Annotated in this window: 42 protein-coding genes and 1 pseudogene (1 of these 43 running past the window's edge); 29 read left to right on the top strand and 14 right to left on the bottom strand. The window is 68.2% G+C overall.

The annotated features are described in order from the left end of the window. The 4 genes from rpsF to rplI form a co-directional block, all read left to right on the top strand. Window positions 1-346, top strand: partial view of a 30S ribosomal protein S6 gene (gene rpsF / locus HF323_RS12280; protein WP_169582900.1) — the 3' portion only. It extends 38 nt beyond the left edge of the window; the window shows 346 of its 384 coding nt (coding positions 39-384); the start codon falls outside the window, past its left edge; it ends in the stop codon at window positions 344-346. 5 nt (window positions 347-351) lie between these two features. After that, window positions 352-858, top strand: a complete 507-nt coding sequence (locus HF323_RS12275; RefSeq protein WP_169582899.1) for a single-stranded DNA-binding protein — start codon at window positions 352-354, stop codon at window positions 856-858. 63 nt (window positions 859-921) lie between these two features. Beyond that, the gene (gene rpsR / locus HF323_RS12270) at window positions 922-1,176 is read left to right on the top strand and encodes a 30S ribosomal protein S18 (protein WP_005054609.1); all 255 of its coding nucleotides are present in this window, start codon (window positions 922-924) and stop codon (window positions 1,174-1,176) included. Window positions 1,177-1,187: 11 nt separating this feature from the next. Further along, on the top strand, window positions 1,188-1,640 hold the full coding sequence (gene rplI / locus HF323_RS12265) for a 50S ribosomal protein L9 (protein ID WP_169582898.1): 453 nt from the start codon (window positions 1,188-1,190) through the stop codon (window positions 1,638-1,640). 266 nt (window positions 1,641-1,906) lie between these two features. Here rplI and HF323_RS12260 read toward each other — a convergent pair whose 3' ends face one another. Together HF323_RS12260 and HF323_RS12255 are read right to left on the bottom strand one after the other, a co-directional pair. After that, a complete protein-coding gene (locus HF323_RS12260) occupies window positions 1,907-3,385 on the bottom strand; it encodes a chaplin family protein (protein WP_169582897.1) in 1,479 nt (492 codons plus the stop codon). Window positions 3,386-3,475: 90 nt separating this feature from the next. After that, window positions 3,476-4,450, bottom strand: coding sequence for a hypothetical protein (locus tag HF323_RS12255; protein WP_317451078.1), 975 nt, complete (start codon window positions 4,448-4,450; stop codon window positions 3,476-3,478). A 458-nt stretch (window positions 4,451-4,908) separates the two neighbouring features. On the opposite strand from HF323_RS12255, the gene dnaB reads away from it, so the two are divergent. Beyond that, the gene (gene dnaB, locus HF323_RS12250; RefSeq protein WP_169582896.1) at window positions 4,909-6,285 is read left to right on the top strand and encodes a replicative DNA helicase; all 1,377 of its coding nucleotides are present in this window, start codon (window positions 4,909-4,911) and stop codon (window positions 6,283-6,285) included. A gap of 45 nt (window positions 6,286-6,330) precedes the next feature. On the opposite strand, the gene HF323_RS12245 is transcribed toward dnaB, so the two are convergent. After that, complete coding sequence (locus HF323_RS12245; protein ID WP_169582895.1) at window positions 6,331-7,011, bottom strand: NAD(P)-binding domain-containing protein; 681 nt, start codon at window positions 7,009-7,011, stop codon at window positions 6,331-6,333. 200 nt (window positions 7,012-7,211) lie between these two features. Between HF323_RS12245 and HF323_RS12240 the strand changes: the two genes are divergently transcribed. Both HF323_RS12240 and HF323_RS12235 read left to right on the top strand, forming a co-directional pair. Beyond that, window positions 7,212-7,793 (top strand): TetR/AcrR family transcriptional regulator, encoded by a 582-nt coding sequence (locus tag HF323_RS12240; RefSeq protein ID WP_169582894.1) that lies wholly within the window; start codon window positions 7,212-7,214, stop codon window positions 7,791-7,793. 151 nt (window positions 7,794-7,944) lie between these two features. Beyond that, entirely contained in the window at window positions 7,945-8,142 is a 198-nt protein-coding gene (locus HF323_RS12235; RefSeq protein WP_169582893.1) for a hypothetical protein, read from the top strand. 77 nt (window positions 8,143-8,219) lie between these two features. Here the strand turns inward: HF323_RS12235 and HF323_RS12230 are convergent, their stop codons facing one another. The 4 genes from HF323_RS12230 to HF323_RS12215 form a co-directional block, all read right to left on the bottom strand. Continuing rightward, window positions 8,220-12,611, bottom strand: a complete 4,392-nt coding sequence (locus tag HF323_RS12230; RefSeq protein WP_169582892.1) for a S8 family serine peptidase — start codon at window positions 12,609-12,611, stop codon at window positions 8,220-8,222. A 195-nt stretch (window positions 12,612-12,806) separates the two neighbouring features. Next, a complete protein-coding gene (locus tag HF323_RS12225) occupies window positions 12,807-12,986 on the bottom strand; it encodes a CsbD family protein (RefSeq protein WP_169582891.1) in 180 nt (59 codons plus the stop codon). A gap of 38 nt (window positions 12,987-13,024) precedes the next feature. Further along, complete coding sequence (locus HF323_RS12220; RefSeq protein ID WP_223169404.1) at window positions 13,025-13,825, bottom strand: hypothetical protein; 801 nt, start codon at window positions 13,823-13,825, stop codon at window positions 13,025-13,027. 91 nt (window positions 13,826-13,916) lie between these two features. Further along, window positions 13,917-14,354 (bottom strand): hypothetical protein, encoded by a 438-nt coding sequence (locus tag HF323_RS12215; protein WP_169582890.1) that lies wholly within the window; start codon window positions 14,352-14,354, stop codon window positions 13,917-13,919. Window positions 14,355-14,591: 237 nt separating this feature from the next. Here HF323_RS12215 and HF323_RS12210 point away from each other — a divergent pair, with 237 nt between their 5' ends. From HF323_RS12210 to HF323_RS12200, 3 genes are read left to right on the top strand one after another with little or no spacing between them, the layout of a single operon-like run. Continuing rightward, complete coding sequence (locus HF323_RS12210; RefSeq protein ID WP_169582889.1) at window positions 14,592-17,849, top strand: M36 family metallopeptidase; 3,258 nt, start codon at window positions 14,592-14,594, stop codon at window positions 17,847-17,849. Window positions 17,850-17,857: 8 nt separating this feature from the next. Beyond that, window positions 17,858-18,247 carry a hypothetical protein gene (locus HF323_RS12205; protein WP_169582888.1) on the top strand — a complete coding sequence of 130 codons (390 nt, stop codon included), beginning with the start codon at window positions 17,858-17,860 and terminating at the stop codon, window positions 18,245-18,247. 12 nt (window positions 18,248-18,259) lie between these two features. Further along, window positions 18,260-18,637: a PPOX class F420-dependent oxidoreductase gene (locus HF323_RS12200; RefSeq protein ID WP_169582887.1), complete on the top strand. Its 378-nt coding sequence runs from the start codon at window positions 18,260-18,262 to the stop codon at window positions 18,635-18,637. 4 nt (window positions 18,638-18,641) lie between these two features. On the opposite strand, the gene HF323_RS12195 is transcribed toward HF323_RS12200, so the two are convergent. Together HF323_RS12195 and HF323_RS12190 are read right to left on the bottom strand one after the other, a co-directional pair. Further along, entirely contained in the window at window positions 18,642-19,658 is a 1,017-nt protein-coding gene (locus HF323_RS12195; RefSeq protein WP_169582886.1) for a sugar-transfer associated ATP-grasp domain-containing protein, read from the bottom strand. A 25-nt stretch (window positions 19,659-19,683) separates the two neighbouring features. Next, entirely contained in the window at window positions 19,684-20,709 is a 1,026-nt protein-coding gene (locus HF323_RS12190; RefSeq protein WP_169582885.1) for a sugar-transfer associated ATP-grasp domain-containing protein, read from the bottom strand. Window positions 20,710-20,850: 141 nt separating this feature from the next. On the opposite strand from HF323_RS12190, the gene HF323_RS12185 reads away from it, so the two are divergent. The 3 genes from HF323_RS12185 to HF323_RS12175 all read left to right on the top strand — a co-directional run bounded on the left by HF323_RS12185 (window position 20,851) and on the right by HF323_RS12175 (window position 27,355). Then, complete coding sequence (locus HF323_RS12185; protein WP_169582884.1) at window positions 20,851-22,236, top strand: aminotransferase class V-fold PLP-dependent enzyme; 1,386 nt, start codon at window positions 20,851-20,853, stop codon at window positions 22,234-22,236. A 407-nt stretch (window positions 22,237-22,643) separates the two neighbouring features. Next, window positions 22,644-22,967 (top strand): hypothetical protein, encoded by a 324-nt coding sequence (locus HF323_RS12180; protein ID WP_169582883.1) that lies wholly within the window; start codon window positions 22,644-22,646, stop codon window positions 22,965-22,967. Next, entirely contained in the window at window positions 22,964-27,355 is a 4,392-nt protein-coding gene (locus tag HF323_RS12175; RefSeq protein ID WP_169582882.1) for a DUF6531 domain-containing protein, read from the top strand. The genes HF323_RS12180 and HF323_RS12175 overlap by 4 nt, the downstream gene beginning before the upstream one ends. A gap of 666 nt (window positions 27,356-28,021) precedes the next feature. Here HF323_RS12175 and HF323_RS12170 read toward each other — a convergent pair. Next, complete coding sequence (locus HF323_RS12170) at window positions 28,022-28,249, bottom strand: hypothetical protein (RefSeq protein WP_169582881.1); 228 nt, start codon at window positions 28,247-28,249, stop codon at window positions 28,022-28,024. A gap of 393 nt (window positions 28,250-28,642) precedes the next feature. On the opposite strand from HF323_RS12170, the gene HF323_RS12165 reads away from it, so the two are divergent. Next, a complete protein-coding gene (locus tag HF323_RS12165) occupies window positions 28,643-29,353 on the top strand; it encodes an acyl-CoA synthetase (protein ID WP_169582880.1) in 711 nt (236 codons plus the stop codon). Next, on the top strand, window positions 29,350-29,673 hold the full coding sequence (locus tag HF323_RS12160; RefSeq protein ID WP_169582879.1) for an amino acid transporter: 324 nt from the start codon (window positions 29,350-29,352) through the stop codon (window positions 29,671-29,673). Before HF323_RS12165 ends, HF323_RS12160 begins: the two co-directional genes overlap by 4 nt. Window positions 29,674-29,690: 17 nt before the next feature. Here HF323_RS12160 and purB read toward each other — a convergent pair whose 3' ends face one another. Together purB and HF323_RS12150 are read right to left on the bottom strand one after the other, a co-directional pair. Further along, on the bottom strand, window positions 29,691-31,088 hold the full coding sequence (gene purB, locus HF323_RS12155; protein WP_169582878.1) for an adenylosuccinate lyase: 1,398 nt from the start codon (window positions 31,086-31,088) through the stop codon (window positions 29,691-29,693). A 38-nt stretch (window positions 31,089-31,126) separates the two neighbouring features. Beyond that, window positions 31,127-31,633: a low molecular weight protein-tyrosine-phosphatase gene (locus HF323_RS12150; protein WP_188241719.1), complete on the bottom strand. Its 507-nt coding sequence runs from the start codon at window positions 31,631-31,633 to the stop codon at window positions 31,127-31,129. 173 nt (window positions 31,634-31,806) lie between these two features. On the opposite strand from HF323_RS12150, the gene HF323_RS12145 reads away from it, so the two are divergent. The 3 genes from HF323_RS12145 to HF323_RS12135 all read left to right on the top strand — a co-directional run bounded on the left by HF323_RS12145 (window position 31,807) and on the right by HF323_RS12135 (window position 36,837). After that, window positions 31,807-35,046 carry an ExeM/NucH family extracellular endonuclease gene (locus HF323_RS12145; RefSeq protein WP_169582877.1) on the top strand — a complete coding sequence of 1,080 codons (3,240 nt, stop codon included), beginning with the start codon at window positions 31,807-31,809 and terminating at the stop codon, window positions 35,044-35,046. Window positions 35,047-35,221: 175 nt separating this feature from the next. Next, window positions 35,222-35,500: a hypothetical protein gene (locus HF323_RS12140; protein ID WP_223169405.1), complete on the top strand. Its 279-nt coding sequence runs from the start codon at window positions 35,222-35,224 to the stop codon at window positions 35,498-35,500. Next, window positions 35,500-36,837: a hypothetical protein gene (locus HF323_RS12135; RefSeq protein ID WP_169582876.1), complete on the top strand. Its 1,338-nt coding sequence runs from the start codon at window positions 35,500-35,502 to the stop codon at window positions 36,835-36,837. Before HF323_RS12140 ends, HF323_RS12135 begins: the two co-directional genes overlap by 1 nt. Before the next feature lie 4 nt (window positions 36,838-36,841). Here HF323_RS12135 and HF323_RS12130 read toward each other — a convergent pair whose 3' ends face one another. Further along, window positions 36,842-37,234 (bottom strand): phage holin family protein, encoded by a 393-nt coding sequence (locus HF323_RS12130; RefSeq protein ID WP_169582875.1) that lies wholly within the window; start codon window positions 37,232-37,234, stop codon window positions 36,842-36,844. 109 nt (window positions 37,235-37,343) lie between these two features. Here HF323_RS12130 and hisC point away from each other — a divergent pair, with 109 nt between their 5' ends. From hisC to HF323_RS12080, 10 genes are all read left to right on the top strand, one after another. Beyond that, the gene (gene hisC, locus HF323_RS12125; protein ID WP_317451080.1) at window positions 37,344-38,465 is read left to right on the top strand and encodes a histidinol-phosphate transaminase; all 1,122 of its coding nucleotides are present in this window, start codon (window positions 37,344-37,346) and stop codon (window positions 38,463-38,465) included. Window positions 38,466-38,473: 8 nt separating this feature from the next. Then, entirely contained in the window at window positions 38,474-39,604 is a 1,131-nt protein-coding gene (locus tag HF323_RS12120; protein WP_169583280.1) for a thiamine pyrophosphate-dependent dehydrogenase E1 component subunit alpha, read from the top strand. Beyond that, on the top strand, window positions 39,601-40,626 hold the full coding sequence (locus tag HF323_RS12115; RefSeq protein ID WP_169582873.1) for an alpha-ketoacid dehydrogenase subunit beta: 1,026 nt from the start codon (window positions 39,601-39,603) through the stop codon (window positions 40,624-40,626). The genes HF323_RS12120 and HF323_RS12115 overlap by 4 nt, the downstream gene beginning before the upstream one ends. 85 nt (window positions 40,627-40,711) lie before the next feature. Continuing rightward, a complete protein-coding gene (locus tag HF323_RS12110; protein WP_169582872.1) occupies window positions 40,712-42,073 on the top strand; it encodes a dihydrolipoamide acetyltransferase family protein in 1,362 nt (453 codons plus the stop codon). Between the two features lie 1,140 nt (window positions 42,074-43,213). Further along, window positions 43,214-46,120: a LamG-like jellyroll fold domain-containing protein gene (locus HF323_RS15750; RefSeq protein ID WP_169582871.1), complete on the top strand. Its 2,907-nt coding sequence runs from the start codon at window positions 43,214-43,216 to the stop codon at window positions 46,118-46,120. Window positions 46,121-46,176: 56 nt separating this feature from the next. Then, entirely contained in the window at window positions 46,177-53,061 is a 6,885-nt protein-coding gene (locus HF323_RS15635; RefSeq protein WP_169582870.1) for a polymorphic toxin-type HINT domain-containing protein, read from the top strand. Further along, complete coding sequence (locus HF323_RS12095; RefSeq protein ID WP_223169455.1) at window positions 53,061-53,648, top strand: HEAT repeat domain-containing protein; 588 nt, start codon at window positions 53,061-53,063, stop codon at window positions 53,646-53,648. The genes HF323_RS15635 and HF323_RS12095 overlap by 1 nt, the downstream gene beginning before the upstream one ends. Window positions 53,649-53,690: 42 nt before the next feature. Beyond that, entirely contained in the window at window positions 53,691-53,870 is a 180-nt protein-coding gene (locus HF323_RS12090; protein WP_169582868.1) for a hypothetical protein, read from the top strand. A gap of 90 nt (window positions 53,871-53,960) precedes the next feature. Beyond that, window positions 53,961-54,275 carry a hypothetical protein gene (locus HF323_RS12085; protein WP_169582867.1) on the top strand — a complete coding sequence of 105 codons (315 nt, stop codon included), beginning with the start codon at window positions 53,961-53,963 and terminating at the stop codon, window positions 54,273-54,275. Beyond that, entirely contained in the window at window positions 54,212-54,682 is a 471-nt protein-coding gene (locus HF323_RS12080; RefSeq protein ID WP_169582864.1) for a hypothetical protein, read from the top strand. Before HF323_RS12085 ends, HF323_RS12080 begins: the two co-directional genes overlap by 64 nt. An 8-nt stretch (window positions 54,683-54,690) precedes the next feature. Here HF323_RS12080 and HF323_RS12075 read toward each other — a convergent pair. Continuing rightward, window positions 54,691-54,931, bottom strand: a pseudogene (locus HF323_RS12075) (IS5/IS1182 family transposase); the annotation flags it as partial. Between the two features lie 1,187 nt (window positions 54,932-56,118). Here HF323_RS12075 and HF323_RS12070 point away from each other — a divergent pair. Next, the gene (locus HF323_RS12070) at window positions 56,119-56,964 is read left to right on the top strand and encodes a hypothetical protein (protein WP_169582866.1); all 846 of its coding nucleotides are present in this window, start codon (window positions 56,119-56,121) and stop codon (window positions 56,962-56,964) included. Window positions 56,965-57,671: the final 707 nt, after the last annotated feature.

The raw sequence follows: 57,671 nt of genomic DNA, 5'->3' as shown, positions 1-57,671 counted from the left end.
TGAGATCGATGAGCGCCAGGTCGCCCCGAACCTCGACAAGTTCCTGAAGGTCATCACCGCTGATGGTGGCTCGATCGACAACGTCGACATCTGGGGTCGCCGCCGTCTCGCCTACGAGATCCAGAAGAAGACCGAAGGCGTCTACGCCGTCGTGAACTTCACCGCCACGAGCGCTGCCACCCAGGAGCTCGACCGCCAGCTGAACCTCAGCGAGCTGGTCATGCGCACCAAGGTGCTCCGCGCCGAAGAGGCGATCGCGATGATCGCATCCGAGAAGCAGCGCGCCGACGAGAAGGCTGCCCGCAAGGCCGCCCGTCCCGCGAAGCCCGCGAAGCAGGACGCGTAACGACGATGGCCGGCGAGACGATCATCACCGTCGTGGGAAACCTCACGGCTGATCCCGAGCTGCGCTACACGCAGAACGGTCTCCCCGTCGCGAACTTCACGATCGCTTCGACGCCGCGCAACTTCGACCGCCAGGCCAACGAGTGGAAGGACGGCGAAGCGCTGTTCCTCCGCGCGAGCGTGTGGCGCGAGTTCGCCGAGCACGTCGCGGGCTCGCTGACGAAGGGCTCCCGCGTCATCGCGACCGGTCGCCTCAAGCAGCGTTCCTACGAGACGCGCGAGGGCGAGAAGCGCACCGCCATCGAGCTCGAGGTCGATGAGATCGGCCCCTCGCTCCGCTACGCGACCGCCCAGGTCACGCGCGCGGCGGGCGGCGGCGGTCAGTCGCGCGGCGGTCAGGCGCAGGTCGCCGACGAGCCGTGGTCGACCCCCGGTTCGTCGAACGCCGGCGCCGCCGGTGGCGGAGACGCCTGGGCTGCCCCGGGCGCCTACGGCGACGACACCCCGTTCTGATCTCAGAAACAGATTCCGGATGCCTCGGGCCGAGGCATCCCCTCTTGATGTAAAGGAAACACCATGGCTGGAAAGGCAACCGGCGACCGCCGGAAGCCGCGGAAGGGCGCGAAGAACGCGGCCCCCGCGAAGGCGATCCGTGTCGGCGTCATCGACTACAAGGACGTCGCCACCCTTCGCAAGTTCATCTCGGAGCGCGGCAAGATCCGTGCCCGTCGTATCACCGGTGTCTCGGTGCAGGAGCAGCGTCTGATCGCCAAGGCGATCAAGAACGCGCGCGAGATGGCGCTCCTGCCCTACGCCGGCGCTGGCCGCTAAGGAGCACCGCAATGGCAAAGCTGATTCTCACGAATGAGGTCGCCGGGCTCGGTAGCGCCGGTGACGTGGTCGAGGTCAAGAACGGGTACGCCCGCAACTACCTCATCCCCCAGGGCTTCGCTGTGGCGTGGACCCGTGGCGGCGAGAAGCAGGTGGCGTCGATCCGCGCCGCCCGCGACGCCCGCGCGATCCACGACCACGAAGAGGCCGTCGCGCTCAAGGACGCCCTCGAGGCGAACAAGGTGCGCCTGGCCGTGAAGGCCGGCGCCGAGGGCCGCCTGTTCGGCTCGGTGAAGACCGAGGCCGTCGCCGACGCCGTCAAGGCTGCCGGCCTGGGCGAGCTCGACAAGCGCAAGATCCACATCACCTCGCCGATCAAGTCGGTGGGCGAGCACGAGGCGACGGTCCGTCTTCGCGACGACCTCACCGCCGTGATCACCCTGCAGGTGGTCGCCGCGAAGTAACTCTCGCAGACACGAACGGATGCCGCGGACCTTCGGGTTCGCGGCATCCGTCGTTCCCGGGCGCAGACGGATGCCGCGAGCCCCCATGGTTCGCGGCATCCGCCTTGTCTGCGTGTTCGAGTCACGGAGCGGTCGTTCCAGGCAGGACGACCGCTCCGTGAGGGATCTGAGGGAGGAAGGGGCGGGAGGACCGGTGGGGAACGGCCCTCCCGCCGCGCTCGCGCGGAGTCAGCCGGAAGGATTCTGGGGGTCCCTCCGGCCCAGTGTCACGCGGAGCGTCGCCGCGACACGAGCGCCAACGCGCCGACTGCGAGCAGCACCATGCTCAGCAGCAGCACGGGGAGCGCGCTCATCCCTCCCGTCGCGGCCAGTGCGGTGACGGCGCCGGCGCCGGCCGGAGAGCCGGTGACGTCACCACCCGAGGAGCCCGAACCGCTGGGGTCGGTCGGGTCCGTCGGGGTCGTGGGACCCACCGGACCCGTGGGGTCGGTCGGGTCCGTGGGGTCCGTCGGGTCCGTCGGGTCCGTGGGATCCGTGGGGTCGGTCGGCACCACCGGCGACCGGGTGGTGCTGTCGCCGACGACCGAGATGGCGTTGCCGCCGATCGTGATCGGCAGATCGATCGGCGCCAGCACCTGCGTGCCGCCGAGGACGGAGTCACCTCCCGACGTCGATCCGTCCGTGCCCGTTCCGCCCGGGGCGGGTCCCGCCTCGGAACCCGTCGACGTGCTGTCGCCGATGACGGAGACGGCGTTGCCGGCGGCGGTGATCGGTGCGGTGACGGGAGCGAGCACCTGGGTTCCGCCGAGGACGCCGTCGGAGCCGGAGGTCTCGCCGCCGGTGGTGCCGCCGGTCGAGCCGCCGGTTGCGGTGGTGGACCCTTCGGTGGAGCTGTCGCCGAGGACCGAGATGGCGTTGCCGCCAGCGGTGATCGGTGCGGTGACGGGAGCGAGCACCTGGGTTCCGCCGAGGATCGAGTCCTCGCCGCCGGTGGTGCCGCCCGCGGCAGTGCCTGCGCCGCTGGTGCCGGCCGTTCCGGTCGACGCACCGTCGCTGCGGCTGTCACCCAGCACCGAGACGGCATTGCCGCCGACCGCGATCGGCGCAGCGATCGGGGCGACGACCTGCGTGCCGCCGGCGACGGAATCCTCGCCGTCGGTGGTCGCTTCGGCCGAGGAGCCGCTCGAGCCGCCGGCAGGGGCCGTGGAGGCATCCGTGCTCTCGGAGTCACCTGCGACCGAGATGGCGTTGCCGCTCACGGTGATCGGAGCGGCCACCGAGACCACGCCTTGGGTGCCGGACAGCACCCCATCAGCCCCCGACGTCGTCGCGGGCTCGGAGGAGCCCGCCGACGTCGCAGGTGCGGCGGTCGAGGCATCCGTCGACGAACTGTCCCCGACCACCGAGATCGAGTTGCCCGAGACGGTGACCGGAGCCGATACCGAGACGAGCGCCTGGGTGCCGGAGGCGGTGCCGTTGTCGCCGCTGGTGGTGGCGGAGGCAGCCGGTGCCGGTGCGGGCGCCGGTGCCGCCGTCGCGGCGTCTGAAGAGCTGGAGTCACCGATGACCGAAAGCGAAGTGCCGCTGACGGTCACCGGGAGAGTGACGTCGAGGACGGCCTGGGTGCCCGCGAGCAGCCCGTCGTCTCCCGTCGTCTCGGCCGCGTTGGCGACCGTCGCGCCGAGCAGCGTGATGCCGCCGGCCAGGAGCGTGCCCAGAAGGGCGCGCTTGAGAGTAGTGCGCATGATGTTCCCCTTTGTTGACTGATGGATGTCGCGGCGCGCGAGGGGGCGCGGCTGATGCTCGGCCGCCATGAGAAGGCGGCAGCGAGCCGATCAGTCAGGGGAGACGTCGGTGGATCCTGCGGGCGCCGGAGGCGCGTCCTCGTCCTCAAGCCCTGCACGACGCACCCAGGCACGGAGAGCGGCGAGCGGACCTATGGCGACGAGCGCCCAGGCGCCGGAACCCGCACCACCGGGTCCCGAGGAAGAAGCGGTCGGCGGGCAGAGTCCTCCCGCCGAAGCGGGAGAACCCGCTGTGCCGAGAGGCGTGGCGGTGGCCGCGACGGCGGCTGCGACCGCGGAGCCGAGCTCGTACGCGGTCGGGAGAGAGTGGACGGATGCCCCGGCAGCCGTCGCCGCGACTCGCGACGCGAACACGGCGGGCTGGTCGTCGACGGAGCGGGGCGCGGGGCCCTCGGGAAGGACTGGAGGCGTGGGAATCGCGGGCGTCGCGGGCACCTCGGGGAGCGGAGGAGTCGTTCCCGCCGGAGGCCGACCGACGGTCGACGCCACGTCCGTCACAGCCTTCGCAACCCCGCCGAGAGTGTCGTCCACTGTCTGGCTCACGTCGGTGACGACCTCATCCAGGCCGACTCCCGAGACGATCTCGCCGACCATCGGGACGGCGGTCACGACCTCGACGACGGGCTTGGTCACCGTGCTCACGACTCCGCTCGACACCACCTCGGTGACGGGCTTGGTGGTCGTCACGACGGTCGAGACCGTCGTGACGACTTCGCGTACCGGCTGCTGCACCGGAGCGGGGGCGACGGCGACGACCGTGTTCACCACCTCGGACACGGTCGACGTCGTCGCCGTGACCGTCTTCGTGAGGGTCGACGCCGTGCCGTCGACGGCGGAGCTGACGGCACCCAACAGGCCCTTGTCGCCCGACGAATCATCGGCACGCGCCTCACCCGAGCCGAACCCGAGGAGCAGCGCGAGGACGATCCAGGCGAACGCGGTTGCCGCCCCGACAAGGGCGAGTCGCCAGATCCTCGACAACGACTCCGAGGTTGCGATCTCCACATTCACCTCCCGCGACGAACAACGCCACGCGTTCCGAGCGGAACGCGCTGAGGGTGCCTGGAGAAGCCAATGTAGCCCGCTCGTCGGCTCGTGTAAACAGGTTGAGTCGAAAAGTTCGCAACTTGGCCGATCCAGGCGCGGAACGACGCGATTGTGCACAGGTGGGCGTGGTTGGACCAACCTTCAAGGCGTACTTCAACCACATCACCCTCCACAGGTTGTGGAACACCAAAGGGCTGATCAGAAGACCTTTCCCCCGACCCTTACGCAGTAATCCCCGTAGTTCTCCACAGACGTTGTTCACAGCTCTTGCGGCGTTTCTCGCACATTCTCCACACACTTATCCACAGGCGCTGTTGCAGCTGTCGGTGCCCCTGCTTAGCGTGGTCTCCGGCCCCACCGGGGGGAGTCGGCGAGCCGCCGCGATGGAACCGAACGTTGTGGAGGATCCTGCACACATGTCGATCGCCGACATCTCCGAAGATCGGATGGGCGGGCCGCGCGAATTCGAGCGCACTCCGCCGCACGACCTTCTCGCCGAGCAGAGTGCGCTGGGCGGCATGCTCCTGTCGAAGGATGCCGTCGCCGACGTCATCGAGACGCTGCGCGGTGTCGACTTCTACATCCCCAAGCACGAGCTGATCTTCGAGGCGATCCTCACCCTCTACTCGCACGGCGAGCCGACCGACGTCGTCGCGGTGACGGACGAGCTCATCAAGACCGGCGAGCTGCAGCGCGCCGGCGGCGCGGACTACCTCCACACCCTCACCTCGATCGTGCCGACCGCGGCGAATGCCGGCTACTACGCGTCGATCGTCTCGGAGCGCGCGCTGCTTCGCCGGCTCGTCGACGCCGGAACCCGCATCGTGCAGATGGGCTATTCGGGTCAGGGCGAGGCGCTCGATCTCGTCAACAACGCGCAGGCCGAGATCTACTCCGTCACCGGGGCGGAGGCCGCCGAGGACTACGTTCCGCTCACGATCGCGGTCGATGCCGCGGTGGAGGAGATCGAAGCCGCCCGTGGCCGCGACGGCCAGATGACCGGTATCCCGACGGGCTTCTCCGGGCTCGACCAGCTCACCAACGGACTGCACCCCGGCCAGATGATCATCATCGCCGCGCGTCCCGCGATGGGTAAGTCGACACTGGCGCTCGATTTCGCCCGTGCCGCTGCCATCAAGCACGACATGCCGACGATCTTCTTCTCGCTCGAGATGGGCCGCAGCGAGATCGCGATGCGCCTCATGAGCGCCGAGGGTGCGATCCCGCTGCAGGCGATGCGCAAGGGCACGCTCGACTCGCGTGACTGGACGACGATCGCCGCGACGCGGGGCCGCATCAACGACGCCCCGCTCTACATCGACGACAGCCCCAACATGACGCTCGTCGAAATCCGGGCGAAGTGCCGCCGCCTCAAGCAGCGCGTCGGTCTCAAGATGGTGGTCATCGACTACCTGCAGCTCATGACCTCGGGCAAGCGGGTCGAGTCGCGACAGCAGGAGGTCTCGGAGTTCTCGCGTGCCCTCAAGCTCCTCGCGAAGGAGCTCGGTGTTCCGGTCATCGCCCTGTCGCAGCTGAACCGTGGTCCGGAGCAGCGCGCCGACAAGAAGCCGGCCCTGTCCGACCTGCGTGAGTCCGGTTCGATCGAACAGGACGCCGACATGGTCGTGCTCCTGCACCGCGAGGCGGCGTACGAGAAGGAGAGTCCTCGCGCGGGCGAGGCCGACCTGATCGTCGCCAAGCACCGAAACGGCCCCACCGACACGATCACCGTCGCGTTCCAGGGCCACTTCTCGCGCTTCACCGACATGGCGCCCGGCGGCGACTTCCAGTAGGAGCTGCGGGGATCCTCCGACCTCGGCTTGTGCGTCTGGCGCGACTCAGCGGACGATCTTGAACTGGAACGTCGGCATCCCGAGCACACCGAACAGGCGTACCCAGACGGGCAGAAGGCTCTCGGTGCCACGCGCGGTGCTGAGGTCGCCGAGATCGATCACGTCTGTGTGACCGAAGGAGCGCAGCAGCCCGGTCACGACCTGCTTGGCTTCGACGTCGTTGCCCGAGACGAACACCGTGTGGTCGGCGTCGGCGAGCTGCCGCGGATCCACCATGAGAAGGGCATTCATCGTGTTGAGCGACTTGACCACCCTGGCCTCGGGGAATGCGGCCTGGATCTGCTCGGCCAGGGAGTCGGTGTTGCTCACGAACAGACTGGGAGGGAAGCCCTGCGAGTAGTCGAGGGGGTTGGCGAAGTCGAGCAGCACCTTGCCTGCGAGATTCTCGCGGCCGGCTGCTTCCAGCACCGCGACCGATGCGTCCCCCGAGGTCGCGTTCACGATCAGCTCGGAGGCGGCGGTTGCTGTGGCGAACGTGGCGAGCGTCACCCGAGGGTGGTCCCGGAGCCACTCGACCATCGGCGGGTTGCCCATGGAGCCCGCTGCGGTTCGCGCCATGGTCGCCTCGACGTCACGGGTACCGACGGTCACATCATGACCCTGTCCGGCCAACCTGTCGGCAAGCGACTGCCCCACCATCCCGGTGCCCAATACTGCGACCTTCATTGTGTGACTCCTTGACATCTCGACGACGCTTGCTCGCCCGGATTCTCTCGGGCGCGATCAAACTAACAGACAGGTCTGTCTACATGCGAGTTTGAGATGCCGGGCACCCATTTGCAAGGGAACTCGTCTCCCGCACCTTCTCCGCGTAGACAGATTTGTCTGTAGACTTCGGACACGTGCCTACTTCGACGGGAGCGCAGATGAGCAAAGCAAACACGCAGGCGCAGCCCGCGCGGGAGCGGATCCTCGACACCGCGTTCAGGCTCTTCTATGCGCACGGTCCCCGCGGCGTCGGAGTGGACACCGTCATCGCCGAGTCCGGTGTGGCCAAGGCGACGCTCTACAAGCACTTCCCGCGCAAGGACGAGCTGGTGCTCGCCTATCTCGACAAGGTCGACCAGACATGGTTCGGGCAGCTGCGTGCGGCCGCTCGCGCCGCCGGGGAGGATCCCCGGGCGCAGCTGGTCGGCATGTTCGACGCTCTCGCAAGCGCCGCTCGCCGAGAGGGGTACCACGGCTGTGCGTTCATCAACACCGCTGCGGAGTCCGAGGTCGGCAGCGATGTCCACGCCCGAACCGTCGAGCACAAGCGCGTCGTCCGCGCCTGGGTCGCCGACCTGGCCCGACGTGCCGGCGCCGAAAACCCCGACCAGCTCGCCCGTCAGCTGACCACGCTCCTCGACGGCGGCCTCGCCAGCGGGGTCCTCGACGCGGATTCCGCGACGTCGACTGCGGCGAAGGATGCCGCGACGATGCTGGTCGAGGCATCCTGTCGACAGTGACGGACAACGGCTGAACCGCAACGACTTCGCCGACACCGACGCGGTCGCGGGACGAGTGGTGCTGCAGGCCACCGCATCGGTTCAGCCCGGCTCGTCACTCGGCCCGGAATGACGCCCCCCAGGCGGGCGGGCCACGGCGTACCATGACGAGATGAGGCACGCCGAGCCGTACACGGCTCAATTCGACGAGGTCCGCTCCGGTGGACGCATCCGGGCGACGGTCGGCGTCGAGATCCGCGACCGCGAGACGGACGGGTCGGTGCCCACCGAGGCCTGGTTCCGCGGTGAGGAGTACCGGCTCGAATCGGACGGCGGCTCTGAGCCGAGCGTTTACGTCCGCCGCCTCTGACCCGGCTCGGCAGGAACGCACCGCGTCCCGCCGAGCCGGCGGTGAGACCGGCTCGACGGGACGCGGCATCCGTCTGATCAGTCGCGCAGCGACTCGGGGATGCGCAGCATCACCGAGCTCGACCACGCACCGGCCGGCCCTCCTTCCCCGTAGAGCATGAGCTCGTGCCGGTTGTTGATGTCGAAGCTGTACGACGGCATGAACCAGCTGTTCTCCTCGACCGGGATCATGCCGGACAGGTCCCACAGGCGGCCCTGCGGATCCCACAGCGCCGACACCGCGAAGTACGGCGCAAGCTCGACCGTGCCGAGCACCCAGCCGTCGTCGCTGACCTTCTCGGCCGCGGCGTCGTAGCCGTAGTCCGCCAGGCGCTTCATGCCGGCCGCCTCGGTCCAGACGAAGGCGTCGTCACCGCTGATGCCGACCACCGTTCCGCTCGCGTTCACGTCCATCGCGCTCGCCCACGACTGACCTGCGAGAGCGCCGAGGTCCCGGACCGCGCCGGTCGAGGCATCCCACATCACGGCACTCGGCGCCCGATCGGCCGTCAGCGATGTTCCGACCACCACCCCCGCGCCGTTGATCGCCCGCGGCTGCGTGGCCTCGGGGTAGCCCGACAGGTGCTTCAGCTCGATGAACGAGCCGTCCGAGGTGCGCGCGAAGGCGTCGCTGTAGTTGTGCCAGACGCCCTCCGGGTCGCGCTCGGTCAGCTCGGCGAAGCCCACCACGACATCGTCCTCGTTGATGTCGGTGGCATAGCCGCCCGGGTAGCCGCGCCAGTCGGGAACGCCGAACTTCGTGAGCGAGCCATCGGCCGCCCACAGCGCCGGCACGAAGTTCCACGTCTCGTCCGTCACGACGCCGACCGCCTCGTGATCCTCGTTCATGCCGAGCGCGGCACCGTATTCGTGCCCCTCGAACGGGAGGTCGACGAAGCCGCCGTCGGGCGTCCAGGTGGTCGGCGTCATCCTCGCCTCGTACTGACGGTCGCCCGCCACTACGCCGTCGTCGGTGAGCGCGGCGCCCACGAACGGATCGGCCCACGTGACGACCTCGAGCTGCGGCACTTCGACGGTCTCGATCCTGACGCTCGCCGCGCCGATCACGGTGCCGTACTCGTTGGCGACGCGCACCCGCCCGACCATCGGCTCAGTGGTGAGCTGACGGGCCGTCACGGTGAGCGCACCGTCGACCGGCATGGTCTCACCAGGCGCGAGCGCGAAGGTCTCATCGGTCTTCGGTGAGACCGTGCCCTGGCCCTTCGAGTACATCTCCTCGTGGTAGTCGAAGGTGACGCCCGCCTCGGGGACTCTCACTCCCGCGACCAGGATCACGTACGTGCCCGGCTGGGGGTTGTCGACGATGATGCGCTCCGGCGAGCCCCCGATCAGCGTGCCCTGGCCGACGGCAGCGCCGCGGAAGAGCAGGTAGAAGTCGAGGTCGGCCGCCTCCCTCGCGGTCAGCGTCATGTCGAGCCGTGTCGTCCCTCGCGGAACGTACAGCTGGTTCCCGGTCATCTCGCCCTGCGCCACCGTCGAGAAGAGGTTCGTGACGGTGCCGACCTCGCCCGTCGTCACGTGTGCGTTGACGGCCCCGAACGTGTTCGTTCCCGCCATGCCGACGTCGGTCGGCCGGTTCATCGTGACGGAGTCGAGCGTCGTCGACCCGGGCTCGACCGTCATGCCCTGCAACGCGACGGCGGCCGTGTAGGCGTTGGCGTCGGTGGCAGAGGTGCGCCGTGCTTCGATGACGAACTCCCACACGCCCGGCTTGGGCCGGTAGACCGGCCGCGCCGTCGCGTCGCACTCCGCCGGATCGGCGTAGTCGGTGTAGCAGTGGTTGCTCGCGTTCGCGTCGGCGGGCACACCGTCGGGATCGATCGGGAGGATGCGCACCTGGCTGCCGTCGGCGATGCCCTCGAGAGTCATCTGCAGTGCTTCAACGCCCTCGGGCACCGGCACGAGGATCGAGGTGCTCGCGCCACGTGGCAGAGTCCCGGATGCCTCGACCGCGAACGAGGGCGCTGTCAGCGTCTCGGTGGCCAGCACGGTGACGGCGACGAACTGGTCGATGCCGACCGTGGCCGGGTCGTCGAGCGTCATGATCGCGCTGTGGACGCCCGACGTCTTGGCGGTGGCGGTGACCGTCACGTCGGCGGGCTTGTCCTTCTTCAGCGGCACGCTCGCGCGCGCGCTGAAGGTGCCGTCGTTTCCGATCCACCCGATGCGGTGCACGACGTTTCCGCCGGCGCCGCTCGTGCGCGTGACGGCGACCTTGTAGGTCTTCTCCTTGCCCGTCACCTGACCGCCCGCGTCGGGCATGCAGCGGTTGTACACGCCCGTGCCGGTGTGCGGTGTCTCGAGCATCTCCGAGAGAGACGTGCAGACGGGGGCGTCGACCTCGAGCGTGTTCACCGACACCTCCTTCGACAGCTGCTTCCACGCGGCGACGGTGTCGATGAGGCCGGCACCCTGTGCCGTCGTGGGCACACCCGCGATCGGGCGGGCGGTGCCCATCAGCGCCGTCTTGAGTCCGTCCGCCGTGACCGGCAGCGACGAAGCCTTCGCGGCCGACAGCAGCAGCGCGGCGGAGCCGGCGACCTGCGGCGCCGCCATCGACGTGCCGTTGAACATGCCGTAGCCGGCAGGCAGCGCGAAGCCGGTCTCGGGCACGGCCTGCCCCGCGAGCCACATCGGGATCGGGGAGATCGCCGCGCCGGGTGCTGCGATCTGCGGGGCGAGCGCCCCGTCCTCTGCCGGACCGCGCGAGGAGAAGCCGAAGATCCCCTGCGCGGCGGACACCTTCGACCCGTAGTTGCTCCACCAGGTCTTCGAACTGACGGATGCCGCGACCGAGATCGCCTGGCCGGCGACGCTCGGCGAGCTGACGGTGTTGCTGCCGAGCCCGTCGTTTCCGGCCGAGATCACGATCTGCACGTCGTACGCGTCGATGAGCTGGTCGTACAGGTCGGCGACCACGTCCGAGCCGTCGTTGAGCGCGGGAAGCCCGCCGACCGAGAGGTTCACGACATCGACGCCCCGGTGGAGGACGAGGTCGATCATCCCCTCGGTGAGGGCGGCCTGCGTGCATCCGCCGTCGAACGTGCATGCGCGCGACGACACGATCTGCGCACCGGGTGCGGCGCCGTGCATCTCGCCGCCGAACATCGAGGTCGCGGCGACGATGCCGGCCACGTGGGTGCCGTGCGACGCGGACGGGAGGCCGATGCTGACGAACGAGCCGACCTCGCCGGGCGTGCCGAGGGGGGTCAGATCGACGTCGTCGCGGTAGTCCACGACGAACGGGACGCGCTCGTTCGGTCCCGTGGCCGGGTCGTCCACCCCGAAGTGGCCGACCTGCTGGTCGACCCGGTAGGGCGACATCGCCGGGTCGTCGGTGAAGTCGTGGTCGAGGTCGGCGTCGACCCAGATGCGGTGGGTCGACGGTTCGTACAGCACGCCGTACGCGTCGTAGACGTCGCCGTTGCCGTTGAGGTCGCCCTCGAAGTCGCTGCCGAGGGTCGCCAGGTCGTAGAAGTACCCGATCAGGAAGTCTCCCTCGGGAGCGGTCCACGTGTTGCCGAGGTAACGGAACGACGGCCCGCTGCGGGTGTCGCGCATGTGCACCCAGCTGCCGTCGTTGTCTTGGATGGGGTCGGTCGCCGTCACCCAGTCGACGATCTTCGGCTTGCCGTCGCTCGTGGTCTGCAGGGCCGGGTGCTCGATGTCGACGCCGGTGTCGAGCACGCCGACGACGACGCCTCGCCCGTCCCACGTCGGGTGGGACTCGATGAAGGATGCCGCGCCGGTCTCCTCGATCGGCATGTAGGGATTGCGCACGGGCGTGCCGGCGTCGGGCGCGCTCGGCCCCGCGCCCCGCGCCCCGAGCGTCACGGTGCCGGATGTCCCGACCTCGGGCGCCGGCACGCGGTACGTGCGGTCGAGGTCGATCGCCTTGACCGCGGAAAGGCCGGCGAGGGCTTCCACCTTGCCGGTGGGAACGGTCGCCCGGACGTAGCCGAGCTTCTCGGTCACGGATCCGACGGAGCCGCCGGCCTTGCGCACGGCCTTGACGAGGTCGTCGGTCGAGCCCTTGCTCGCGAGCATCATCACCGTGACGGTCTCGGTCTCGTCGACCTCCGCCTGCTGGAGGAGTCGCACATCGGCGTCACCGAGCTTGTCGGCCGCCTCATCGGTCGACCCGGTCGAGTCGACCGGGTGGAACCCCGGCTCGACCTCGGGCGCATAGAGCTCGTCGCCCTCCTGCCGGGGGTCGGCGGACGGGGACCGCAGGTCGGCGCCGCCCTCCCGGTCGGGCGCGAAGGGCCCCGCCGGGTCGGGGGACGTCGCGGACTCGCGATCCGGGGGTGGCGTGGGCGCCGCGACGGCGGTCCCGACGGGGGCGATCATCATCGCCGCCGAGATCAGCGCTGCGGATGCCGCGCCGGTCAGTCTCCTGCGTTTTCTCATCGTGCTCCTGGGGGGATCAGGAACCGGCGCATCGCCGGCCGAGCGCGCGGGGGGCGCACTCGGTCCGAATCTCCCAGCGGGCTCGCGCGAGGGTCAATCGATCCCCGCGGCGGATGAGCGACATGGCGCACACCCGCCCCCGGACACGACGGTGCCCCCGGTCCGCGAGGGACCAGGGGCACGGCTCGTCACAGGTCAGCGATCGTCCGTGAAGGCGTCCTTCACGTCCTGACCAGCCTTCTTGAGGTTGGCGCTGGCCTGATCGGCATGGCCTTCGGCCTTGAGACGGTCATTGTCCGTGACGTCTCCGACGGCCTCCTTGGCCTTGCCTTTCATGTCTTCCATGTTGTGCTTGATGTCATCGTCCATGCCCATCGGCATCTCCTTTCATCGGTGAACAGGGTTCGTGAAGCTCAGGCGCCGAGACCCACGCGGTCGACGCGGCGGTGGTAGCGCATTCCGGCCATGCCACCCAGGATCGCTCCGACCAGGGTGACGATCGCGGCGCCGACGGCGGTGAGGATGCCGGTGAGCGTGGCCGTCTCGGGCGTGATGGGGATGCGCGGGAAGCCGTCGAGTGCCGCCAGGATGTCCCACTCGGCGCCGGCCAGGGCGCTGATGATCGCGACGATGATGGCGATGACGATCGCCCACAGCCATACCGCGATGCCCTGCTTGACGCCGCTGAAGCGCGCCATGCGCCCGGCGACGTAGCCGCCGGCGAAGTAGGCGAGGAAGAGCACGAGGCCGATGGCGACCGCGCTGATGATCGTCGCTCCGCCGAGGTTCTCCTCGGCTGCCTCCGCGGCATCTTGCACGGCGCCGGGAGAGGTCAGCCCGATGGCCGCTCCGATGGCCGCGACGAGTGCCGTCAGCAGCAGAGCGGCGCCCATGGCGGTGAGCCAGCCGAAGAATGCGGCGCCGAACTTGAAGCCGCCGAAGCGCTCCTCTTCGCGCCGGAGGACTTCTTGGCGCAGCGTGGTGTCGCCGCCGTCGCGCACCTCGCGCGTCTCCTGCACTTCGCGCGAGTCGGCGACACCGTCGCCGTCGCGGTCTTCGCGAGAGTCGCGGACGCCGTCGCCGTCGCGATCGGTCGCGGTCGCTCGCGCGGCGCGGCCGTCGAACACCCGCGTGTCGTCGTCGGGGCCGACCGTCGCGGGGCGCGGGTCGCGCCGATCGGGGTAGGCCTCGCCTCGGGGCTGTTCATAGCTCATGCCCCGACGTTAGGCGGGAGGGGTCGAGACGCTGCAGACGCTTGCAAACGTCCGGTCGCAGGCGTAATCTGCTCCGCCGCGCCGCTCTTCGTCAGGAGACGGCGGTCCGCACGAGGTCGGACACCTTCTTCTCCACGGCGGGAGTCCAGGCCTTGACCGCGAACGCGATCGGCCACAGGTCGCCGTCGTCGAGGCGGGCGCGGTCTTCGAACCCGATCGTCGCGTAACGCGCCTTGAACTTGTCGGCCGGCTGAAGGAAGACGACGATCTTGCCCTCGGCGTTGGCGTACCCCGGCATGCCGTAGTACGTCTTGGGCACGAGGTCGGGAGCGACCTCGGTGACGACGGCGTGGAGTCCCTCGGCGAGCACCTTGTCGGTGCCCGACAGCTTCGCGATCGCGTCCAGCACCGACTTCAGGCCCGCCTCACGGTTCTTCCCCGCCTTCTCCTGGGCGCGCAGCTCCTTCGCGCGCTCCTTGACGGCGGCACGCTCGTCTGCGGTCAGTCCCTGCGACGTCTTCTCGGCCATGGTTGTTCTCCTCACATCTTCTCCGGCCGCTCTCGCGACCCGTGATCGTCACGTTACGCGGGCGTGGGCGCGGGGCGCTTCTCCGATCCTGACCGATCACCCACGGCCGGGCATCCGTTTTCCATGCCGTTGAATGAGTGCCTTGTGAGCCGCGTGACCCGGGAGTACAGTGACGGCCGCTACGGCCCGTCTTCCGCGCCGAACCGGGGGCGCCGCGGGGCCGCGAGAGGGGCCGGTATGTCCGCGCCAAAGCACGTCTACAAGCCTGCCATCGCAACGCTTCTCGCCGGGGCGCTGCTCGTGTCGGGAGGGTTCGCTCCGGCGACCGCCGCTCCCGTCGAGGACCCCAGTCCTCCGGGCGTCCAGCTCGATCCGGCGACGGGGCGCGTCGTCGCCGATCCCGTGGCGGGGGCCCTGCAGGGCCCTGCCGGCGGATCGTCCGCCGACATCGCGCTCGGGTACCTGCGTGCCCACGCGCCGGACTTCGGCCTGTCGGCCGAGGCTGCCGCGGGAGCCTACGTCCACAAGGAGCTGCGCCTGTCGACCGGCGCCACGGCGGTGCATCTCGGCCAGCGGGTCGATGGCCTGCGGGTGCGCGACGCGGTCATGACCGCCGTCGTCGCCGCGGACGGGTCGCTGACCTCGATGGCCGGGTTCCTGGCGCCGGGGGACGGATCGGGCACCGCCGCTCGTCTCACGGCGCACGCCGCGCTCGACACCGCGGCCGAGGCGCAGGATGCCGACGCATCCCGTCCCCTGCGCGAAGCCGACACGCGATCCGCAGCTCCCAGGGAGTACCCCAATGTGTACGCCGAAGGCGTGACCGAGCCTGCGCCGGTCACGGCGGAGCTGGTGTGGTATCCCGACGAGAACGGCACCGCTCTGCGCCTGGCCTGGCTGACCGACATCGAGTCGAGCGACCATGCCTGGTTCGAGACGGTCGTCGACGCGACGACGGGCGAGATCCTCGACCAGCGCAGCCGGTACGCCCACGCGGCGCCCGAGGGGAACGTCTTCCGCGAGGAGCACCCCGAGGCTGCCGGTGCGACGCATCAGACGACGTCGTTCTCGGGCATCAACGGCACGTGGGTCGACGACCGCACGACCGACGGCAACAACGTCAACGCCTATCTCGACCGCAACGACGACGACTCCAACAACGAGTACCAGCCCCAGACGCCCGCAAGCGGCGACCCTGGGTACCAGCAGTTCCTGTACTCGTGGACCGACGCCTGGCGCACGACCGCCGACGTGAACTCGGTGGCGGCGCTCGACGCCGATCGCGACGCGATCATCACGCAGCTCTTCTACTACACGAACGTGATGCACGACTGGCTGTACGGTCACGGGTTCGACGAGGCGAGCGGCAACTTCCAGGTCGACAACTTCGGCAACGGCGGCAGCGGGGGCGACCCGGTGCTGGCCGAGGCGCAGGACGGCTGGGACTTCGGCTGCGTCGACGACAAGGGCACCGCCGACCCGGGTGACGACGAAGACATCCGCTGCCTCAACAACGCCAACTTCGGCACCCCTGCCGACGGTGCGAGCCCGCGCATGCAGATGTACATGTGGGCGCCTGGCCGGCCCTTCCGCGACGGAGACATGGACGGCGATGTCATCGCTCACGAGTACGGCCACGGCGTCTCGAGCCGTCTCGTCGGCGGCGGATCCCTCGGGTACAACGGCGGGGATCAGCGCGGTGCGCTCGGCGAGGGCTGGAGCGACATCATCTCGTTCCTGAAGTGGGATGACGCGGTCGTCGGCGAGTACGTCACCGGTGACCAGGTCAACGGCATCCGCTCCGTCGGGTACGACATCTCGACCCGCACCTTCCAGTCGTACAACACCTCGTCGGGGTCGGGCCACGGCAACGGCGAGATCTGGGCGGCGGCCGTCTACGACATCCGCACGATGTTCCCGGGCGGCGTGGAGCCACTCGCCACCCTCGTGCTCGACGGCATGAAGGCGACGCCCGCGAACCCGACCTACATCGACGCGCGCAACGGTCTGCTCGCTGCGGACGCCGGCGCGAACCGGTGCCTCATCTGGACGGCCTTCGCCGGCCGGGGGCTCGGCACCGGATCGACCACAGGTCTCGACACCGTGCCGACCGCCAGCGCCGACATCCCCGCCGAGTGCGAGCCCACCGCCGATGCGGGCGGCCCGTACAACACGGTGGAGGGGACGGATGCCTCGCTCGACGGCACCGGATCGGCGACGGGCACCGACCCGAGCGCCGGTGCGATCACCTCGTACGCCTGGGACCTCGACAACGATGGCCAGTACGACGACGCGACCGGGCCGACACCGACGTTCACGACCGTCGGACAGGACGGCGTGTACACGATCGGGCTGCAGGTGACCGACGAGTTCGGCAACACCGCGACCGACTCGACGACGGTGACGGTGGCCAACGTGGCACCGACGGTGTCGATCGATGCGATCACGCCGATCGACGAGTTCGGCACGGTGACGGTGTCGGGAACAGTCACCGATCCCGGCTGGCTCGACGACCTGTCGGCGACGATCTCGTGGGATGACGGGATGCCGCCGGTCGGACTGCCGGGCGTCGAGGAGAACGTGCGTCCGAACGCCACGCTGACCTTCTCGGTGCAGCACCAGTACGGCGACGACGGCGACTTCACGGTCGAGGTCTGCGCGGCCGACGATGACACGACCGGAAACTGCGACTCCGAGGTCGCGGCGGTCGCCAACGTCGACCCGACGGCCACGATCGACACGTCGGGCGAGGAGGTCTACGACGGCCACAGCGCGTTCGTCCTCGAGGCGGGTGAAGAGCTCACGGTACCGGCGACGTCGACCGATCCGGGCAGCGACGACCTCACCCTGCAGTGGGACTGGGGCGACGGGGCCGTGGACGCGCAGACGTCGCTGGTGAACCCGCCGTTCGCCGACCCGCTGAAGTCGCCGAGCGTGCAGCCGCGCGACGTGACGCTCGAGGAGAGTCACGTCTACGGCGACGCGTGCCTGTACGAGCTGGGCGTCACCGCCACGGATGACGACGGGGGCGTCTCGCCCACCGATACGGCTGCGGTCGTCGTCACCGGGAACGCGACGGTGTCGAAGGGTCACGGCTGGTGGCTGAACCAGTACCGCGTGAAGAAGTCGAACGACTTCACGGCGGCCGAGCTGCAGTGCTACCTCGATATCGTGGGGTACTTCAGCCTGGTGTTCAGTGAGGACAAGGATGCCTCGACCCGCGCCGCGGCGACGCTCGTGCTGCAGAACCCGGCGAAGTCGCCGGCCGACGTGATCTTCGACCAGCACGCCGTGGGCGCCTGGCTGAACTTCGCGAACGGCTCGGTGAGCCTCGGCACCCCCGTCGACAGCGACGGGAACGGTTCGCTCGACAGCACGTTCGGCGCGGTGATGCTCGCCGCTGAGACGGTGCGGATCAACCCGGCCTCGACGTCGGCGCAGATCAAGGCGCAGAAGGACATCGTCGAGACGATCGCCACGCAGAGCGGGCCGTAGGGGTCCGCATGCGACGGTGGCTTCCCGCGCTCGCGCTCATCTTTCTCTTGGGGGGATGCGCGAGCGCGGGAGCGCCGCCGGCCGGCACGCCCGACCCGGGCCCGTCCGCCGATCCGACCGAGTCGGCCGGCCCCCGGGCGACCCCGGTGCCGGTGCCGCGCTTCGTCAGCGCCGCCGACGACGGCGCGGTCTTCTCGATGACGGTCGATCAGACGACGACGCTGCGTGCCGAGGCATCCGCCCCCGACCCGCTGCTCGAAGGCGACGCCGTCCTGCTCATCGAGTCGGTGAACGTGGCCGCGAGCGACGGCAGGGAGTGGGAGGTGCGCGCCGTCGCGCCCGGCACCGCGACGGTCTCGGGCGAGGACTGGGAGATCACCTTCGACGTCTCGGAGTGAGAGGCTGGAGCGGTGCTGACCGACGCCGCGCGCGAGTTCCTGTCCGAATACCACCTCGCGACCCTGTCCACGCTCGGCCGGGGCGGCCGCATCCATGCGGTGCCGGTGGGCTTCACGTTCGAGGACGGCATCGTGCGGGTCATCGGCTCGGGCGGATCGCAGAAGTTCGTCAACGCGCAGCGCCACGGGCGCGCGACGGTGTGCTCGGTGGATCGCGGCCGGTGGATCAGCTTCGAGGGTCCGGTGGTGGTGAAGGACGATCCGGATGCCGTCGCCCACGCCGTTGCGCTCTACGCCGCCCGCTACCGGCAGCCGCGCGTGAACCCGAAGCGTGTCGTGCTCGAGCTCACGGTGGAGAAGGTGCTCGGCTCGGCGCCGTTCCGCGCCTGACGGGTCAGAAGCCGATGGCGGCCTTGTACACGGGGAGCAGCCCGGTGCGGACGCCCGACGCCGACGGCTTGGGCTGGAAGACGCTCGAGTTGTGGTTGCCCTCGATGACCGCCGGGCCTTCGGGGGTGATCGCGATGTCCCAGCCGACGTAGCGGATCTGCGGGATGCGCCGAACCACGTCTTCCAGCAGAGCGAACACCTCGTCGTACATCGGCACCTGGAAGCCCTGGATCGCCGTCCCCGTCTTCGGGTGGTTCACGTAGACGTTGCTGTTCTTGTCGACGCCCGGGTAGAGCGCGACGCCGCGCTCGTCGAGGAGCGTGTACATGCCTCCCGACGCGAAGTTGTCGATGCTCGCGCCGTTGCCGATGCGCAGCACCGCCGCGAGGAGGTGCATCTTGTCGGCGTCGGTGTCGAGGTACGTGATCATCCGCAGCGTGTTGACGCTGTCGGGGTAGAGCGACGACATCGCCTCGTGCTGCACGAGAAGCTGCTCGAGGAGCGTCTGGTCGGCAGCGATCAGCCGGGCGCGGAAGGCCGCGGCATCCGTCGCCTCGCTCGCGTCGTAGACCGAGATGCCCGCGCCGCCCTCGGACGCCGCCGGCTTCGCGATCACCCGCCCGTGCTTCGCGACGAACGCGCCGACCTCTTCGTCGGTCGCGGTGCGCGCGTCGATCCACTCGCGGTGGATGACGTCGGCGAACTCGCCGTAGAAGCTGATCTTGTCTTCGAACCGGCGGTACGCGGCCGGGTCGTTGTAGAGCTTGGTGATGCTGTTGGACTTCGGGTGGGTCATCCACGTCTTGCGCTCGCGCGCGTTGAGAAGGCGGATGTCCCACACGGCGTAGTCGCGGAAGCCCATGTCGTAGCGCACCGAGCACCACAGCATGTCGGCGATGATGACGAACTTCGGCGCCTTCGACACCCGCTGCACCTGCGAGGCGAACTCGAGCAGATTGCCCGGACGCAGCCGGCGGGCGCGGTTGAGGAGGTATCCCAGCTTGGCGCTGCGTTGACCCATGTCGCGAACCTTCCTGGAGCGGCGTTCAGAACCGCATCGCGGCGCGATAGCGCGGGAGCAGTCCCTGGCGGATGCCCGACACCGTGGGCTTGGACTGGAACACGCCGGTGTTGTGGTTGCCCTCGATCACGACCGGGCGCTCGGGCGTGATGGCGATGTCCCACCCGATGTACGGGAGCGCGGGGACCCGGCGGGCGAGACGGTCCACGAGCGCGAGCACCTCGTCGTACAGCGGCACCTGGAACCCGGTGATCTCGACGCCCGTGATCGGATGCGTCGCATAGGCGTGCGCCTCCTCGTCGGCGGCGGGGTGGAGCGCGCGGCCGTGCTCGTCGAGCATCGTGTACATGCCGCCGCTCGAGAAGTTGTCGATGACGCCGCCGTTGCCGATCTTCAGCACCGCGGCGAGCACGTGCACCTCGCCGTCGGGGTCGAGGTAGGTGACCACGCGCAGCGAGTTGACGCTGCCCGGGTACAGGCGGGCCATCTCGGGGTGCTGCACGAGCAGCTCCTCGATGAGCGTCTCACCCGAGGCGATCAGTCCCGCGCGGAAGGCGGCGGGGTCGGCGATGCCTGCCGTGTCGCGCACCGTGATGCCGTTGCCGCCGACGCCGCGAGGGTTCTTGGTGATGACGCGGTCGTGGCGACGCAGGAACTCGCCGACGGCCGCCGCGTCGACCTCGGCGACGTCGAGCCAGTCGCGGCCGAGCTCGTCGCCGAAGCGGCGGGCGAACTGCAGCTTGTCGTCGAAGATGCCGCGCTGCGTGTCGTCGTTGAGGCGGCGGCTGAGGTGGAACGACCGGGGGTCGGTCATGTAGGTCTTGCGCTCACGCGCCTTGAGGATGCGGAAGTCCCACTCGGAGTAGTTCTCGAACGTGGTCTCGTACCGCACCGCGCACCACGCCATGTCGAGCATGACCCACCAGCGCGGCGCACGCGTGAGCTTGGCCGACTGGGCGGCGAACTGGCTCACCCGCTGGAAGTCGAACGAGACCACGCGGCGCACGAAGAACCGCGCACGACGGAAGAGCCTGTTCACGGGGGAGGACATTCACCCATCCTAAGCGGTGGCCCTCGACGGTCCTCGGGCGCGCGTCGGGTGACAGGGACGGATGCCGAGGCATCCGTCCCGGCTTGTCGTCGTCGTCCGCACGACCTAGCGTGAGGTGTCGACCCGAACCGTGGAGCACACATGACCGCCCCCTCGCAGCCCGAGAAGATGCACGCGATCTCGGAAGAGACCCGCCACACCGTGGACGACGTGCTCGAGTACGCACGGCGTCGCGCGCTGTACGAGGACATCCCGCTCGACAAGCCGATGCGGCCCAACGATCTCGCGCGCCTCGCGTCGGGCTCGATCACCGACGACGGGATCGGCGCGCGCCGGGCGATCGCACTCTTCGAGAACGTGCTGGCGCCGGCCTGCATCTCGACCGACCACCCCGGCTACCTCTCCTTCATCCCGTCGGCTCCGAGCAAGGCATCGCTGGCGTTCGACGTCGTGGTCTCGGCATCCGCGATCTACGGCGGCTCGTGGATGGAGGGCGCCGGTGCCGTGTTCGCCGAGAACGAGGTGCTGCACTGGCTCGCCAAGGAGTTCGGCCTGCCCGCGGCCGCGGGCGGCGTGTTCGTGCAGGGCGGCACGATCGGCAACCTCTCGGCTCTCGTGACGGCTCGGGATGCCGCGCGCCGACGCAACAAAGAGGAAGGGCGCGCCAATCCCGCGCGCTGGGTCGTGGTGTGCAGCGGCGAAGCGCACTCCTCTATTGCATCGGCCGCCGACGTCATGGACGTCGATGTCGTGACGGCCGCACCCGACGCCGACGGGCGGCTGCACGGCGAGTCCGTCGCACGGGTGCTCGACGAGCACGGTGACGCGGTGTTCGCCGTGGTCGCGACCGGAGGAACCACGAACTTCGGCATCGTCGACGACATCGCCGGCGTCGCCGCGGCGGCCGAGGAACGCGGTGTCTGGCTTCACGTGGACGGGGCCTACGGGCTCGCCGCGATGCTCGTTCCCGAGATGCGGCCGGCGTTCGCGGGCGTCGAGCTCGCCGACTCGGTGATCGTCGACCCGCACAAGTGGCTGTTCGCGCCGTTCGACGCCTGCGCGCTGATCTACCGCGACCCTTCGCTCGCCCTCAAGGCGCACACCCAGAAGGCCGAGTATCTCGACACCCTCACCGACTCCCCGGACTGGAATCCGTCCGACCTCGCCATTCAGCTCACGCGGCGCTCGCGCGGACTGCCGCTGTGGTTCTCGCTCGCGACGCACGGCACCGAGCAGTACCGCGCGACGGTGAAGTACGCCATCGACCTCGCCCGGCGGATCGCCGACGAGATCGAGCGCCGCGACAGCGTCTCGCTCGTGCGCGACCCGCAGCTGTCGGTCGTCGTGTTCCGTCGCGAGGGCTGGTCGGCCGCCGACTATCAGGCCTGGTCGGATCAGCTGCTCGAGGAGCAGAAGGCGTTCGTCGTGCCGAGCTCGCATGCGGGCGAGCCCGTGCTGCGCTTCGCGATCATCAGCCCGCTGACGACGTACGAGCTGCTCGTGGAGATTCTCGACTCGCTCGGGTGAGATAGCGCGGCACGGGCCGTGACGCAGTCGGCCCGGCGTTCCCTGTCGGCTTGACCGTTCCCCTGTCGGTCCGAGCGCTCGCGCTAGCGATGCGGCGGCGCCGTTCGTCGAGCGTTTCGTCGTCCGCGCATCCGCGGATCGACGCTCGCGTCACTCCGCCGTGACCTCTTCGTTACAGAGATTCTTTGCGATATCGCGTAAGCGATCGCCGTGATCCGTCTCCACGAAGTGGTCGGGTTCCGGCCGGAGAGGGGCTTCGCGTGCGTTCAGCGTGTCGTTACGGGTTGTCGTCCGTGCTGTTGGGTGCGGTGCTGTTCACCGCGCCAGCGGTGGCGCGCGCGGCCGAGCCGTCGGGTTCGGATGTGACGCGGGCCGTGTCGTGCGCCACAGATGCGCGACAGTGCGACGTGGACGCCGACGAGATCGCCGACCTGGTCGAAGAGGCGATCTGCGGGTCGGCGACGTGCGCGACGGGTGTCGAGGATCACGACGGCGACGGGCTGTCCGACGCGGCTGAGTTGAGCGGGGAACTGGATGCCGCGGCATCCGGCGACCTGCTCGTGATTCGTGACGGCGATCTGAGGCTGCTGGTCTCCGACCGGCAGGCGGTGGTGGTGCCGATCTGGGCGGGCGCCCTGGCGGTGGCCGCTGCGGGATGCGCCGTGGTGGCGGGTGTGTGTGGAGTGCGCGTCGTACGGGCGCGCGCGGTGAAGACGGGAGTGGACGCATGATCGGTCAGTCGGCAATCGCCGCGATGATGGCGGTGGTGCTGGCCGTGGGGGCGCCCGCGGATCCGGTGTCGCAGAGGGAGCACGCGGCGCAGGCGCTCGCGCAGTCGACGCGGGCGGCAGCGCTCGCCGCGGCGGACACGACGCAGGTCGGCCCCGATGGGGGCGAGACGCCCGCCGACCCGGTGGTGCTCGCGACCGATGAGCTGCTTCCGGGGAAACCGGTCGAGATCGCCGTCGAGGGCGCCGAAGCGTCCGTCGGGTTCTCCGGGTTCGAGGTCGACGAGTCTTTGGACATCACTGTCACGGAGCTGTCCGATGAGGTGATCGGCTCGGCCGAGTCCGAGACCGGCGGTATCGCGGTCTCGGAGGTTATCGATGTGGATGCCGAGACGGCCGACGGCGACGCGGTGACGGACTTCCCCGCCGATGCCGAGATCGAGAAGATCGACGGCGTCGAGGTCGTGACCGAGGTCACGCCCGGCGTCGAACTCGAGTTCGCGGTCGACGAGAAGGCGGTGGAGGGTCTGGATCCGTCGTCGCTGCGGATCCTCACTCGCGAGAATCCGGGTGAGCCGTGGGCGGAGATCCCGTCGTACTATGACGCGGACGCGGGGGTCGTGAAGGGTGAGATCGATCACCTGTCGCAGTTCGTGGTGATCGGTGAGCCGTTCACTCCGCCTCCGGGGCCGCGGATCGTGCTCGACCCCGATGACAACGTCGGGCACACAAGCGGTCCGGGCGGACCTCTGACCGAGCTGCCCGTGAATGTGCGTCTGGCGAACGAGCTGGCCGTGCGGCTCGCTGCAGGGTGCCGCGCCGACGTGCTGGTGACGCGGACGGTCGCGACGCCCGACTTCGTCTCGCGCGATGTGCGGGCGGGCATGGCTGCGGCCCACGACCCGGACCTCATGCTCACGGTCGCGTTCAACGCGTTCGTGGGGCACGCGTGGGGCACCGAGTCTGAGGGCGGCAGCCTCGTGTTCAGTCGCGGCGGCGCCGCTGACAACGCGTTGCAGGGGTCGCTGGTCGCCGAGCTTCCCGGGTACACGGGCCGGCCGGCGGAGGCGGCAGGCAGCGAGTTCTACCCGTACGCGGAGTTCGACGGGATCGCTGACGCGCTGGCGCAGATCGAGACGCTGTTCATCGACCACAACTACGACCGTCCGGTCATCGAGACGGCGTTCGAGCACATCACGTCGGGTGTGTTCACCGGCATGGGCAAGTTCCTCGAGACGAAGGGGTTCGACTGCACCGATCCGGAGACGGGAGGGTGGCCGAAGCGCCCGTCGGCGGCGCAGCTGAAGATGTGGCGCAACCTCGGCTACCAGAACTTCCAGACCTACGGCGCCGACCCGGTGTCGTTCTCCACCGGCAACCTCGTCGAGGACGAGCCCCTGTTCACGCTGACCGGCCCGGGCAGCCAGGTCACCGACGTGAAGCTGGTCTACAACGCCCAGGACGGCCGCGCCGGTCGCGTCGGCGCAGGCTGGAACTTCGCGTCGCTGTGGCACGCCCAGCGGTTCGATGACGGTTCGGTCCTGGTGGTGCGTGGCGACGGTGCGTCGTTCGTCTTCGAGCCGGACGGCACCGGGGGTTACGTCGCCGAGGAGGGGCTCACGCTCACGCTGACCGAGAGCGGCGGGGGGAAGCTCACGCTGACCGACCGCTCCGGTGAGGAGCGGGTGTTCGACGCGGCCGATGTGGACGGCATCGGCGAGCAGGTGTCGCACACGGATGCCGCGGGCAACACCACCGTGTACGGGTACGCGACCCCCGACGAGAACGACGGCTTCGTGCCGTTGGCATCGATCACCGACGAGGCGGGCCAGACCATCGCGGTCGGCCACGACGACACCGGGCGCATCTCAAGCTTCACCCACCCCGACGGACGGGTCTGGCAGCTGGGGTATGACGACGCCGGACACCTGGTGCGCATCGGTCTGCCCGGCGGGCGTGAGCGCACCTTCACGTATGACGACGAGCACCGGCTGCTCACGGCGGTGAATGCCGCCGGAGTCACCTACCTGGTGAACGAGTACGACGAGGCCGGCCGCGTGGTGCGGCAGCTGGATGCCGACGAGAACGTCCGCACGTTCTCTTACGACCTGGCGGCCGACGGCAGCGGGGCGACGACCTACACCGACAACGAGGGCAACCAGACGGTGTTCGCGTTCGACGAGCGCGCCCGGATCACCTCGATCACCGACGCCGCCGGCAACACCGCCGAGTACTCCTACGACGACGGCAACCGTGTCACCGAGCACACCGACGAGAACGGGCACGCGTGGGCGTACGAGTACGACAGCGCCGGCAACCTGGTGCGCGAAACCGACCCCGAAGGGGCGGTCGTCACCTACACGTACACCCCGACCGGTCAGGTCGCGTCGGTCACCGACGAAGGCGGCGAGGATGGCGCCCTGCGCACCACCGTCATCGAGTACGGGACGAATGACCTGCCGGTGAAGATCACGCGCGCCGACGGCACCGGACTGTCATGGACCTACACGCCCGCCGGTGACGTCGCCACTTCGGTCGACGCGGCCGGTGAGACCACGACCCACACCTACGACGCGCGCGGCAACCTCACGGCGCAGACCGACCCGCTGGGCCGGGTCACCCGGTACGCCTACGACGCCGGAAACCGGGTGGTGACGGTGACCGATCCGGCCGGTGGGGTGACGACGGTGCAGTGGGATGACGCGGACCGCGTCGTGTCGCAGACCGACGCGGAAGGCGCGGTGACCCGGTTCGCCTACGACGCGCTGGATCACCTCACCTCCCGCACCACCGCCGACGGCGCAGTCACCCGTTACGCGTGGGACGACCTGTCACGCATGGTCACCACGACCGACCCCACCGGCGCGGTCACCAAGTACGAGTACAACCGCGAGGACGAACTCGTACGCACCACCGACCCGCTGGGCCGGGTCATTTCGATGACCCTCGACGACCTCTACCGGCCGGTGAGGGTGACCGATGCCGCCGGCAACAAGTGGAACGGGGTGTACGACCCGGCCGGCAACCTCACCGAGGTGACCGACCCGAACGGCAAGACCACCACCTACGCGTACGACGCGCTGGGCCGCCAGACCACGGTCACCGACCCGCTCGGCGCGACGACGACCACGCACTACGACGCGGTCGGCCGGGTGACGAAGGAGACCGACGCGAACGGTCATCCTATCTCCTACCGGTACGACCTCCTCGACCAGGTCGTCGCCGTCACCGACGCCGCGGGTTTCACGGCGACCACCGAGTACGATGCGGTCGGCCGGGTGACGAAGGAGACCGACCGGCGCGGCAAGGCGACCACGTACGCCTACGATGACGCCGGGCAGCTCACCGGGTGGGAGGGCCCCGCGGGTGCGGCCGGTTCGGTCACCTATGATCCGAACGGCAACCCGCTGACCCAGGTCGACGCGCTCGGGCACACGACGACGTTCACGTACGACAAGGTCGGACGCACGCTCACCCAGACCGACCCGAACGGGCACACCGCCACCACGGCCTTCGACGCCGTCGGGCGTCCGATTTCGGTGACCGACGCGAAGGGGCACGTCACCGCCACGGCCTACGACCTGGCCGGCCGGCCGGTGTCGGTGACCGACCCGATGGGGGCGGTGAGCCGGACGGGCTATGACGCCGCGGGTCAGCCGGTGTCGGTGACCGATCCGCGCGGGAATGTGACACGTTACGAGTACTCACCGACCGGGCAGCTGGCCGCGGTGATCGAGGGGTTCGTGGCGGCACCGGCACCGGCGGGCACGGATGTGAACGTCACGACCCGGTACCAGCACACCGCGACCGGGTTGCTGGCGAAGATCACCAACGCCAACGGCGCCGTGACCTCGTATGCGCACGACGCGGCGGGTCGGGTGATCAAGGAGACCAACCCGCTGGGCAAGGTCACCACCTACGAATACGACCTCGCCGGGTATCTCACGGCCGAGACGAACCCGCTGGGTCACACGACCCGTCACGCGTATACGCCGCGGGGTGATGTGGCCGAGACGGCGTACCACGACGGCACCCGGGTGGGGTTCGAGTACGACGCCGCTCAGAACCCGATCGTGATGACCGACGCGCTGGGCACCACCGGGTGGATCTATGACGACGCCGGGCAGGTGACGTCGACGACGGATGCCGCCGGCCAGACCGTCCGGTACACGTACGACGCCGAGGGGCAGCGCACCGCGGTGGTCGCCGGGGGCGGGACGGTGTCGACGGAGTACGACCCGGCCGGCAATCCCACGAGCATCACCCGCTCCAACGGTGTCACCAGCCAGTACAGCTATGACGCCGCCGACCGGCTCACGAAGCTGGTGCACACCATTTCGGAGCGACACGACTCACATATTCCGGAAGGCAACGGGTCATCTGGCGCGTGACACGATCGGCAACCGCGCGACGATTCAAAGTGCCGTTCGACCCGCAAACCTGCGAAGCATCGAGACGTTGCAGAATGGCTCCAGGCTCGAGCGATACTTCTGGACACGGCCAGACGGGAAGCAAGTGTGGGCCGAGGTTCGAAATGGAGAGATCACCAATGGAGGCGTCAAGTGACAATCCAAGATGAGCCCGGCAACGACCTCATTAGTACGCGCCAGGCTTTTCTCGCGATGACAGACTTCGTATGGCAGTTTGCTCAGCGGGCAGGAGATGACCTACTGACCCTCATCGGCGACACTGGAATCGAATCGGATGGCGGCCCAACCGACCCGGCGGCTTGGGATGACTGGCTCGATTCAGTGGCAAAGATTAAGGCTGGCAAGCCACCGCGCTGAACTCTGACTCGCCTCGGCATGTCAGGAGAGTTGTTCGCCGGTGCCAGCCGGCTTTCTCGACCGGTTCGATGCGAATTCGGACTTGGATAGCCCGATCTGCGATCCGGCAAAATCCGGATGTCGGCGTACGACAACAGGGATCATGGAAGTTTCACTGGCGCAGCGTGCCCTATGAGAAAGGCGGGGCGTGGCGGCGAGAAACGCCTTGACGAGACGATCGGGTCGCCGAAGTCTGAGATGGCTGGGATAAGCGAACCAGCCGCCCCGTCCCTATTCGTCGGATTCGTTGTGCTCGGGCTGACGTGACGCGCACTCGACGGTGGCGCCATCTTCCGAGGTCTGCTCGTCGAGGACCGTGACGGCGCTGCCGTCGATCCGCAGGATTCGGCAGGACGCGGAGGCGCCCGCCGACGGCGAGAACGACACGACCGGGGTGGTGGTGGCCGGATCCAGCTCGGGGGCCACGGCCCAATACTGTTCGGTCATCTCGGCGGTCACGCCGATCGGCTCTCCGGAAGAGGACTCTCGATACGTGACAGAGCCGGATGCTTCCGACGATGAGACCTCGTACACGAAGACCGGCCGCTCACCGCCCCCCGTCGGCAGCATGGAGCAACCCGCGAGCGTGAGGAGGGCGGCAGCTGCTCCGGCGACAGCGAGAACACGGAGTTGAGCGAGGTTCATACCTCCAGCCTGTAGGCGTCACTCGTCGGGCGCATCCGTCTGGAGATGTATTCGGAAAGCGGATTCTCGCGGAGCGCCCCTCGTGTCCCTGGCTCGGCGGAGCCGTGAACCGAGCCGCGCAGTCCGCGTCCCCTGACGACTCGGCGGACGGCTCTGGCGGGCCGAACTAGACTGGAACCGTCCCTCCCGCTCCGCCAGGAACCCGTCGTGACCTCACCTTCTTCCGCCCGCACGTTCGACGTGCGTCACGTGCAGCTCGCGCGTGCCGCCTTCGCCGCGCTGGCCGCGGTGATGATCACGTTCTCCCCCGACCACTCCGCCCTCGTCGGCATGGCGGTCTTCAGCGGGTTCGCGATCGCCACCGGCCTCGTCGAACTGCTCGCGGTCTGGCTCGTCTATCCCGCCGGTCGACGCTGGCCCTCGGCGGCGCTCGGGGGCGTCACGATCCTCGCCGGCATGATCGGCGGCCTCACGCCGCTGCGCACGATCACAGGGTTCTTCTCGATCGTGATCGCGTGGGCGCTCGTCAGCGGTGCGGTCGAGCTGATCGCCGGCCTGCGCGGCCTGCGCGGCCCCCGTGCGCGCCGCGAGTTGGCACCCGGCGTCGCCGACATCCGTCCCGTAGCCGAGACCGGTCCTCGATCCGAGGCCCGCGACGGGGTCGTCGTCGGCGCCCTCGGCCTGCTGGTCGGCGTGGCGCTCGCCCTCGTACCCTCGGGCTACTCCCTGCAGTACTCGATCGAAGAGCTGCACCAGCCTCTCACCCTCACGGGCATCACGATCGGCGTGGGCCTCTTCGGTGCCTACGCGGCGATCGTCGCCGTCTACCTCGGGATCGCCGGCTTCTCGCCGCGCAACGCCCCCGCCGTCACGACGGCGGAGGCATCCGTTCCCGCCGATCGGAAGGATTCCGCGTGAGCGACGATCGTCCCACCCGCCGCGATCTCATGAAGCCCGTGCAGCTGCTCGGACTCGCGTTCGGCGCCGCGATCTTCGCCGGCATCGTCACCCTCGTGTCGATGGGCTTCTTCCAGGCCGGCGGACCCGAGAAGACCCAGTCCGCACTCGTGATGGCGCTGATCGTCGCCGGTGTCTCGTTCATCGCCGTGCTGCTCATCGTGTCGCTGCTGCTGCTGGCGATCGACCCCGCGCAGGTGGCGAAGCCGGTCGACAAGCCGGTGCTGCTGCCGGAAGAGGGCGAACCGGATGCCCCGGCATCCGGTGACTCGACGGACTGACGCCGTTTCGAAACGCCTCAGCCGAGCTCGTCGACGAGCTTCGACGCGAGCCCGTCGTAGGTCGCCGGCGTGAGCGCGAGCAGGCGCTCCTTCGCGGCGTCGCCGATATCGAGGCCGCGCACGAAGTCCGCGAGCTCAGCCGCGCCGACGCGGCGACCGCGCGTGAGGTCCTTGAGGAGCGCGTACGGGTCGCTGATCTGCGAGCGCCCCGCGGCGATCTCGGCCCGCACAACCGTCTGGATGGCCTCGGCAAGCACCTCCCAGTTCGCGTCGAGATCGGCCAGGAGCACGCCTTCGGCGAGCGAGATCTCACCGAGCCCGCGCTGCAGGTTGTCGAGCGCGAGCAGCGAGTGCCCGAACGCGACGCCGATGTTGCGCTGCGTGGTCGAGTCGGTGAGGTCGCGCTGCAGGCGGCTGGTCACGAGCGTCTGCGACAGCGTCGCCAGCAATCCGCCCGAGATCTCGAGGTTCGCCTCGGCGTTCTCGAACCGGATCGGGTTGATCTTGTGGGGCATCGTCGACGAGCCCGTCGCGCCCGCGACCGGGATCTGCGTGAAGTAGCCGATGGAGATGTAGGTCCACACGTCGGTGGCGAGATTGTGCAGGATGCCTCCGGCATGCCGCACGCGGTCGTAGAGCTCGACCTGCCAGTCGTGCGACTCGATCTGCGTCGTCAGCACGTTGAAGTCCAGGCCGAGGCCCTCGACGAAGTCGCGCGACAGTCCCGGCCAGTCGACGTCGGGCTCGGCGGCGAGGTGCGCCGACCAGGTGCCGGTCGCTCCCGAGAACTTGGCGAGGAAGTCGCCCCCCTCGATCTGGTCGGCGACGCGCGCGAGGCGCCACGCGAACACGCCGAGTTCCTTGCCCATCGTCGACGGCGTCGCCGGCTGGCCGTGGGTGCGCGACAGCATCGCGGCGTCACGGTGCTTGACCGCGAGATCGGTCAGCGTCGCGATCACGGCACGCAGCTTCGGCAGCCACACGTTCCGCACCGCGCGCTGCACCGTGAGCGCGTACGACGTGGAGTTGATGTCTTCGCTCGTGCACGCGAAGTGGGTGAGTTCGGCGATCGCATCGAGGCCGAGCGTCGAGAGGCGGTCGCGAACGAGGTACTCGACGGCCTTCACGTCGTGGCGGGTGACCGCCTCCTTCTCGGCGAGCCAGTCGATCTCCTCCTGCCCGAACTCGAGGTAGAGCGTGCGCAGGCGCGCCTTGTCGTCATCCGACAGCGGCGACGTGCCGAACAGCGAGCGATCGGTGAGGGTGATGAGCCACTCGACCTCGACCTCGACCCGTGCGCGATTGAGGCCGGATTCGGAGAGGTAGTCGCCGAGGCCCGCCACGGCCGCACGGTAGCGCCCGTCGAGGGGACTCAGAGGCTGCCAGGGAAGACCAGCAGAGTGGAGAGAGGTCACGGTGCTCCCGTCGGAACGCAAGGGGCGACAGCCCGGCATCAGGTCGCTGGGCGGATCGCGGGTTCGAGCTGCCGGAAGAGCGCCCGGCTCGCACTCTCGATCATACCGAGCACCTCATCGAACATTCCGGGGCCGGCATAGTACGGATCGGGCACGTCGAGGCTGCGCGCCCCCGGATCGAACGACAGCAGCAGGGCGATCTTGTCGGCGTCCGACTCGCTGCGGGCCCAGCCGCGCAGGATGCGCTCGTGACTGCGATCGAGCGCGACGACGAGATCACTTCGGGCGAAGTCCGCATGGGTGAACTGGCGGGCCCGGTGCCGGGTACCGTCGTACCCGGCGCGCTCCAGTGCGTCGATGGTGCGCTGGTCGGCGCGCTCGCCCACGTGCCAGTCGCCGGTGCCGGCGCTCGTCGATGCGACGCGGGTGCCGAGGCCCGCGGCATCCGCGAATCCCCGGAAGACGACGTCGGCCATCGGCGACCGGCAGATGTTGCCGGTGCAGACGAACACCACCCGAAAGGGATCGCCCGTGCTCGCCGACATGGGCTCCATTCTGGCGCGGCGCGCGGCAGTGACCAAGGGTCGCAGCGCCCGTGGCGCGGAGGCCGTTACCGAACGTTAACGAACTCTCCTCGCCTGAGCCTTCCGTGACGAGAACCGCTCGCCTAGCCTGACCCGGAAGGCCCACCGGCCTTCTTCCATGTCCAGGAGGTTCCGTGCGCCGTTCACACCACGCCGCCGTCGCCGTCACCGCTGCCGGTGCCATCGCCCTGACCGGGCTGATCGCACCACCGGCCGTGGCCGCCGACACGCAGACCGAGCTGTTCCTCAGCGAGGTCGTCGAAGGCTCGAGCAACAACAAGGCCGTCGAGGTCTACAACCCGACGGCATCCCCCGTCGACCTGACCGGGTACTCGATCAAGATGTACTTCAACGGCGCGGCCGCCTCTGCGCTGAGCGTTCCGCTTTCCGGCACCGTCGCCGCCGGGGACGCGTTCGTCCTCGTGAACGGCGCTGCCGGCGATGCGCTCAAGGCCTTCGGCGACCAGATCACCGCGGGCAACTGGTTCAACGGCGACGACGCCCTCGCACTGTTCAAGGGTGACACGGCGGTCGACTTCTTCGGCCAGGTGGGGATCGACCCCGGCACCGAGTGGGGCTCCGGCGCCACGGGAGCCGCCGATGGAACGCTGCGCCGTCAGGCCGACATCTGCACGGGTGACCCCAACGGCACCGACGCGTTCGACCCGGCCGAGGAATGGGACGGCTTCCCGATCGACACCTTCGGCGGTCTCGGGTCGCACACCGCTGACTGCGGCGACGTCCCGCCGCCGGCAGCCAAGGTCGTGATCAACGAGTTCTCCGCCGACACGACCGGCGCGACCGACGTGGAGTACGTCGAGCTGCTCGCCGACCCGGCGACCACCGACCTGTCGGGCTACCGCGTCCTCGAGATCGAAGGCGACGTGAGCGGCACCGTCACGGGCACCGTCGACGAGGTGATCGCGTTCCCCGCCGCCGACGCGTCGGGCCGCAGCCTCGCGACCCTCGCCAACGGTGCGCTCGAGAACGGCACGGTCAGCCTGCTGCTCGTCACGGGCACCGCTCCGGCGCTCGGCACCGACATCGATACGAACGACGACGGCGTCCTCGACGACGGCCTCGGCTTCACCGTGGTCGATGCGGTCGCGGTTCGGGACGCGGCATCCGACCTCACGTACGGCGGGGTCACCCTGGAGGTCTCCTATGACGGCCTCGCGTTCGACCCGGGCGGAGCTTCGCGCATCCCCGACGGCACGGACACCGGCACGACCGCCGATTGGGTGCGCAACGACTTCGACCTCGCCGGCTACAACGGCACGCCGGGCACTCCGGTGGTCAAGGAGGCCTTCAACACACCGGGTGCCGCCAACGCGGCTGTTCCCCCGCCGCCGCCGATCGAAGCGGGCTGCGAGCTCGAGATCGTCACGATCGGCTCGGTCCAGGGGTCGGGCGCGGCTTCGGCGCGCGACGGCGACAGTCTTCGGCTCGAGGGCGTCGTGACCGGCGACTTCCAGGTGGGCGGCTTCGACGGCTTCTACATGCAGGACGCCGGCGACGGTGACGCGGCGACGTCGGACGGCATCTTCGTGTACTACCCGGGCGCCGCGGCGGTCTCGGCCGGCGACATCGTGAACGTCGCGGGCGAGGTCGACGAGTTCTCGGGTCTCACCGAGCTCAAGGCGGTCGACCTCGAGGTCTGTGCGACCGGCCAGTCGCTGCCCGCTCCGGTGGAGCTCACGCTGCCGGCCACCGAGCAGCAGCGCGAGGCGCTCGAGGGCATGTACGTGACCCTTCCGCAGCGGCTCACGATCGGGGAGACCTTCGACTTCGCGCGGTTCGGCACGATCAGCCTCTCGGTCGGTCGCCAGTACCAGCCGACCGGCCTGTACGACGCGGGCTCCGCAGAGGCCGAGGCGCTGAAGGCGAAGAACGCCGCCGAGAGCATCGGCGTCGACGACGGCCGGAGCGCCGAGAACCCCGACCCGGCGATCCACCCGAACGGCGACGAGTTCACGCTCGAGAACACCTTCCGCAGCGGTGATCTGGTCACCGGCACGACGGGCGTGCTCGACTGGCGGTTCTCGACGTGGGGCGTGCAGCCCACGCGGGGCGCCGAGTTCACCGAGGGCAACCCCCGTCCCGAGGTTCCGGAGGTCGGAGGCGACCTGAAGGTGGCGAGCTTCAACGTGCTCAACTACTTCACGACGCTCACCGGGCCGGATGCGCGCGGCGCCAACGACCCCGTCGAGTTCGCGCGGCAGGAGGCGAAGATCGTCACGGCGCTCGCCGCGATCGACGCCGACGTGTTCGGGCTCATCGAGATCGAGAACGACGAGGACTCGTTCGCGCTGAAGACGCTGACCGAAGCGCTCAACAAGCGCCTCGGCTCAGATGTCTACGACTACATCGACACCGGTCTGATCGGAACGGACGTCATCACGACGGCGCTCATGTACAAGCCGGCGTCCGTGACCCCGATCGGGGAGTTCGAGCTGATGGAGCAGGAAGACGACGCTCGCTGGCTCGACGACTTCAACCGGCCCGGCCTGACGCAGACCTTCGCCGACACGGCGGGGGCGACCTTCACCGTGGTCGTCAACCACCTGAAGTCCAAGGGCTCCTCGTGCAGCGCCGTCGGCGACCCCGAGGACCCGGACGGCCAGGGCAACTGCAACGGTGTGCGCACGCTCGCCGCTGGGGCGCTGGCGGATTGGCTCGCGACCGATCCCACCGGCCAGGGCACGGTGGGCCGCGAGCTGATCCTCGGCGACCTGAACTCGTACGCGCAGGAGGACCCGATCCAGGTACTGACCGGAGCCGGCTACACCGATCTCGAGGCGAAGTTCCACGGCGCCGAGGCGTACTCGTACGTCTTCGACGGCATGCTCGGCTACCTGGACTACGCGCTGTCGGGTACCGACCTGGTCGACGAGGTGACCGGCGCATCGGCATGGAACATCAACGCCGACGAGCCGAGCCTCATCGACTACGACATGACGTTCAAGAAGCCGGCGCAGGACGCGCTGTACGCGGAGGACGCCTACCGGTCCAGCGATCACGACCCGGTCATCGTGGGCCTGAACCTGACGCCGCCCGACACGACGCCGCCGACGGTCTCGGCCGCCGCCGACCCGTCGTTCATCCTGGCGCCGAACAACAAGGTGCGCACGGTGACGGTCGACGTCGATGCCGCAGACGACCGCGGAGAGGTCACGGTCGAGCTGACCGGCGTGACGACGAACGGCAAGCCGCGGGCGCAGGTCACCGAGATCGACGACTTCACTTTCGAGGTCGTCGCGGCCAACGGCGCGATCTACACGTTCACCTATACGGCCACCGACGCCGCGGGCAACACCGCGACGACGACCGCCACGGTGATCGTCGGCATGAAGGGTCTCCTCGGACTGTCCTGACCGCCGCCTGACACGGACGCCGCCTCTCGCGCGAGGGGCGGCGTCCGCGTGCGGTCGAGGGGGCGGATGCCGCGGCATCCGCTCGATTCCTTCACAACCGCCTCGGCGACCGGGCCGATGCACAGACCCGCGCCCCGCGATCCCGCCCGCCTCGCTGCGGAGCGAGCATGGCTCGATGACGTACGACATGGCGGCGGCGAACGCCGCTTCGCAGCTCGAGATCGTCGCCAGGGAGATGGCCGTGATCAGCGAGCGGCTCGCCGAGGCGTCTGCTCACGCGCGGGGCCTCGCGGCGGCAACGGACTGGCAGTCCCGCGCGGCCGAGGCGTTCCACCGCGCGGCCAGCGAGTGGGCGGGCGAGGTGTCCAGTCTCGTCTGCGTCGCCGAGACCGCGGAGCTCGCGGCCGCGCGGGCGAGGGATGCGTCGTGGGCCCGGGCCCAGGGCGGGTTCTGATGGGTTCCGACATCGAGGTGCTGGGCGGCGGGGCCGTCGCGGTCGACACCGACACTCTCCGCATCACCGCAAGCCGTTTCGTCCTCGCGCGGGAGGACCTCGAAGGGATCCTGCGCCGGCTGGGAGTTCTGCAGAACATGCTCTTCGGCGAGTGGGCGCACACCGGAGAGGCCCTGAGTGCGGCATCCGTTCTCAGCACCCGGCTGAGGGAGACCTTCGCCGGTGCCACCCGGATCGCCGCCGATCTGCGCGAGGCCGCCGCGGTGTACGAGCTGGTCGAGCTGAACGCGCAGCACCGAGCGGCCGTGTTCGCGGGTGACCGGGTCGCCGAGGCGAGGATCAGCGCCGTCCGGGATGCGCTGATCGCGAAGCATCCCGACGCCTTCCCCGCGTCGATCGGAGCGGAGTTCGAGCGCGCCGTGATGTGGCCGGGCGATCTCGTGCGTCAAGCCACCGAGACGGGGATGATCGCCGGTTCGGAGGTCAGTGAGCGCGGCGCGATCATCGGCGGCGCGGCCCTGGGGCTCGGCACCATCGCCGTCGCGGCGACCGCCGGGTTCACCGGCAGCGGTCGCCTCGGCCCCGACGCGCGCCTGACCGGCCGGGGTGAGCCTGTCACGCTCACCACCGTGGTACCGACCCACACCAGGCCGTCGGCGCCGACCAGCCTCGCGGCCGTCGCCCAGCGCATGCCCGGGTCCGGCGAGTCGCGGGTGCGCGTCGAGCGCTACACCATGCCGGGCGGAGCCGTGCAGTATGCCGTCTACGTCGCCGGTACCCGCTCACTCGCTCTGGGCGGTGAGGAGCCGTGGGACAACCTGTCGAACGGGCAGCTGTACCTCGGCCAATCGTCGGCGTCGTACGAGGCGACGGTCGCGGCCCTCGATGCCGCCGGAGCCCGGCCCGGCGATGTCGTGCACGCGTTCGGGCATTCGCAGGGAGCGATGATCACGGCGCACCTCGCACTGGAGGGCGGCTACGACACGCGCACGCACGTCACCTTCGGCGCGCCGGTCGAGGCGGAGGTCGGCGACGGCACGCTGAGCGTCGGCATCCGTCACACCGACGATCCCGTGGCCGCGCTCGCCGGCGGCGGTCACATCGCCCCCGTCGGCGCTCCGGGCAGCTTCGTCGTCGAGCGCGAGGCGCATCCCGCGTCCGGCTTCGACGACGCCGACCTGCCCGCGCACCAGATGGTCGCCTACGCCGAGACCGCGGCCCTCGTCGACGCGTCGGCCGATCCGCGGGTGGACGGCGTGCGGGCCGTCTTCGCGGAGCTCCAGGGCGCCGTGTCGGTCGAGGTGACCGAGTACGGGGCAGCCCGGCCCGGCGGCTGAGCGGTCAGTCCTCGCGCTTGGGCCGCAGGATGATGCCGAACACCCAGTTGATCAGCGAGATGATGATCGCCGCCACGAGCCCGAGCCAGAAGTCCTCGACGCGCAGCCCCCAGTTCCAGAAGCTCGTGATCCACGCCGTCAGCCACAGCAGGAACGCGTTGATCAGCAGGCCGATGAGGCCGAGCGTCAGGATGTACAGCGGGAACGCCAGCACCTTGATGACGGTGCCGATCACGGTGTTCACCAGCGCGAAGATCGCCGCGACGATCAGCAGTGTGAGCACGAACTGCAGCGTGTCGCCCGGCGGGAACGGGACGACCGTGACCTGCAGGGCCGTGATGAGGGTGACGACCCAGATCGCGAAAGCGTTGACGACGACGCGGATGAGGAAGCCCATACGCGGAAGTCTGGCACGCGACCCCGGCGGTTGCGAGGACGACGGCGCGTGTTCTCGGACGTCCACGCATCCTCACGCGGGCCCGTTCGGCGCTCGTAGACTCGGCAGGGTGACCGACGCCTCCGACATTCCCATCCGCGTCCGCCCCGAGATCGCCTCGCTGCCCCCCTACAAGCAGGGCCGCCAGGCCGGAGCCGACGCGTTCAAGCTGTCGAGCAACGAGAACCCGTTCGATCCGCTGCCCGGCGTGCTCGAAGCCGTCAGCGCCGCGTCGGCGGTGAATCGGTATCCGGATGCCTCGGCATCCCGCCTGCGCGAACGCCTGGCCGAACGCTACGGAGTGTCTGTCGACGCGGTGCACGTCGCAGCCGGCAGCGTGTCGATCCTCGCTCAGCTCGCGCTCGCCACCTGCCGTCCGGGCGACGAGATCATCTACGCCTGGCGCTCGTTCGAGGCCTATCCGTGGCTCGCCGTGGTCGCCGGGGCGACCGCCGTGCATGTGCCGCTCACCGAGGACGCCCGCCACGACCTGCCCGCGATGGCCGCAGCGATCACCGAGCGCACGCGCGCCGTGATCGTGTGCAGCCCGAACAACCCGACGGGGCCGATCGTCACGCAGGACGAGTTCGATGCGTTCGTCGCGCAGGTGCCTTCCGATGTGCTCGTCGTCCTCGACGAGGCGTACGCCGAGTTCGTCACCGATCCCGCAGCCGTCGACGGCACCCGCGTGCTCGCCGCCGGGCGGCACCCGAACGTCGTCATCCTCCGTACGTTCTCGAAGGCCTTCGGGCTGGCGGGTCTGCGGGTCGGGTACGCGATCGGCCACCCCCGCATCCTCGACGCGGCGCGCAGCACCACTATTCCGCTGTCGGTCACGGCGCAGGCCGAGTCGGCGGCGCTCGCGAGCCTCGACGCCGAAGCAGAGCTCCTCGAGCGCGTCCGCGGGATCGCCGAGCGCCGCGACCGCGTCGTGGCCGGACTTCGTGAGGCCGGCTGGAATGTGCCCGACGCGCAGGGCAACTTCGTGTGGCTGCCCGCCTACGACGAGACGCTCGCGATCGCGCAGGCGTTCGACGACGCCGGGCTCATCGTGCGGCCGTTCGCCGGCGACGGCATCCGCATCTCGATCGGCGAGGAGGAGTCTGTCGCGCACGTGCTGCGGGTCGCGGCATCCGTCCTCCCCACCCTCCCCGCGGGCCACCGCGGCGCACGGGCGGGAGTGCAGCAGTGAGCGAGTCGGTGACTGCAGCGACGGATGCCGCGACCGTCCGGTTCCTCGACGCCGACGGCGCGTTCGCACCGTCGGCGGCCGCCGAGCCCTACCGCGAGCTCGTCGACGGCCTCACCGACGAGCAGCTCGAGGAGTTCTACCGCGATATGGCGGTGATCCGCGCGTTCGACGTGCAGGCCACCAACCTGCAGCGGCAGGGGCAGCTCGCGCTGTGGCCCCCCAGCTTCGGTCAGGAGGCAGCCCAGGTGGGCTCCGCCCGCGCCGCCCGCGCGCAGGACCATCTGTTCCCGTCGTACCGCGAGCACGTCGTCACGCGCATCCGCGGTGTCGACCCGCTCGACATCATCCGGCTCATGCGCGGACTCACGCACGGCGGGTGGGACCCCACCGATCCGAAGAACGGCAACACGCACATCTACACGCTCGTGCTCGGCGCGCAGACGCTGCACGCGACCGGCTTCGGCATGGGCCTCGTGTTCGACGGGCGCTGCGGCACGGGCGACCCTGAGCGCGACGAGGCGGTCATCGTCTATTACGGCGACGGCGCATCGAGCCAGGGCGACGTGCACGAGGCGATGGTGTTCGCGGCCAGCTACCGTGCGCCGGAGGTCTTCTTCCTGCAGAACAATCAATGGGCCATCTCGGTGCCCGTCGCGACGCAGTCGCCCGCTCCGCTCTACAAGCGCGGCGAAGGTTACGGGATGCCGAGCATCCCCATTGACGGCAACGATGTGCTCGCCAGCTACGCCGTCACGCGCGTGGCCCTCGACGAGGCCCGCGCCGGGCAGGGACCGCGGGCGATCGAGGCGATGACCTACCGGATGGGCGCACACACGACCAGCGACGACCCGACCAAGTACCGCACTTCGGCCGAAGAGGAGTCGTGGCGGCGCCGCGATCCCCTGGTGCGGATGAAGGCGTTCCTGCAGGCGAAGGGGGCGTCGGATGCCTTCTTCGCCGACGTCGACGCCGAATCGCAGGCGCTCGCCGACGACGTGCGCACGCGCACCAACGCGCTCGGCGGGGTCGACGCCGACGCGATGTTCGCTCACGTGTACAGCGAGCCCCACCCGCTCGTCGACGAGCAGCGGCGCTGGCTGGCCGACTACGAGGCATCCTTCGAAGGAGGTGCCGCATGAGCACCGCGACCACCACCCCTGCCACCGCCGAGAGCGCCGCACCCGCGCCGGTCACGATGCCGATCGGCCGCGCGCTCAACGCCGGTCTGCGCGCCGCGCTCGCGGGCAACGACCGCGTGCTGCTCATGGGCGAGGACATCGGCAAGCTCGGCGGCGTGTTCCGCGTGACCGAGGGGCTGCAGGCCGAGTTCGGCGACCGCCGTGTGCTCGACACGCCGCTGGCCGAGTCGGGCATCGTCGGCACCGCGATCGGCCTCGCGATGACCGGGTTCCGGCCCGTCGTCGAGATCCAGTTCGACGGCTTCGTGTTCCCCGCGTTCGACCAGATCACCTCGCAGCTGGCGAAGTTCACGAACCGCCACGAGGGCGTCCTGCAGATGCCGGTGGTGATCCGCATCCCCTACGGCGGGCACATCGGCGCGGTCGAGCACCACCAGGAGAGCCCCGAGGCCTACTTCACCCACACGCCCGGACTGCGGGTCGTGAGCCCTTCGACCGCGAACGACGCGTACTGGATGATCCAGGACGCCATCGCCTCGCCCGACCCGGTCATCTTCCTCGAGCCCAAGAGCAAGTACTGGCAGAAGGGCGAGGTCGACACCACCGCCCGGGCGCTTCCGCTCCACGCCAGCCGCATCGTGCGCCGGGGAACCGACGTCACCCTCGTCGGACACGGCGCGATGGTGACGACCCTGCTGCAGGCGGCCGCGCTCGCCGAGTCGGAGGGCACCAGCTGCGAGGTCGTCGACGTGCGCTCGCTGTCGCCGATCGACTACGGGCCGATCCTCGACTCGGTCCGCCGCACCGGCCGCATGGTCTACGCGCAGGAGGCACCCGGCTTCACGAGCCTCGGCAGCGAGGTCGCGGCCACAGTCATGGAGAAGGCGTTCTACGCCCTCGAGGCGCCGGTGCTGCGGGTGTCGGGATTCGATGTCCCGTTCCCGCAGGCCAAGCTCGAAGGCGCATACCTGCCCGATGCCGACCGCGTGCTCGAAGCCGTCGACCGCGCCCTCGCCTACTGATGTTCCGGTCGTCGAGCGACACCTCCCGCGTCTCGGCTCGTCGCTGCGCTCCTCGCGTGACGACCGGCCTGAAAGGACACCGCACATGAGCACGCAGACATTCGTCCTCCCGGACGTCGGCGAGGGTCTCACCGAGGCCGAGATCGTGTCGTGGCACGTCGCGCCCGGCGACACCGTGGCCGTCAACGACGTCCTCGTCGAGATCGAGACGGCCAAGTCGCTCGTCGAGCTGCCCTCGCCGTTCTCGGGCGCGGTCGGCGAACTGCTCGTCGCCGAGGGCGCGACGGTCAACGTCGGGTCGCCGATCATCACCATCGTCGCGGGAGCGGATGCCTCAGGTCCCGCGACCGTCGGACAGACCGAGCACGGCGCGCCCGCCGAAGCCTCCGCCGAGGGGGACGGCGCGGTGCTCGTCGGCTACGGCACCGGCGGCGAGGTGAAGTCGCGCCGCCGCAAGCCCGCCGCAACCGCGCAGGAGCGGGTCGAGGCATCCGTCGGCGTGGTCGCCAAGCCGCCGATCCGCAAGCTCGCACGCGACCTCGGCGTCGAGCTCGCCTCCGTCTCGCCCACCGGCCCCGCCGGCGAGGTCACGCGCGAGGACGTCATGCGGCAGGCGTCGCAGGCGAGCGTGTTCCGCAACATCGAGACCCCCGAGTGGGGCGACGTGCGCGAGGAGACCATTCCGGTCGCTGCGGCGGCGGCCGAGGCATCCGTCCCCGCCGTTTCCGCGCCCCCTCGCGACGACGCGCGCGAAGAGACGATCGCCGTGAAGGGCGTGCGCAAGGCGACCTCGTCGGCGATGGTGCAGTCGGCCTACACGGCGCCGCACGTCACCGTCTGGACCGACGTGGACGCCACCCGCACGATGGAGCTCGTCAAGCGACTGAAGGCCTCGCCCGATTTCGCCGACACGAAGGTGTCGCCGTTGCTCATCATGGCGCGCGCCGTGATCTGGGCGGTGCGCCGCACGCCGATGGTCAACGCGGCATGGGTCGAGGCCGAGGGGGGCGCCGAGATCCGCGTCCGGCGCTACGTGAACCTCGGCATCGCCGCCGCGACGCCGAGGGGCCTGCTCGTGCCGAACATCAAGGACGCGCAGGACCTGTCGATGCGCGAACTCGCGCGGTCGCTCGAGAAGCTCACCCTCACCGCGCGCGAAGGCAAGACGACGCCGGCGGACCAGCAGCAGGGCACGATCACGATCACGAACATCGGCGTGTTCGGGATGGATGCGGGCACGCCGATCATCAACCCCGGCGAGTCCGGCATCGTCGCGCTCGGCACGATCCGCCAGAAGCCGTGGGTCGTCGACGGCGAGGTGCGTCCGCGCTGGGTCACCACCGTCGCGGGCTCGTTCGATCACCGGGTGGTCGACGGCGACGGCATGTCGCGCTTCATCGCCGATGTCGCCTCGATCCTCGAGGAGCCGGCGCTGCTCCTCGACTGATGTGAGGCGTCAACCTATGTGGTCTTTCAACCAGTTCAAGTTGATCCACGTCAGTGGACATGAGCTCAACCGTGGTTGTTGAGCCATGAAACGACTGGCGTCGACACATCCGGACCTCGATGGAGACCGAGATGCCTAGGACCGCGCGACTCACGCCCGCCGAGTTGACCGAGTCGTGGCCAGACCAGCCCTCAGCAGCGAAGGTGATCGATGAAATGACCCAGTGAGTGAGTTCAAATCCCTCCGTCCCCGGGCGGGAACAGAAGCGGGAACAAACGCAGCGAATCGAGTGTGACTGCATGGCGTTGCTCAGAGATCGGAACGTTGATTTCATGAGCTTCTGAAACCTCATGTGATCCCTGTGACCGCATCCCGTATGCGTTCAAATCCCACCGTCACCGCCACAAGAACCCCAGGTCAGACACGATTATTTCAGTTAACGGGAACAAACTAGGGCTTTTCTCTGCTGATCGGGGATTTGTCGGATTCTGACGGGCGTCGTGCTCGAAGGACGCGAGAGTCCCACGGTAGGTAGATCACGCCCTCAGCGCGCAGTATCCGATCAGCGCCACCTTCGGGTAGCTCGGGTCGGCGTCTCGGCGCGCCGAAGGGGGAAGAACTCTGTTCCCAATTTGTTATGACGCGCCCATGGGGGAGCGAGCTTCCGCGAAATCTCGCGGATTACGGACACACCTACGGTGGATTGGAGCACCACCGTACGTACCGGTGGCGCCCCGGCCAGTGCGGCAACTTTCGGGTGCTTACCGTTCAAGCGCACCCCATTTCTCCACAAGCCACCGGCGCGGGAGGGGTTACGTAGGAAGGTTGCGTTAGGGTTTTTTTGTTCTCAGCGTTCTTTCAGGGTGACTCCGCCTGCGGATGATCGGTGGCGCGGTGAGCCGTCGGTGTTCGTTGCGTGTCCGGAGGACGTTGGTGGAAGCGATTACGCGCGCGTGGAGTGCGCTCAGGAAGCGGCGATGGGTCGCATTCGGTCTAGTTGGCGTGCTGGTCGTGTCCGGGGCTCTCATCGTGTACACGGCGGTCGGCCCGAGTCGCTCCGCCGCTGACTGCTCCGTCCTCGAGCGGGAGTCCGCTGACGCGGCTGCTGCACTGGCAGCGGCGTGCGGCAAGGACGTTGAAGTGAGCTCCGAGCGGTCGCCGTGGGTGACAGTTGTCGCCCAGCCCGACGGTCAGTCTCGGTTGACGTTGAGCGCGGTGCCCTCACACACGGAGGTCAACGGCTCCCGGGAGCCAGTCAGCGCAGAGGTGTCTCAGAACCCGGTGCCCGTGGCCCTGGGTCGCGGCGGCGGACATGGAGGCGATGGCGTCGGCGCAGCCGTCGCGGCGACCGAGGATCTGGTTCCGGGTGTCGCTGGGATGCTTCCGGTCGAAGCCCCCGTCTATCCGATGTGGTTCAACCCGGGCGGTCCTCTTGGGGCTGAGTTGCCGCTCGGTGTGATCGAACGGGACGGGTCCTGGGTAAAGATGTGGTTCCCGTTGGAACTGTCTGAGCCCACCGTGGATGGTCGTTTCGTGACCTATGAGCTCGCGGAGGGTGCGCGGCTCGTGGTCTCAGCCGGCTCAGACGGGTCCGGGTTCCGGCCGATTGTCGAGCTGGACTCGCCCGCGGCGACGCAGTGGTTCCGTGGCGCCTTGGCTGAGGCCCGCGGCGCGAAGGCGCTCCCCGGTGATGGTCTTGAGATTCCGTATCGGATCGAGTCGTCCGCCGACGTGGAGCTGGTAGAGACGGACGGTGTCGGTTTCGAGCTCATCCGGGCTGATGGGGAGGTCATGTTCTGGTCACCGCCGTCGACCATGTGGGATTCCAGCGCGAACGGGACCGGCAACGGTGAGCCCGTGGAGCGGTTGGAGTTCCCGTTGCCGGGCGACCACACGGTCGGCATGCCGGTGCGGATCGAGGGTGCTGCCGGCGGGAATGGCGTTGCCGTCGTGTCGCCGGATGAGCAGTTGCTCGGTTCGGCAGACACGGTGTGGCCGGTTCGGATCGATCCGACTCTGGCTGGGCGCACTCCGGTCGAGTGGGTCGCGATCCGCACCGGTGGCTACACCAACCACGTATACAAATGGGCCGACACGACCACTCGTGTGGGTGAGTCGATGGGACTTTGCTCGCTGACGTGGTCATACAAGTGCGAAACGACGTTCACGGCGCGGCTGGTGTGGGAGTTCGGTGGCGACGCGGCCACGTTGATGAAGTCGATTGCCGGAGTGCATGTGAGCGCCGCATCGTTCAGCGCCGATCCAGGTGAACGCGGAAACTGCACATCGACCCGCACGGACGCGTACATGACGACTGCCATCACGACCACGCAGCGCACGTGGAGCACCCTGCCGTTCAACAGCGGCGGGCTGCAGTCCGGTGTCACCGCACCACAGGGCGATGGATGCAGCGACGGCGGTATCCGACGTGAGTGGAGCGTGAAGGGCGCCGTCGTCCAGTGGGCGGACGCGGATTGGGCGCAGCTGGGGATCGGGCTTCGTGCGAGCAATGAGACCACTTCCAGTGGGTACAAGACGTACAAGGCCAACGCCCAGCTGAGCATCACTTATAACCGCCCGCCGGAGAGGTCGACGACGGTCAAGCTTGAGGATCCGGCACAGAACTGCGCATCGGGGACGGGGCGGCCGGTGATCTCCGACACCACCCCGACTCTGTCCGCGGTGGTGACCGATCCAGATGCTGACAGCGTTCAAGCGCACTTCCAGATCGTCACCGCGGGCACCACGACCGAGGTGTGGAACAGCACCACCCTGCCGGGCAAACCCTCCGGATCGAAGTTCACCGCGACTGTCGCGGCGGGCAAACTCGTCCACAACGGGATCTACCAGTACCGCGTCACCGCGACAGACGGGGCCGCGTGGTCTGGATGGTCGTTGGCGATCTGCGAGTTCAAGGTGGACACCACAAAACCGGAGACGCCCAGCGTCACCGCACTTTCGAGCGGCGCGGCCGCGATCTATGAAAAGGGTGCCGAGCGCGGGGGCGTGGGTATCGCCGGGAACTTCCGATTCGCCCGGGGAAACACCGAAGCGGTCAAACAGCTCAGGTACTGGGTCACATCGCCAAATCCCCTCAATGCCGTTCCTGAGGCCGTGAAGATTCTCGACGCGGCTGGTTCCCCGATCGACTTCAGTTACACACCCAGAGCGACCGGCGAGGTCACGATCGTCGTACGGGCGGAGGACGCTGCCGGGAACAAGTCCACAGACGCGAAGTACACGTTCTACGTCGCTGATGCTAAGGAGGATGCCATCTGGTCCTTCGACGAGGGCGAAGGCACCACCGCCGCGGACTCGAGCGGTGCGGGCATCGCTCAGGACATCGCTCTTTCCAACGCTGACCTGTGGGCCGACGGGCCGCACGAAATGTTCGATTCCCGGCAGAATGACCATGCGTTGAAGCTGGATGGCGTGAGCGACCAGGCGTGGACCGGGCCCGTGGTGGATACCAAGAAGTCTTTCGCGGTTTCCGCACTGGTGTGGCTCGACGCGAGCAAGATCGGGTCGGGGCCGTCCACAGCGGTCTCCCAAGACGGTGTCAACCAGTCGGGGTTCTCGCTCGGCTACCTCCCCTCATGTCCGAACATGACAGGCGGTTGCTGGTCGTTCGATATGCGCAACAGTGACACCGTCGGCGCCACCACCACCTCAGTCCGGTCCGGCGTCACCGTCCGCGGAGACCGCTGGGTCCACTTGGTGGGCGCGAGCGACGTGACGACCAACACGACTCAACTGTGGGTGTGTGATGTCGGCACCGCGTCGGACCCAGGGCAGGCTACGCCGACGGCGACGGCCCCACTCGGGCGCGGGGGACAGTCGTGGGCGGCGACGGGCGCCTTCTCAGTCGGGCGCGGTCTGGTCGACGGCACCCAGAAGAACTGGTGGCCGGGAACCGTCGACAGCGTCAGGGTCTACTCCGGGCAGGTCGTCTCTGAGGAGAAGCTGCGACGACTGTGCCAGGGCGCAGAGCCGGCCGACTACAGCTCGGGCCTCACTGCACTGGACCCGACGACCGACGACGAGTGACGATGAACACCACGCGAAGGACCCGCATGCCCTCCCTCCACACTCGCATCGCGCCCGTGTCCACCGCGGTGATCGCTGCAGCGCTCACGGCCGTCCTCGTGGTCGACCCGTTCGGGCTGAGCGTGGTGGCGACACACGCGACCACACAGTCGCCCGCGGAGACGCGCGAGCAGAATTTCGCTGACCTTCTTGCCGCGGGTTCGACGCAGCCGATCAAGCCGGCATCGCCCATCGGCGGGTCCTGGCCTGCGGCGGAACCGGAAAGCGCGGCACTACAGCCCGCGGTACCGCCCGTCGCGGATGAGGCGACCGTCGAGGTCTCCATCGGCGCGGACTCCACGGTCGATCTTGGCGGCATGAGTGTCTCGGTGACCGCCGCCGAGGGGGATGTGGCCCCTGACGCCGTCACGCTGAGCGTTCAGGACGCGGCGCAGACGCGGGCAGCCGGGGTGGCAGGGGTTCTCCTCGAGGTGACCGAACCGGCCGCCGGCGAGCCCACCGCGGATCCGCACGTGCAACTTTCTGTCTCGTACGCGGAGTTCGCCGGGCTCTACGGCGGAGATTGGGCGTCCCGGCTGCGGCTGGTCCGGCTACCCGACTGCCGCATCGACACTCCCACCGCCCCGGAATGTCAGCCGGAACTAATCCCTTCGGTCAATGATCCGGTGGCCCAGACCGTTTCCGGGGTGGTTCCCGTGGACCCGGCAGAGGTGGTGATGGGGAGCCAGGGGATGGCGCTGCAAACCGCTGCTCTCAGCGGAGGAAGCACCCTGGCGGTAACGGCCGGTGTCTCCGGGTCCGCGGGGGACTGGTCTCAAACCAGCCTGCCGCTCTCATCGACCTGGGGCACCAGCGGCAACACCGGTGCGTTCACATGGTCGTATCCGCTCACTGTCCCCACCTCGATGTCCGGTCTCGCGCCGAACCTCACGCTGTCGTATTCGTCAGCGGTGTCCGACGGGCGTGTCCCGTCCAGCAACAACCAGGCCGGGTGGATCGGCGAGGGTTTTGACCTGACCTCCAGCTACATCGAACGCCAGTACAAGCCCTGCGCTGACGACACCGCTGGTTCCCCAAACAACGCCGGACGTGACACCGGCGACTTGTGCTGGGGGCCGGTGAACGCCTCCATGGTCTTCAACGGCGCCGGCTCGACGCTCGTCAAGGATTCAGGCAACAGGTGGCGCAACAAGACCGACGACGGCACCCGAATCGAACTCCTCACCGGCGGATGGAACGGCATCGGCGACCGTGAGTACTGGAAGGTCACCACGACCGACGGCACGCAGTACTTCTTCGGCCGCGGCAAGGCCGCCGAGAACGCACCCGAGTCGCTCAACTCCGCCTGGAAGGTGCCCGTCTACGGCAACCACGCAGGCGAGAAATGCTACAAGGCAGCGGATGACGGCGGGTTCGCGTCCTCACGCTGCGACCAGGTGTGGCGCTGGAACCTCGACTACGTCGTCGACCCGTCAGGCAACACCATGACCTACGAGTACGCCACCGAGTCCAACGCGTACGTCAACGACTACGGCCACAACACCGACTGGACCCCGATCAGCTACACCTCCGGCGGGCGGTTGACCCAGATCGAGTACGGCACCCGTGAGGGGTCCACCATCGCAGCACCGTACCGGATCGTGTTCGACGCGGAGAAACGGTGCGTCACCGACCGCGCTGACGGTCTTTCGCTCTGCAAGAACGGGCAGAACGAAACCGACAAGACGAAATGGGTCGACACACCCACCGACCTCCAATGCGCGACATCTGCCGACGAATGCCCCAACGTCGTGCCGGTGTTCTTCGACACAACCCGCCTCGCCAAGATCACTACTCAAGCCAGAAGCGGCGCGGACTACCTGAACGTGGACGCGTGGGTTTTCGGCCAGCGATTCCATGGCGAGGGTGACAACGGACAGATCGGACAGGCAGCCAATATCACCCTGCGCCTGGACAGTGTGAACCGCACCGGCTTCGGGGCGAACACCACACCGGGCGACGACATCACCCTTCCCGCGGTGCAGTTCACATACGAACCGATGGCAAACCGAGTCGACAACGGCACCGACGGTCACTCGGCGCTGTTCCGAGACCGCATCATCGGCGTCCGCACCGAGTCCGGCGGAGCAGTGAGCGTTGCCTATCGGGAGCCGGACTGCGCCGACGGCGCGGTGCCCATCGACGATAGCGCGCATGACCAGCTGTGCTACCTGGTGAAGTGGCAACCAGAGGGCGAGTTTGCGCCGCAGGAGCACTGGTTCCACAAGTATGTCGTTGAGGCCATCACCGAGGACGGTGCCCCCGCCGCCAGCGGCGGCAACCAGCTGACCACCGGATCCGCATCCAAGGTCACCCGCTACCGCTACGAAGACGCCGCATGGGCCAAGCCCCAGGGCTGGGGGATCAAGGCCACAGAGTCCACCTTCTCCGAATTCCGCGGCTTCCGCGACGTCTACACCACCGTCGGCCAAGGCGACGACGCGGCCACGACCGATCACACCACCTACTTCCGCGGCGTCGAAGGGCCCCCGCTCAAGGCCGGCCCGGCCGGACACGTCGTCGAGGTGCCCGACCTCGAGGCCTACGCGGGACAAGTGTTCAACTCGCAAACGCTCAACGGCACCACGAAGACGTCCGAGACGATCAACAGGCCGGGCGATCCCATCGAGATCGTCACCCAACAGAATCTGACGTCCATCCGCGTCCCCTCAGCGACGACACACGGCTTCACCTACGACGCCGAGGGAGCACTCTCACACCGCACGTCGACGACCACAACCTTCGATGAGCACGGGCTGCCGATCACCGTGAATGACCGAGGCAATCTGACAACGACGGCCGACGATGTCTGCACCAAGACCAGCTACCGACGCGACGGAATTTTCACCGGCGCGCACAAGATGTCGTACGCGGAGAAGACCGAGGTGTACGCCTCGGCCTGCGACGGCACGCTCAGTAACGCCACGCTGATCAGTCGCGACACGGCCCTGTACGACGACTTCGGGCGCGTCGTAGAGACCAAGGCCGTCCACCCGGACGATGCATCGGCCGACGTCACAGAATCCAAGACGACCTACGACGACCTCGGACGCGTGAAAACCGTTGAGGACGCCGACGGCAACGTGACCACCACCACCTACACGACGGGGCCGGGGGGGCAACTCGCCTCCACAACGACCACATCCCCGGACCCGGACGGACTGGGCGGTACGGAACCATTCACGTCCACCCAGACGTTCAACCCGCTGACCGGGCTGCCCGTGTCAACAACAGACCAGAACGGCCTCACAACCGAAGGCACATACGATGCGCTCGGCCGCCCCACCAGCCTGCGATACCCGCAGCACAAGGACGCCCCGCACCCCTCGGTCGAGTACGCGTACAGCGACCCCAGCAACGGGCTGAACGCCGTTCTCACCCGGACCCTCGCCGCCGACGGACGCAGCCAACACACCAGCGTCGTGCTCTACGACGGACTCGGGCGGCCATTCCAGCAGCAGACGGAAGCGGCGAACTCCACCCCCAGTGCGCCAGCCCGCATGGTCTCGCACGTGTTCTACAACTCCGCTGGGCAAACGATCACGCAGATCGCGCCCTGGCCGGTCGCGGGCGCACCGACGATGGTCGCCGAGAACCCGGACCCGGCCCCGGTCGCGCAAACCACGTACATGTACGACAAGGCGGGCCGGGTCACCGACGAGGTGCTGTGGAGCGGCACGAGTTCGAACCCAGACCATGAGAAGTGGCGTACCACGACGGTGTACGACGGGGCTGTCACCCTCGTCATCCCACCCCTCGGCGGCACTCCCACCGAAAAGGTCCTGGACGCTCGCGGGCGCACCGTCGAACTTCGCGAGTACTACCGTGACGCGCAGATCCACTCCGCCGCGGTCAGCGCTTCGGCCGTCCGAGGACTGGTGAAGCAGACCACGAAGTACAGCTACGACGCCGCCGGGCAACTGGTGAAGATGACCGACCCGAAGTCGAACGAGTGGACGTACACCTACGACCTCGCCGGCCAGCAAACCTCCGCCACCGACCCGGACGGTGGAACCACGACCACGAGCTACTACCCGCTGGGTCAGGTGAAAACCAGCACAAACGCGAACGGCGCCACCCTCGCCTACACCTATGACCGGCTCGGGCGACCCGCTAGCCTCCGCGACGGCGACCCCAACGGCAACATCCGTGCCACCTGGTCGTACGACACCGGCACCCTGCCCAACGGCAACCAGGCGCTGGGACAGCTGGCCGCCGCGACACGAGTGATCGACGGAAACGAATACGTCACCAGCTATCCCGCGTACGACACCGCCTACCGGCCCACTCAGGTCGACACCCAGCTGCCAGGCAACGACGCCCTGTTCTCCCTGGCGGGCACCACCTTCAGCACCAGCTACGCCTACACCGCCGACGGGCAGGTCCGACAGGTCACCTACCCGAAAGTGACCAACCAGGACGGAGACGCCGTTCTGGGCGCCGAAACCGTCACCACCCGGTTCAACGCCAACTCCCGACCCTCGTCCATGGGCGGCGGCTTCGGCTGGGGCATCTACGTCGCCGCATCCAACTGGAATCCCGACGGCAGCCTCTACGGCTACGACCTCGGCAACACCTACGGCACCAGCGTCGCCTACGACTGGGACCAGGTCACCGGCCAGCTGGTCGGCACACGCATGGCACGGACGGGGCACGGCGACGGCACCGAGCTCAACCTCAGCTACCGGTACGACCCCGCCGGCAACGTAACCAGCCTCATCGACGCGCCCACCAACACGGCCACCGTCGCAGAAAAAGACGCCCAGTGCTTCCAGTACGACGGGCTGCAGCGGCTGCAGGTCGCCTGGACGGACGCGCAGGGCGACTGTGCACGCAGCACCGTTACTACCGCCGACCTGGGTGGTGTCGCGCCGTACTGGACCGAGTACGCCTATGACGCGCTCGGCAACCGGTTCTCCAAGACGGACCACACCGCCGCCGCCACCACGCTCACCGAGTACGCGCACGGGGAAGGCTCCGCCGGTCCTCACCAGCTGACCTCGATGACCAGGACGAGCGGGAGCACGTCGGTCACGACCGGGTTCACGTGGGACGCGGCCGGCAACCAGACCGGCCGCACCGTCGACGCGCAGCAGCAAACTCAGACGTGGGACGCCGAAGGCGAATTGACTGCCGTCACCGGGGGTGGGGCGGACGTCTCGAACATCTACGACGCCAACGGCACCCGACTGATCCGGATCGACGACACCGGCGCCACAGTCTTCCTCCCGGGCGGGCAAGAAGTCCGCGCGACTACTGAGACGGTGACCGCGACACGCTGGTACTCCTTCGCCGGACGCACGGTGGCTACCCGCACCGGCAAGGGCCTGTCCGGGGTGTCCACGATCGTCACCGACGCGCACGGCACACCGCTGGCGTCGGTGCACAACACCAACTGGACCGCTGCGGTGCAGCGGATCCGCACCGATCCGTTCGGTGCCGCGCGTGCCGGACAGTCCGGCGCCGTCGCCGGTCGGGGGTTCCTCGGCGCCCCCACGGACACGACCGGGTTCACCCTTCTCGGCGCCCGCTACTACGACCCTGCCACCGGCACGTTCCTCAGCGTCGACCCGGAGCTCACCCCGAGCGCTCCGGCGCAGTTCAACGCCTACGTGTACTCCGGCAACAACCCCGTCACCTGGGCAGACCCCACCGGTCGGAACTGGCTGGGCGACGCGTGGAAGAACGTCACCGGATTCGTCAAGAAGCATCAGGCCGAGATCGGCGGGTTCGTCGCCGGCGCGCTGGTCACGACCGGATGCCTCGCCGCCACCGCCGGCGCCGGGAGTGTGGGCTGCTTCATCGCAGGTGGCGCTGTCGCTGGCGCGGTCACCAACGTGTGGAAGCAGTCCCAGTCACGCAAGAAGTTCGACTGGGGCAGCTTCGCCCGCGACACCCTCACCGGCGGCGCTCTCGGCGCTCTCGGCCCCGTCGCCGGGTCACTCGGCCGCGCCGTTGCACCAGCCGCCAGCAGGTTCATCAGCGCCGTCGGCAACGCCCTCAAACCAGCCGCGGCGAAACTGCCCACCGCCTTCAAGCCCGCAGCGGCAGCCGCCTCCCGACCTGCCGCGTCCTCCGCACGCCCCGCAGCATCGGCGGCGGCGCCGAAACCGCAGCAGAGCGCGGCGTCGTGTGCGATCAACAGCTTCGTGCCCGGCACGCTGGTCCTCCTCGCCGACGGCTCGAAAGCGGCGATCGAGACGCTGAGGCTCGGCGACAAGGTGCTCGCCACCGATCCGACCACTGGGGAGACTTCGGCCCAGCCCGTCCTCGCCACGATCACCGGCACCGGGCCGAAGGACCTCGTCACCCTCACCGTCACCACCGACACCGGTGACACGGGGAAGGTGACCGCCACCGCCGGGCACCCGTTCTGGGTCCCAGACCGCGCCGAATGGGTCGACGCAGGTGACCTGGCACCCGGCGACTCGCTGCTGACCTCCGTCGGGGCATGGGTGCAGCTCACCGCTGTCGAGCATGAACGGCGTGAGCAGACTGTTCACAACCTCACCGTCAAGTCCGCACACACCTACAACGTGGTCGCCGGTAAAGCGGACGTGCTCACACACAATTGCGCCACGGGGATGGCCGGGGTTCGCGCGACCGGCCAGGTTGGAGAGACGATGGCTGGGATTGTGAAGAACACGGCTCGTATCCCGTCGGCAAGCGGTAGGGCTGCGTATCGGATCCCGGACGAACTGAACTCGTCGGTGCTAGGCGAGGTGAAAAACGTGGGCCGTCTGAACTACACGAGCCAGTTGCGAGACTTCGCAGCATACGCTCGACAGGAAGGATTGGCTTTCACGCTATACACCCGAGGGTCGACGACTTTCTCAAGCACGCTCCAGGCAGAGATCACCTCGGGGCGGATCCTCCTTGACACGATTAGGCTGGGCCTGTGATGACGGATGCCCTGGCGCCCGGTGAGCGGGACGTGCTGAATGATCTCGCGCTCGTGGGTTATCCGGTCGACTCCCTGGCTGATTTGCGGAATTCGGGGATGAGATATCGAGACGCGGTTCCCATCTTGATCTCGGGTCTGGGTCGTGTGTCCGATCAGAAGGTTAAGGGTGAGATTGTGAGGGCTCTGAGCGTGCCGTGGGCCAAGCCCGCAGCCACCGGTCCGCTGATCGAGGAGTTCAAGCGGGTCGAGGACGAGACCGGAATGGGCTTGCGTTGGACCGTCGGAAACGCGCTCGAAGTCGTGTGGGACGACGCGAGATTTGATGACCTCGTAGCGCTGGCGCGTGACGAGTCCTACGGCAAGGCGCGCGAGATGGTCGTATTAGGGTTCGGCCGATCGAAGAGGAAAGAGGCCGGGGCGGTGCTCATCGAACTCCTTGACGACCCGGTCGTCAGCGGACACGCTGTGAAGGCACTGCGGAAGCTCAACGTCCCGGCGGCACGGGAGGGTCTAGCCCGCATGCTGGATGACGAGCGGGCGTGGGTGCGCAAGGAAGCGCAGCGGGCACTCGCCGCCTGGAGCTAGGTCGGCCAGTTGAAGGTGGCGGATTGGCGCAGCATATTTTGCTTGCCACCCGTCGACCCGGAGCCCACCACGAGCGCTCCCGTGCAGTTCAACGCCTACGTGTGCTCCGGCGACAACCCCGTCACCTGGGCTGATCCGAGCGGTCGAAACTGGCTCGGCGACGCGTGGAAGAACGTCACAGGACTCGTCGGCCATTCGAAGTTAGGGGATGCTGACCACTGAGGACGCGTCCTCGCGCCCTAATCGTTAGGAGTAAGCCAGTCCGCAATCGCATCGATCAACTGTTGCGTGCTATCGATATGGGCGAGCGCCATGAGGTTCAGCGGCAGGTCGGTTCCAGGACGACTACGTGGCGGCGATCTCGGCCACGCGAGCGCTCACGGCAATGCGCGCGCTAGTGATCGGCTCACAACCCTCTATCGACTGGAAGATTTCGACGGAAATCTGGTGAAGTGGGGTATCAGCGGCAATCTGAAGTCGCGGTGTTCGACCAACTTCTTGAAAGACAAGCTGTTGATTCAAATGACGAGCGGGTCGAGAGAGCAAATGCTCAAACTTGAACGATGGATCGTTCAGCGCGATCCTGGTCCGCTGAACCTCGAGCCATGGGCTGGGGCGGTGGGGTGATGCCGCAGCCTGAAACCACGACAGCACTTTCCATCGGAATAGTGCTCGGAGACGCAGACGCACAAAGCATGGTCTGGCGGCGAGAGCTCGCGTCGCTAGGAAAGCGAGTGCAAGCCGCCCGTGATGGAGTCAACAGCGTGCTGGATGTCAACGTGGTCTTTCATGTTGATGGCCGGATCGGACGAAATGAGTTCGAAGGGTTCCGCATAGCTAGGTACAGTGCACGCGAACGCACCGTGATGGTGCAAGTCGCGGTAGGCGGCAGTCTGCTCGATCCGCTGGAGGCGACGATGTTTTCGTGGCTCGAGGATGCTGTTGATATTGCCGAAGAGTTCGCGCGGGAGCGAGGCTTGGCCGACGAGTTGCCAGCGGCGCGACAGGTTTTGGCTAACCTCCGAACTCGGTGATTGCCCTTGAGGACCACGGCGGCGCGGTAGATCACCGCGTGCTTGTCATGGCGCGTGGCCAGCCCCCGCCATTGCCCGATGTGGCAGTAGCGGCGCTCGATGACGTTCCGATTCTTGTAGTCGACGGCGTCCAGTCCGACTGGCCTGCCCCCGCGTGATCCTCGTCGTTTTCGGTGCCCCTTCTGGTCATCGGGCTCGGGGATAACGGCCTTTGATGCCTCGTGAGCGGAGATGTCCGCGGATAGCGCGCATAACCGGATCTGCCGACGCGGCTGCAGTCGGCGCAAGTCGGACCGTACGGTGAACCGATCCTCTTGATCGACTCCACCGACGTGGGTCCGGGCGACGTGATCGATGCGGTTCGATTCCCAGAGCGAGCGGTGGCGGCAGGGAATCTTCATTGCCACGGAAGAGCAGCTCAGGCTGGCTGGGCTGTCTGTCATGCGCTAACTGTATGGACTGACACAGCGCCCGAGGAGTTGGACTCCTGACGGGAACGTCCGTGGGAACAAACGCAGTGAAACGAGTGTGACTCGATGCAGCGTTTGAGGACTCGCAATGTTGATTTCATGCGGTTCTGTGACCTCATGTGATCCCCGTGACCGCATCCCGTATGCGTTCAAATCCCACCGTCACCGCCACAAGAACCCCAGGTCAGACACGATTATTTCCGTTAACGGGAACAAACTGAGGGCAAACGGAAAAAGCCGTCGCGACTTGATCGCGGCGGCTTTTCTCTGCTGATCGGGGATTTGTCGGATTCTGACGGGCGTCGTGCTCGAAGGACGCGAGAGTCCCACGGTAGGTAGATCACGCCCTCAGCGCGCAATATCCGATCAGCGCCACCTTCGGGTAGCTCGGGTCGGCGTCTCGGCGCGCCGAAGGGGGAAGAACTCTGTTCCCAATTTGTTATGACGTGCCCATGGGGGAGCGAGCTTCCGCGAAATCTCGCGGATTACGGACACACCTACGGTGGATTGGAGCACCACCGTACGTACCGGTGGCGCCCCGGCCAGTGCGGCAACTTTCGGGTGCTTACCGTTCAAGCGCACCCCATTTCTCCACAAGCCACCGGCGCGGGAGGGGTTACGTAGGAAGGTTGCGTTAGGGTTTTTTTGTTCTCAGCGTTCTTTCAGGGTGACTCCGCCTGCGGATGATCGGTGGCGCGGTGAGCCGTCGGTGTTCGTTGCGTGTCGGGAGGACGTTGGCCAACCGCTTGGCGCGGCACGTCAGATCGGGGAAGTTCACCGCTGGCGAGGCCGCAAACGCTGCCCGACAGAGCGTGAGTGGTGACCGGACTGCCCGCGAGATTGCGGAGCAAACGATGATCGATCGACTGGGCGGCATCGATGACCTACTCAACATCGTCAATCCAATCGGCCCGAAACGTTTTGGGCTGATGCCGGACCAACCATACGGGCGATAGGGAGGTGCCGATGAGCGATCGTGATGAGGCCGTCGAACTGGTGGTGACCGGACGCTGGACCGCGACGGCGAGAGCGGCGGTTCTCGCCGGCGAGGTCGACAGGGTCGTCCTCAACTATGCCCTTGGCTTCGACGAGCCGTCGTTGACGTTCCTCCAAGAACTTCCTGTCCGAGAGTTGGTGATTCTCGATCCCCGCTTATCTGATTTGGAGCCAATCCATTCGCTCGGGTCGACCTTGAGAGCGCTCTGCGTGACCACGAACCCTGGGCTCAGGCTTGATCTGGGCAAGCTGCCCGGCCTGCGGACGCTGCGGGCCGCCTGGCCGCAGGTAAGTGCGAGCATCGAAACTGCGTCGAACGTTCAGGTCGCCTTCTTACGCGCGTATAAGCCGGTCGACCTGACTCCTCTGGCTGCCTGGAGCAACCTCGCCGAGCTTGAGATGAAGGACCGTCCCAAGCTGAAATCGCTCGCGGGCCTCGCTGCATTCCCAGAGTTGCGCAAGCTGGGCGTCTATCTGGCCAAGGATCTGCGTGAGATAAACGCCCTTGCCGATCGATCCGAGATCACGGACCTCGCTCTGCAAGCCTGCCGCCAGATAGAGCGAATCGACGCCCTTTCAGGATGCACGGGCTTACGCCGTCTAGACCTCAGTGAGTGCGGGGACATCGCGTCACTTAACCCGCTTCGCCACCTAACGCGCCTTGAGCGGATCTCGCTCTTCGGTTCAACCAAGATCACTGATAACGATCTAAGCCCTCTCGCCGAGCTCCCACGACTGCAATCGCTACGGATGCAGGGTCGGCGCTCATATCTACCCAGCGTGCACGAGATCCAGTCCAAACTACCGCGGGGCTGAGGCGGCCAACCTCGCGCTCCGGAGCAGTCTCTGGTCGCCAATGACCCGTACTTCACGTACGCCATCAACAGCATCTCCCGGGGTACTCGTTTCATGCGGCGTTAGCCTGGGGGCGTCGCTGTTGACACGCAGCGGAGTGCGATCGGGAGAATCGGGGAACCTGCAGACGAGGCGACAGCGACAGGCTGGAGCCGTTGAGCCTGGAGTCAACCGCCGGGCAGCGCTTCGGGCATCCCGTCGTCGGTCCTGCCCTCATGGAGACCATGACGGCGAACGCAAGCCCAGCGCAGATGGCGGCGGACGGGGACAACGCAAATATATTGAAGATGGTGGGATCCATGCCAATGGCGAACAGTGCGCTTCCCGGGCGTCGAGATCCCCGACGAGGCACTCGAACAACTCGTGAGCCGCAGCCGTGCCTAATTCGGCACCCCTTATCGACAGAGGGTGCTGCTGACCGGTCGCTGCGGAGTAGACATCTATCCGGGCTCCAGCGGCCGGGGTCACCGCATCACCGTCGACCCCCGCGCATCCATTGTGGCGATCGGCGACGTCTCCGCGCCCTCCTCACTCGAACCGTACGAGACGGGAGCCTGACCCGCTTTTCCGGACACCAACTTTGAGGCGATGATCGTCTCGGAAGGAGTCCGTGAGATGCCCGCACCACATTCGCCGGAGTTTCGGCGTCGAGCCCTGGATCTGGTCGC

The organism is Microbacterium sp. MF43 (assembly GCF_012847295.1).
Taxonomy (GTDB): Bacteria; Actinomycetota; Actinomycetes; order Actinomycetales; family Microbacteriaceae; genus Microbacterium.
Note: the sequence above shows the minus strand (reverse complement) of the source record. Positions and strands in the feature narration are given on the sequence as shown.

Bases quoted from the DNA above. Each gene is read 5' to 3' on its own strand.
- HF323_RS12275 (WP_169582899.1), top strand. From the start codon at position 352: ATGGCCGGCGAGACGATCATCACCGTCGTGGGAAACCTCACGGCTGAT.
- rpsR (WP_005054609.1), top strand. From the start codon at position 922: ATGGCTGGAAAGGCAACCGGCGACCGCCGGAAGCCGCGGAAGGGCGCG.
- rplI (WP_169582898.1), top strand. From the start codon at position 1,188: ATGGCAAAGCTGATTCTCACGAATGAGGTCGCCGGGCTCGGTAGCGCC.
- HF323_RS12260 (WP_169582897.1), bottom strand. From the start codon at position 3,385: ATGCGCACTACTCTCAAGCGCGCCCTTCTGGGCACGCTCCTGGCCGGC.
- dnaB (WP_169582896.1), top strand. From the start codon at position 4,909: ATGTCGATCGCCGACATCTCCGAAGATCGGATGGGCGGGCCGCGCGAA.
- HF323_RS12245 (WP_169582895.1), bottom strand. From the start codon at position 7,011: ATGAAGGTCGCAGTATTGGGCACCGGGATGGTGGGGCAGTCGCTTGCC.
- HF323_RS12240 (WP_169582894.1), top strand. From the start codon at position 7,212: ATGAGCAAAGCAAACACGCAGGCGCAGCCCGCGCGGGAGCGGATCCTC.
- HF323_RS12235 (WP_169582893.1), top strand. From the start codon at position 7,945: ATGAGGCACGCCGAGCCGTACACGGCTCAATTCGACGAGGTCCGCTCC.
- HF323_RS12230 (WP_169582892.1), bottom strand. From the start codon at position 12,611: ATGAGAAAACGCAGGAGACTGACCGGCGCGGCATCCGCAGCGCTGATC.
- HF323_RS12225 (WP_169582891.1), bottom strand. From the start codon at position 12,986: ATGGGCATGGACGATGACATCAAGCACAACATGGAAGACATGAAAGGC.
- HF323_RS12220 (WP_223169404.1), bottom strand. From the start codon at position 13,825: ATGAGCTATGAACAGCCCCGAGGCGAGGCCTACCCCGATCGGCGCGAC.
- HF323_RS12215 (WP_169582890.1), bottom strand. From the start codon at position 14,354: ATGGCCGAGAAGACGTCGCAGGGACTGACCGCAGACGAGCGTGCCGCC.
- HF323_RS12210 (WP_169582889.1), top strand. From the start codon at position 14,592: ATGTCCGCGCCAAAGCACGTCTACAAGCCTGCCATCGCAACGCTTCTC.
- HF323_RS12205 (WP_169582888.1), top strand. From the start codon at position 17,858: ATGCGACGGTGGCTTCCCGCGCTCGCGCTCATCTTTCTCTTGGGGGGA.
- HF323_RS12195 (WP_169582886.1), bottom strand. From the start codon at position 19,658: ATGGGTCAACGCAGCGCCAAGCTGGGATACCTCCTCAACCGCGCCCGC.
- HF323_RS12190 (WP_169582885.1), bottom strand. From the start codon at position 20,709: ATGTCCTCCCCCGTGAACAGGCTCTTCCGTCGTGCGCGGTTCTTCGTG.
- HF323_RS12185 (WP_169582884.1), top strand. From the start codon at position 20,851: ATGACCGCCCCCTCGCAGCCCGAGAAGATGCACGCGATCTCGGAAGAG.
- HF323_RS12175 (WP_169582882.1), top strand. From the start codon at position 22,964: ATGATCGGTCAGTCGGCAATCGCCGCGATGATGGCGGTGGTGCTGGCC.
- HF323_RS12150 (WP_188241719.1), bottom strand. From the start codon at position 31,633: ATGTCGGCGAGCACGGGCGATCCCTTTCGGGTGGTGTTCGTCTGCACC.
- HF323_RS12140 (WP_223169405.1), top strand. From the start codon at position 35,222: ATGACGTACGACATGGCGGCGGCGAACGCCGCTTCGCAGCTCGAGATC.
- HF323_RS12135 (WP_169582876.1), top strand. From the start codon at position 35,500: ATGGGTTCCGACATCGAGGTGCTGGGCGGCGGGGCCGTCGCGGTCGAC.
- HF323_RS12130 (WP_169582875.1), bottom strand. From the start codon at position 37,234: ATGGGCTTCCTCATCCGCGTCGTCGTCAACGCTTTCGCGATCTGGGTC.
- HF323_RS12115 (WP_169582873.1), top strand. From the start codon at position 39,601: ATGAGCACCGCGACCACCACCCCTGCCACCGCCGAGAGCGCCGCACCC.
- HF323_RS12110 (WP_169582872.1), top strand. From the start codon at position 40,712: ATGAGCACGCAGACATTCGTCCTCCCGGACGTCGGCGAGGGTCTCACC.
- HF323_RS12095 (WP_223169455.1), top strand. From the start codon at position 53,061: ATGACGGATGCCCTGGCGCCCGGTGAGCGGGACGTGCTGAATGATCTC.
- HF323_RS12085 (WP_169582867.1), top strand. From the start codon at position 53,961: ATGAGGTTCAGCGGCAGGTCGGTTCCAGGACGACTACGTGGCGGCGAT.
- HF323_RS12080 (WP_169582864.1), top strand. From the start codon at position 54,212: ATGGATCGTTCAGCGCGATCCTGGTCCGCTGAACCTCGAGCCATGGGC.
- HF323_RS12070 (WP_169582866.1), top strand. From the start codon at position 56,119: ATGAGCGATCGTGATGAGGCCGTCGAACTGGTGGTGACCGGACGCTGG.